At 73.1% G+C, this 56,359-nt stretch carries 50 protein-coding genes and 1 pseudogene (2 of these 51 only partly in view); 27 read left to right on the top strand and 24 right to left on the bottom strand.

Translation table 11 applies throughout. From position 1 onward, the window contains the following. The 5 genes in view from ACFVWY_RS14610 to ACFVWY_RS14590 are tightly spaced (each overlapping or abutting the next) and all read right to left on the bottom strand, a layout consistent with a single transcriptional unit that may run on beyond the window. A protein-coding gene (locus ACFVWY_RS14610) for a cytochrome P450 (RefSeq protein ID WP_389871381.1) crosses the window boundary here: on the bottom strand, positions 1-575 show its start. It extends 706 nt beyond the left edge of the window; 575 of the gene's 1,281 nt are visible here — the first part of the coding sequence; it begins with the start codon at positions 573-575; its stop codon lies beyond the left edge, outside the window. Beyond that, positions 572-1,222, bottom strand: a complete 651-nt coding sequence (locus tag ACFVWY_RS14605) for an ATP/GTP-binding protein (protein ID WP_389871378.1) — start codon at positions 1,220-1,222, stop codon at positions 572-574. Before ACFVWY_RS14605 ends, ACFVWY_RS14610 begins: the two co-directional genes overlap by 4 nt. Further along, positions 1,203-1,574: a DUF742 domain-containing protein gene (locus tag ACFVWY_RS14600; protein ID WP_389871376.1), complete on the bottom strand. Its 372-nt coding sequence runs from the start codon at positions 1,572-1,574 to the stop codon at positions 1,203-1,205. Before ACFVWY_RS14600 ends, ACFVWY_RS14605 begins: the two co-directional genes overlap by 20 nt. Then, complete coding sequence (locus ACFVWY_RS14595) at positions 1,571-2,002, bottom strand: roadblock/LC7 domain-containing protein (RefSeq protein ID WP_389871373.1); 432 nt, start codon at positions 2,000-2,002, stop codon at positions 1,571-1,573. Before ACFVWY_RS14595 ends, ACFVWY_RS14600 begins: the two co-directional genes overlap by 4 nt. Beyond that, positions 1,999-3,543, bottom strand: coding sequence for a sensor histidine kinase (locus ACFVWY_RS14590; RefSeq protein WP_389871371.1), 1,545 nt, complete (start codon positions 3,541-3,543; stop codon positions 1,999-2,001). The genes ACFVWY_RS14595 and ACFVWY_RS14590 overlap by 4 nt, the downstream gene beginning before the upstream one ends. A 372-nt stretch (positions 3,544-3,915) precedes the next feature. Between ACFVWY_RS14590 and ACFVWY_RS14585 the strand changes: the two genes are divergently transcribed. After that, the gene (locus ACFVWY_RS14585) at positions 3,916-6,681 is read left to right on the top strand and encodes an FAD-binding and (Fe-S)-binding domain-containing protein (protein WP_389871433.1); all 2,766 of its coding nucleotides are present in this window, start codon (positions 3,916-3,918) and stop codon (positions 6,679-6,681) included. A gap of 27 nt (positions 6,682-6,708) precedes the next feature. On the opposite strand, the gene ACFVWY_RS14580 is transcribed toward ACFVWY_RS14585, so the two are convergent. After that, entirely contained in the window at positions 6,709-7,137 is a 429-nt protein-coding gene (locus ACFVWY_RS14580; RefSeq protein ID WP_389871369.1) for a RidA family protein, read from the bottom strand. Between the two features lie 312 nt (positions 7,138-7,449). After that, a complete protein-coding gene (locus tag ACFVWY_RS14575; protein WP_389871366.1) occupies positions 7,450-8,349 on the bottom strand; it encodes a LysR family transcriptional regulator in 900 nt (299 codons plus the stop codon). A gap of 172 nt (positions 8,350-8,521) precedes the next feature. On the opposite strand from ACFVWY_RS14575, the gene ACFVWY_RS14570 reads away from it, so the two are divergent. The 8 genes from ACFVWY_RS14570 to ACFVWY_RS14535 all read left to right on the top strand — a co-directional run bounded on the left by ACFVWY_RS14570 (position 8,522) and on the right by ACFVWY_RS14535 (position 19,231). After that, complete coding sequence (locus ACFVWY_RS14570; RefSeq protein ID WP_389871363.1) at positions 8,522-9,472, top strand: DMT family transporter; 951 nt, start codon at positions 8,522-8,524, stop codon at positions 9,470-9,472. Between the two features lie 137 nt (positions 9,473-9,609). After that, positions 9,610-10,041 carry a DUF3592 domain-containing protein gene (locus ACFVWY_RS14565; RefSeq protein WP_389871360.1) on the top strand — a complete coding sequence of 144 codons (432 nt, stop codon included), beginning with the start codon at positions 9,610-9,612 and terminating at the stop codon, positions 10,039-10,041. Positions 10,042-10,169: 128 nt separating this feature from the next. Then, a complete protein-coding gene (locus tag ACFVWY_RS14560; RefSeq protein WP_389871358.1) occupies positions 10,170-10,976 on the top strand; it encodes a TIGR03084 family metal-binding protein in 807 nt (268 codons plus the stop codon). Then, positions 10,973-12,763, top strand: coding sequence for an acyclic terpene utilization AtuA family protein (locus tag ACFVWY_RS14555; RefSeq protein WP_389871355.1), 1,791 nt, complete (start codon positions 10,973-10,975; stop codon positions 12,761-12,763). The genes ACFVWY_RS14560 and ACFVWY_RS14555 overlap by 4 nt, the downstream gene beginning before the upstream one ends. Further along, positions 12,760-14,358, top strand: a complete 1,599-nt coding sequence (locus ACFVWY_RS14550; protein ID WP_389871352.1) for an acyl-CoA carboxylase subunit beta — start codon at positions 12,760-12,762, stop codon at positions 14,356-14,358. Before ACFVWY_RS14555 ends, ACFVWY_RS14550 begins: the two co-directional genes overlap by 4 nt. A gap of 8 nt (positions 14,359-14,366) precedes the next feature. Next, positions 14,367-16,409, top strand: a complete 2,043-nt coding sequence (locus tag ACFVWY_RS14545; protein ID WP_389871349.1) for a biotin carboxylase N-terminal domain-containing protein — start codon at positions 14,367-14,369, stop codon at positions 16,407-16,409. Beyond that, entirely contained in the window at positions 16,406-17,587 is a 1,182-nt protein-coding gene (locus ACFVWY_RS14540; RefSeq protein ID WP_389871347.1) for an acyl-CoA dehydrogenase family protein, read from the top strand. The genes ACFVWY_RS14545 and ACFVWY_RS14540 overlap by 4 nt, the downstream gene beginning before the upstream one ends. Before the next feature lie 36 nt (positions 17,588-17,623). Beyond that, a complete protein-coding gene (locus ACFVWY_RS14535; RefSeq protein WP_389871344.1) occupies positions 17,624-19,231 on the top strand; it encodes a 4-coumarate--CoA ligase family protein in 1,608 nt (535 codons plus the stop codon). A 2-nt stretch (positions 19,232-19,233) separates the two neighbouring features. On the opposite strand, the gene ACFVWY_RS14530 is transcribed toward ACFVWY_RS14535, so the two are convergent. Together ACFVWY_RS14530 and ACFVWY_RS14525 are read right to left on the bottom strand one after the other, a co-directional pair. Next, complete coding sequence (locus ACFVWY_RS14530; protein WP_389871341.1) at positions 19,234-19,893, bottom strand: class I SAM-dependent methyltransferase; 660 nt, start codon at positions 19,891-19,893, stop codon at positions 19,234-19,236. 227 nt (positions 19,894-20,120) lie between these two features. Beyond that, positions 20,121-20,312: pseudogene (locus ACFVWY_RS14525) on the bottom strand (ATP-binding protein); the annotation flags it as partial. A gap of 231 nt (positions 20,313-20,543) precedes the next feature. Between ACFVWY_RS14525 and ACFVWY_RS14520 the strand changes: the two are divergent. Next, positions 20,544-21,065: a GNAT family N-acetyltransferase gene (locus ACFVWY_RS14520; protein WP_389871338.1), complete on the top strand. Its 522-nt coding sequence runs from the start codon at positions 20,544-20,546 to the stop codon at positions 21,063-21,065. 44 nt (positions 21,066-21,109) lie between these two features. Here the strand turns inward: ACFVWY_RS14520 and ACFVWY_RS14515 are convergent, their stop codons facing one another. The 3 genes from ACFVWY_RS14515 to ACFVWY_RS14505 form a co-directional block, all read right to left on the bottom strand. Then, positions 21,110-21,697 carry a DinB family protein gene (locus ACFVWY_RS14515; protein ID WP_389871336.1) on the bottom strand — a complete coding sequence of 196 codons (588 nt, stop codon included), beginning with the start codon at positions 21,695-21,697 and terminating at the stop codon, positions 21,110-21,112. A 791-nt stretch (positions 21,698-22,488) separates the two neighbouring features. After that, on the bottom strand, positions 22,489-22,752 hold the full coding sequence (locus ACFVWY_RS14510; protein WP_389871333.1) for a hypothetical protein: 264 nt from the start codon (positions 22,750-22,752) through the stop codon (positions 22,489-22,491). Positions 22,753-22,855: 103 nt separating this feature from the next. Continuing rightward, positions 22,856-24,748 (bottom strand): right-handed parallel beta-helix repeat-containing protein, encoded by a 1,893-nt coding sequence (locus ACFVWY_RS14505; RefSeq protein ID WP_389871331.1) that lies wholly within the window; start codon positions 24,746-24,748, stop codon positions 22,856-22,858. Between the two features lie 198 nt (positions 24,749-24,946). Between ACFVWY_RS14505 and ACFVWY_RS14500 the strand changes: the two genes are divergently transcribed. Further along, positions 24,947-25,477 carry a GNAT family N-acetyltransferase gene (locus ACFVWY_RS14500; RefSeq protein WP_389871328.1) on the top strand — a complete coding sequence of 177 codons (531 nt, stop codon included), beginning with the start codon at positions 24,947-24,949 and terminating at the stop codon, positions 25,475-25,477. 40 nt (positions 25,478-25,517) lie between these two features. On the opposite strand, the gene ACFVWY_RS14495 is transcribed toward ACFVWY_RS14500, so the two are convergent. From ACFVWY_RS14495 to ACFVWY_RS14485, 3 genes are all read right to left on the bottom strand, one after another. Further along, the gene (locus tag ACFVWY_RS14495; protein WP_389871325.1) at positions 25,518-26,912 is read right to left on the bottom strand and encodes a caspase domain-containing protein; all 1,395 of its coding nucleotides are present in this window, start codon (positions 26,910-26,912) and stop codon (positions 25,518-25,520) included. A gap of 65 nt (positions 26,913-26,977) precedes the next feature. Further along, complete coding sequence (locus ACFVWY_RS14490) at positions 26,978-28,339, bottom strand: caspase domain-containing protein (protein WP_389871323.1); 1,362 nt, start codon at positions 28,337-28,339, stop codon at positions 26,978-26,980. A gap of 4 nt (positions 28,340-28,343) precedes the next feature. Further along, entirely contained in the window at positions 28,344-28,724 is a 381-nt protein-coding gene (locus ACFVWY_RS14485; protein WP_389871321.1) for a hypothetical protein, read from the bottom strand. 251 nt (positions 28,725-28,975) lie between these two features. Between ACFVWY_RS14485 and ACFVWY_RS14480 the strand changes: the two genes are divergently transcribed. From ACFVWY_RS14480 to ACFVWY_RS14470, 3 genes are all read left to right on the top strand, one after another. Next, a complete protein-coding gene (locus ACFVWY_RS14480) occupies positions 28,976-29,713 on the top strand; it encodes an enoyl-CoA hydratase family protein (RefSeq protein ID WP_389871318.1) in 738 nt (245 codons plus the stop codon). Further along, a complete protein-coding gene (locus ACFVWY_RS14475) occupies positions 29,701-30,342 on the top strand; it encodes a TetR/AcrR family transcriptional regulator (protein ID WP_389871317.1) in 642 nt (213 codons plus the stop codon). The genes ACFVWY_RS14480 and ACFVWY_RS14475 overlap by 13 nt, the downstream gene beginning before the upstream one ends. Before the next feature lie 411 nt (positions 30,343-30,753). Then, positions 30,754-31,236, top strand: coding sequence for an alpha/beta hydrolase (locus ACFVWY_RS14470; RefSeq protein ID WP_389871314.1), 483 nt, complete (start codon positions 30,754-30,756; stop codon positions 31,234-31,236). Here ACFVWY_RS14470 and ACFVWY_RS14465 read toward each other — a convergent pair. Continuing rightward, positions 31,206-32,315: a citrate synthase 2 gene (locus ACFVWY_RS14465; protein ID WP_389871311.1), complete on the bottom strand. Its 1,110-nt coding sequence runs from the start codon at positions 32,313-32,315 to the stop codon at positions 31,206-31,208. The two genes, ACFVWY_RS14470 and ACFVWY_RS14465, sit on opposite strands and share 31 nt — an antisense overlap. A gap of 296 nt (positions 32,316-32,611) precedes the next feature. Between ACFVWY_RS14465 and pdxH the strand changes: the two genes are divergently transcribed. After that, positions 32,612-33,238, top strand: a complete 627-nt coding sequence (pdxH, locus tag ACFVWY_RS14460) for a pyridoxamine 5'-phosphate oxidase (protein WP_389871430.1) — start codon at positions 32,612-32,614, stop codon at positions 33,236-33,238. 373 nt (positions 33,239-33,611) lie between these two features. Further along, positions 33,612-34,979, top strand: a complete 1,368-nt coding sequence (locus ACFVWY_RS14455) for a PAS domain-containing protein (protein WP_389871309.1) — start codon at positions 33,612-33,614, stop codon at positions 34,977-34,979. A gap of 20 nt (positions 34,980-34,999) precedes the next feature. Here the strand turns inward: ACFVWY_RS14455 and ACFVWY_RS14450 are convergent, their stop codons facing one another. Then, positions 35,000-35,755, bottom strand: a complete 756-nt coding sequence (locus tag ACFVWY_RS14450; protein ID WP_389871306.1) for an SIS domain-containing protein — start codon at positions 35,753-35,755, stop codon at positions 35,000-35,002. A gap of 219 nt (positions 35,756-35,974) precedes the next feature. On the opposite strand from ACFVWY_RS14450, the gene ACFVWY_RS14445 reads away from it, so the two are divergent. Both ACFVWY_RS14445 and ACFVWY_RS14440 read left to right on the top strand, forming a co-directional pair. Beyond that, positions 35,975-36,667, top strand: coding sequence for a metal-dependent transcriptional regulator (locus tag ACFVWY_RS14445; protein WP_389871304.1), 693 nt, complete (start codon positions 35,975-35,977; stop codon positions 36,665-36,667). Between the two features lie 637 nt (positions 36,668-37,304). Further along, entirely contained in the window at positions 37,305-38,198 is an 894-nt protein-coding gene (locus ACFVWY_RS14440; RefSeq protein WP_389871301.1) for an alpha/beta fold hydrolase, read from the top strand. 48 nt (positions 38,199-38,246) lie between these two features. Here ACFVWY_RS14440 and ACFVWY_RS14435 read toward each other — a convergent pair whose 3' ends face one another. The 3 genes from ACFVWY_RS14435 to ACFVWY_RS14425 form a co-directional block, all read right to left on the bottom strand. Next, on the bottom strand, positions 38,247-39,896 hold the full coding sequence (locus ACFVWY_RS14435) for a transporter (protein ID WP_389871298.1): 1,650 nt from the start codon (positions 39,894-39,896) through the stop codon (positions 38,247-38,249). After that, positions 39,893-40,744, bottom strand: a complete 852-nt coding sequence (locus ACFVWY_RS14430; protein WP_389871295.1) for an ABC transporter ATP-binding protein — start codon at positions 40,742-40,744, stop codon at positions 39,893-39,895. The genes ACFVWY_RS14435 and ACFVWY_RS14430 overlap by 4 nt, the downstream gene beginning before the upstream one ends. A 64-nt stretch (positions 40,745-40,808) precedes the next feature. Then, positions 40,809-41,483 carry a bifunctional DNA primase/polymerase gene (locus tag ACFVWY_RS14425; protein WP_389871292.1) on the bottom strand — a complete coding sequence of 225 codons (675 nt, stop codon included), beginning with the start codon at positions 41,481-41,483 and terminating at the stop codon, positions 40,809-40,811. A gap of 377 nt (positions 41,484-41,860) precedes the next feature. Between ACFVWY_RS14425 and ACFVWY_RS14420 the strand changes: the two genes are divergently transcribed. Together ACFVWY_RS14420 and ACFVWY_RS14415 are read left to right on the top strand one after the other, a co-directional pair. Beyond that, entirely contained in the window at positions 41,861-43,243 is a 1,383-nt protein-coding gene (locus tag ACFVWY_RS14420; protein ID WP_389871289.1) for a transcriptional regulator, read from the top strand. A 171-nt stretch (positions 43,244-43,414) separates the two neighbouring features. After that, a complete protein-coding gene (locus ACFVWY_RS14415) occupies positions 43,415-45,013 on the top strand; it encodes a hypothetical protein (protein WP_389871286.1) in 1,599 nt (532 codons plus the stop codon). A 33-nt stretch (positions 45,014-45,046) separates the two neighbouring features. On the opposite strand, the gene ACFVWY_RS14410 is transcribed toward ACFVWY_RS14415, so the two are convergent. Continuing rightward, positions 45,047-46,324: an ABC transporter substrate-binding protein gene (locus ACFVWY_RS14410; RefSeq protein WP_389871285.1), complete on the bottom strand. Its 1,278-nt coding sequence runs from the start codon at positions 46,322-46,324 to the stop codon at positions 45,047-45,049. 117 nt (positions 46,325-46,441) lie between these two features. Here ACFVWY_RS14410 and ACFVWY_RS14405 point away from each other — a divergent pair, with 117 nt between their 5' ends. Next, on the top strand, positions 46,442-46,945 hold the full coding sequence (locus ACFVWY_RS14405; RefSeq protein ID WP_389871283.1) for a hypothetical protein: 504 nt from the start codon (positions 46,442-46,444) through the stop codon (positions 46,943-46,945). Positions 46,946-46,973: 28 nt separating this feature from the next. Then, on the top strand, positions 46,974-47,852 hold the full coding sequence (purU, locus tag ACFVWY_RS14400) for a formyltetrahydrofolate deformylase (RefSeq protein ID WP_389871280.1): 879 nt from the start codon (positions 46,974-46,976) through the stop codon (positions 47,850-47,852). A 115-nt stretch (positions 47,853-47,967) separates the two neighbouring features. On the opposite strand, the gene ACFVWY_RS14395 is transcribed toward purU, so the two are convergent. Further along, positions 47,968-49,335 (bottom strand): zf-HC2 domain-containing protein, encoded by a 1,368-nt coding sequence (locus ACFVWY_RS14395; protein WP_389871277.1) that lies wholly within the window; start codon positions 49,333-49,335, stop codon positions 47,968-47,970. Beyond that, positions 49,332-49,913 (bottom strand): RNA polymerase sigma factor, encoded by a 582-nt coding sequence (locus ACFVWY_RS14390; protein WP_389871274.1) that lies wholly within the window; start codon positions 49,911-49,913, stop codon positions 49,332-49,334. Before ACFVWY_RS14390 ends, ACFVWY_RS14395 begins: the two co-directional genes overlap by 4 nt. A 317-nt stretch (positions 49,914-50,230) precedes the next feature. On the opposite strand from ACFVWY_RS14390, the gene ACFVWY_RS14385 reads away from it, so the two are divergent. Continuing rightward, complete coding sequence (locus tag ACFVWY_RS14385; RefSeq protein ID WP_389871272.1) at positions 50,231-50,605, top strand: STAS domain-containing protein; 375 nt, start codon at positions 50,231-50,233, stop codon at positions 50,603-50,605. A gap of 54 nt (positions 50,606-50,659) precedes the next feature. Here the strand turns inward: ACFVWY_RS14385 and ACFVWY_RS14380 are convergent, their stop codons facing one another. Then, complete coding sequence (locus tag ACFVWY_RS14380; protein WP_389871270.1) at positions 50,660-52,207, bottom strand: class I adenylate-forming enzyme family protein; 1,548 nt, start codon at positions 52,205-52,207, stop codon at positions 50,660-50,662. Between the two features lie 147 nt (positions 52,208-52,354). Here ACFVWY_RS14380 and ACFVWY_RS14375 point away from each other — a divergent pair, with 147 nt between their 5' ends. The 4 genes from ACFVWY_RS14375 to ACFVWY_RS14360 all read left to right on the top strand — a co-directional run. Then, positions 52,355-53,548 carry an amidohydrolase family protein gene (locus ACFVWY_RS14375; RefSeq protein WP_389871267.1) on the top strand — a complete coding sequence of 398 codons (1,194 nt, stop codon included), beginning with the start codon at positions 52,355-52,357 and terminating at the stop codon, positions 53,546-53,548. Between the two features lie 6 nt (positions 53,549-53,554). Next, a complete protein-coding gene (locus tag ACFVWY_RS14370) occupies positions 53,555-54,715 on the top strand; it encodes an acyl-CoA dehydrogenase (protein ID WP_389871265.1) in 1,161 nt (386 codons plus the stop codon). Between the two features lie 5 nt (positions 54,716-54,720). Then, the gene (locus ACFVWY_RS14365; RefSeq protein ID WP_389871262.1) at positions 54,721-55,677 is read left to right on the top strand and encodes an acyl-CoA dehydrogenase family protein; all 957 of its coding nucleotides are present in this window, start codon (positions 54,721-54,723) and stop codon (positions 55,675-55,677) included. Positions 55,678-56,170: 493 nt separating this feature from the next. Continuing rightward, positions 56,171-56,359 carry the start of an ATP-binding protein gene (locus ACFVWY_RS14360; protein WP_389871260.1) on the top strand. Its footprint extends 318 nt past the window's final position, so 189 of the gene's 507 nt are visible here — the first part of the coding sequence; its start codon is at positions 56,171-56,173; its stop codon lies beyond the right edge, outside the window.

Raw genomic sequence — 56,359 nt, 5'->3', positions numbered from 1 at the left:
TCCCGTCCGTCGATCATGTCGTTGAGCGAGCCGACCAGGGCCGCGCCCACGGTGTCGCTGAAGCCGTAGATCCGGGCGAGGACGAGGGCGGGCAGCAGCATCGCGTAGTCGGCGATGATGTCGGTGCTGCCGGTGGTGCAGAACCGGTCGACGAGGCCGTCGGCGAAGCCCTCCGCGTACCGCTTCAGCGTGAACGGGTCGACGGCCTCCAGCGCGTTGCTGATCATCGCGGCGCGTTCGGTGTGCCGGGGGCCGACCGTGTACAGGATCGACGGCTGCTTGCGGCCGATCATCGGCAGCAGGGGCCAGTCGCCGGGTATGCGGTCCCACTGGTTCCACAGGTCGGAGTCGCGGCTGAAGAGCACCGGATCGCCGGTGACCTGGTGCAGCTCGCGGTAGCCGAGGACCAGCCAGGCGGGTACGTCGCCGTCGAGGACCACCGGCGCCACGGCGCCGTGGTCGCGGCGCATCTCGCGGTAGAGCCGGGTCGGCTCGGTCTGGAAGCGGGGGCCGGAGAGCGGAACGCGGCCCTGGGACGCGGGGCAGCCGACGGGGGGCGCCGGGGACTGGGTCACGGGGTGGGCTCCGGGGTCTTCTCCGGCGCGGTCGCCGGACGGACGGCGGACCGGGCCGAGGCCCCGCCCGTCGAGAGGGAGTGCAGGTACTCGACCAGGGTGATCAGTACGTACTTGCTGGACGAGCGGTCCCGGGCGTCGCACTCCACCAGCGGTACGTCGTCGGAGAGGGCGAGCGCCTCGCGTATCTGCTGTTCGGTGTGGAGCGGGCCGCCGAAGTCGTTGCAGGCCACGATGAACGGCGTGCCGTGGTGCTCCAGCCGGTCGATCGCGTACCAGGAGTCGGCGAGCCTGCGGGTGTCGACGAGGACGACGGCGCCGAGCGTGCCGGAGAACAGCCGGTCCCACAGGAACCAGAAGCGTTCCTGGCCGGGTGCGCCGAAGAGGTACAGCACGGAGCGCGCGTCGAGCGATATCCGGCCGAAGTCGAAGGCCACGGTCGTGGACGTCTTCGACTGCACCCCGTCGAGGTGGTCGACGGCCTCGCCCGCGCGGGTCATCGTCTCCTCCGTGTTCAGCGGACGGATCTCGCTGACGGAGCGGACCATGGTGGTCTTGCCGACCCCGAAGCCGCCGACGACGACGATCTTCAGTCCGTTGTCGGCGGTCGCCTGCAGGGCGGCACGGTCAGAGGTTGCGGAGTCCAACGAGCACCTGTTCCAGGATGTCGGGGTCGGGGAGCCGGTCCGCGACACGAGCAGTACGGGGGTGACGGGCGCTGATCCGTCCGGTGTCCAGCAGGTCGGACAGCATGATCCGGACGATGCTGACGGGCAGGCCGAGGGCCGCCGCGATCTCCACGACCGCGGTGGGGGACTGGCACATCCGCAGGATCGTCACGTGCTCCGACTGCATGCCGGGAGACGGCTCGCACTCGGAGACCACCAGGGTCACCAGATCGAACGCGTCCGAGTCGGACCGGCTGCGGCCACCGGTGAGGGTGTACAGCCGGTCCGGCGTGTCGTCCCGGCCGGGCCGGAGGGGGCGGGGCCGGTTCATACGGTCGCGTCGGCGTCGGCCGCGTCCGCGCGGGAGCGCGGCGGGGCGCTGAGGTGCTCGCCGAGCTGCTCGACGAGCTCGCTCATGTTGTGGCCGATGAGACCGACGTCGGAGTCCTCGGAGGCGACGACCGCGAGGTGGGCGCCGTCGCCCGCCTCGACGATGAACAGCACCCCGCCGTAGAACTCGGCCATCGCGGACCGTACGCCGCCGGTCCCGTCACCGAATTCGATGGACGCGCCGTGCGACAGGCTCTGGATACCGGCCGAGATCGCGGCCAGCTGGTCGGCCTGGTCGACGGAGAGCTCGGGGGTGCGGCACAGCTTGAGGCCGTCCCTGGACAGGACGAGGGCGTGGCGAGTGCCGGGGGTGCGCTCCAGGAGCCCCTCCAGCAGCCAGTTGAGCTTCTCGTCGGTGGTGGCGGTCATGGGGTGTTGCCTTCTTCCGGGTGCGGGGTGGTGGAGCGGACGGCCCGGCGGAAGCTGCTGAAGCGGGCTGCCTGTTCTTTGGGATCGGAGGTACGGGGCCGGGAGGCCGTGTCGCCTTCGGCGTGGGCCCGGTCGGCGCGGGCCTCGGCGGCGGCGAGCGTCCGGCCGCGGGAGCGCTTGGGCAGCCCGCTCTCGCCGAACCGGGGGAGGCTGCGGGTGGTCTCGGACGCGGGGTTTCCGGCGGTGTCGGCCGCGGGGCTGCCGGCGGTGCCGGACGCCTCCGCTCCGGTGCCCCTCGCGCGCTCGGCGCCGTCCGGGGCCACCGTGCCGGTCGGCGCGGGGTCGTGGGCGGGCTCCGGCTCGGGCACGGGCGCGGTCACCGGTCGCGGGGCCGGCGCGGGGGCGGGTACGGGGGTCGCGGCCCGTGCGAGGAGCTCCTGCGGGAGCATCATCAGGGCGCCGGTGCCGCCGCGCGCGGACGGCCGGAACGACACGGTCAGGCCGTGCTTGCGGGCCAGTCGGCCGACGACGGCGAGGCCGAGCCGGGTGCCGGACAGGCCGGTCAGGTCCTGGTCGACGGCCGAGACCGCGCGCTCGGCGCGGCGCAGCTGCACATCGCTCATGACCAGGCCGCTGTCCTCGACGGTCAGGACGATGCCCGCCGGGACCTCCTCGACGTACACGTGGACCTCCGCCGTGGGCGGCGAGAAGTTGGCGGCGTTGTCGAGGAGCTCGGCGAGCGCGTGCATGACGCCCTCGGCGGCGTGACCGGCGACCGCGACATCGCTGGTCGAGTGGAGCCGGACGCGCTGGTAGCCGCTGATCCGGCCCATCGCGCCGCGCAGGATCGACTCCATCACGATCGGCTTCGCCCAGCGTCGCCCGGAGCGGGCGCCGGTCAGTACGGCGATGGAGTCGGCGAGGCGGCCCGCCTGAGCGGTGCGGTGGTCGAGGTGGAGCAGGTCGCCGAGGACCTCCTCGGCGGAGTGCCGGTGCTCCATCTCGCGCAGGTCGGCGAGCATGCTGGTGGACAGGGCCTGCATCCGGCCCGCGGCGTTGGCGCAGGCGGCGACGGCGGCGGAGCGCTCGGTCTCGCTGCGGGTGGCGCGGGCGGTGAGGCGGGCGATGTCGGCGGTGAGCCGCTCGGACTCGGCGGCGGCCTGTGCGGTGAGCCGGGCGGTCTCGGCCTCGGCCGCGGACCTGACACGGGCGGTCTCGGCAGCCGCCGCGGCCTTGATCCGGGCGGTCTCGGCGGTGAACCGCTGGCCCTCCGCCGCGGAGGCGGACACCAGACGGCTGATCTCACCGGTGAACCGCTGGGTCTCCGAGGTGAGCCGGACACGCTGCCGCTTCACCTCGGCGCGGGCGCGGACGGCGGAGGCCACCGAGGCGGACAGCAGCACGGCGGCTCCGCCCAGACCCCAGGCGAGCTCGGTCCGCATCGAGTCGGGGGCGGCGAGGACCGCCCACAGGCACAGGGAGCCGGTGACGACCAGCGATATCAGCAGGGCCACTGCGGTCGGCCGGGATGAGGGGCTCAATGGGGGTCCTTGGGAGCGGACGGGGAGCGGACGGGGTGGACGGAACGGGCGGATCGGGCGCATCGGACGGGTCGAACGACTCACGAACGGTCAGTCCGGCATGTCAGGTGCAAAAGCGACAACTGGAGCTGACAATTCCAAGCTAAGTCCTGGTCACTATATGAGAATTGACGCTCCCTTTGGGAAGACCTTGTGGCGTTCTCTGTTGCGTATGTGACTAAGCGTCCGACCTATTCCGGCGTACTGGCGTATTTGAGGGAAACGGGCGGCGCCTGGGGGTCCAGTGACCCGATCAACGGCATCCTGGTCCCCATGGCCGCAGCGCAGAATCTGACGGAACCCGCCGAACTCGCACAGGCCCTGCGCGCAGCGATGCGCGGAGAGGTCCAATTCAGTTCCACCGCACGGGCGTTGACGACCATGGACGCATCCAACCACCGCCGCGTGCCGCTCGGCGTCATCAGCCCGCGCGACGCCGACGACGTGGCCGCCGCCCTCGCCGTCTGTCACGCGCACGGCGTACCGGTGGTGCCGCGCGGCGGTGGCACCTCCCTCGCGGGCCAGGCCACCGGAACCGGCGTCGTATTCGATCTCACCCGCCACCTGGACCGGCTGATCGACCTGGATCCCGCCGCCCGCACCGCCGTCGTCCAGCCCGGCCTGGTCCTCGACGAACTGCGCGCCGCCGCCGCCCCGCACGGCCTCACCTTCGGCCCCGATCCGTCCACCCACAGCCGCTGCACGCTGGGCGGCATGATCGGCAACAACTCCTGCGGCTCCCACTCCGTCGCCTGGGGCACCACCGCCGACCAGGTGCGCGAGCTGACGGTGGCCCGCTACGGCGGCGGCACCCTGCGCGTGGGCCGCGGCACCCTCCCCGCCCCCCTGGAAGCCCTCGCCCCCCTCGTCCGCGAGAACCTCGCCCTGCTGCGCACCGGCTACCCGGAACTCCCGCGCCGCATCTCCGGGTACGCCCTCGACGCCCTGCTGCCCGAACGCGGCACCGACCTCGCCCGCGCGTTCTGCGGCAGCGAGGGCACGCTCGGCGTGGTGACGGAGGCGACCGTACGGCTGGTCAGGGCCCCGGCCGCCCGCGCGCTGGCCGTGCTCGGCTACCCGGACGAGTCCGCCGCCGCCGAGGCCGCCCCCGGACTGCTGCCGTACCACCCGCTCACCGTCGAGGGCATGGCCGCCGACCTCGTACGGGAACCGGCCGGGCTGCCGCGCGGCGCGGCCTGGCTCTTCGTCGAGACCGGCGGCGCGACCCCCGCCGAGGCGCGGGCCCACGCCGGACGCGTCCTGCGCGCCGCCGACGCCCTGGACGCCGCCGTCCTCACCGACCCGGCCGGACAGCGGGCCCTGTGGCGCGTCCGGGAGAGCGCGGCGGGCACCGCGACCCGGCTGCCCGACGGCACCGAGGCCTGGCCCGGCTGGGAGGACTGCGCCGTGCCGCCCGCCCGCCTCGGCCCCTACCTCCGCGACTTCCGCGCCCTGCTCACCGACCACGGGCTGCGCGGCACGCCGTACGGGCACTTCGGCGAGGGCTGCGTCCACGTCCGGATCGACTTCGACCTGACGGACGGCGCGGGCGTCGCCCGCTTCCGCCGCTTCTCCGAGGAGCTCGCGGAACTGGTCGTCGCGCACGGCGGCTCGCTCAGCGGCGAGCACGGCGACGGCCTGGCCCGCGCCGAACTGCTGCCCCGCATGTACGGGGACGAGCTGGTCGCCCTCTTCACCCGCTTCAAGGACGCCTGGGATCCGGACGGCGGCATGAACCCCGGCGTCCTCGCCCGCCCCGCCCGGCTCGACGAGCACCTCCGCTTCGGCGTGCTGCCGAAACGCCCGGTGGACGTCGCGTTCGGCTACCCGCACGACGGCGGCGACTTCTCGGCCGCGGTACGCCGCTGCGTGGGCGTTGCCGCCTGCCGTACGGCGGCGGTGGCGCCGGGGCCGGACGTGATGTGCCCGTCGTTCCGGGTGACGGGTGAGGAGGCCCACTCCACCCGGGGCCGGGCCCGGCTGCTGCACGAGATGCTTGCCGGGGAGGTGATCACCGGCGGCTGGCGGTCCACGGAGGTGCGCGACGCGCTCGACCTCTGCCTCTCCTGCAAGGGGTGCCGCCACGACTGCCCGGTCGGCGTCGACATGGCCACGTACAAGGCGGAGTTCCTGCACCACCACTACCGGGGACGGCTCCGCCCCGCCGCGCACTACGCGATGGGCGGGCTGCCCCGGTGGCTGCGCCTGGCCGCCCCCCTCGCCCCGGTCCTCAACACCCTGGCCCGCCTCCGCCCCCTGGCGGCCCTGGCCAGGCGGCTGGCCGGGATCGCCGCCGAGCGCACCCTCCCCGTCCTCCCGCGCCGCCCCTTCACCCACTGGCTCGTACGGCGCCGGGGCCAGGGCGGGGTGACCGGCTCCGGCGGCCAGACGGTCACCCTCTGGCCCGACACCTTCACCAATCACCTCTCGCCCGAGGTCGGCCGGGCGGCGGTCCGGGTCCTGGAGGCGGCGGGCCGCACCCCGCTGCTTCCCGGCGGCCGGGGACTGTGCTGCGGCCTCACCTACGTGTCCACGGGGCGGCTCGACCGGGCCCGCGCGGTCATGCGCCGCACCCTGGACCGGATGGGCCCCGCCCTGGACGGCCCGCTCGTCGTCCTCGAACCGAGCTGCGCCGCCACCCTCCGCACCGACCTGCCCGAACTGCTCCCCGGCGACCCCCGCGCCGCCGAACTCGCCGCCTCCGTACGGACCCTGGCCCAGTACCTGGAGGAGTGCGCTCCCGGCTGGCAGCCGCCCCGCCTGGACCGCCCGGTCGCCGGACAGACCCACTGCCACCAGCACGCCGTCCTGGGCGACGCCGCCGAGCGCCGCCTGCGTGAACGGGCGGGACTGACCGGCGAACTGAGCGGCGGGTGCTGCGGTCTGGCCGGGAACTTCGGCTTCGAGCGCGGCCACTGGGACGTGTCGGTGGCCTGCGCGGAGGAGACCCTGCTCCCCTCGGTGCGAGCGGCGAAGCCGGGCACGGCCCTCCTGGCGGACGGCTTCTCCTGCCGCACCCAGCTCGCCCAGCTCGGCGGCGTACGCGCCCGCCACCTGGCCGAACTCCTCGCGGAGGGCCTGCCTCCGGACCGGCCCTGAGCTCCTGGGCCCTGGGCGCCGTCCGGCTCAGCCGCGTGCGGCGGGCGCACCGGGCAGGGACGCGGTGAGGTCGATCTCGACCAGCTGCCCGGTGAAGCCGAGTTGGGTGACCCCCAGGAGTGTGCTCGCGGTGCTGAACGCCGGTCCCAGGGGCGATCCGGCCAGACGCCGCCAGGCAGCTCCCAGGACCGCTTGATCGTCGCTGACCACATAGATCACCGAGCGGACGACATCGTCCGGACGGGCGTCCACCGCGCCCAGGGCGCCGACGGCATTGGCCACCACCTGATCGATCTGGGCGTCGAGATCGCCTGGGCCCACGAGTTCCCCCAGGGCGTCGAGCGGACACTGTCCCGCCAGGTACGCCGTCCGGCCCGACTCCACCACGGTGATGTGGTGGTACCCCGGAGTCGCATGGAGCTGGGCGGGGTTGATGCGCGTGATTCTGGATTCCATGCGCCGAGTCTGGTGACCCGGCCCGCTGGACGCACCGGGTTTTCGGCCGGCCCGGACCGCTCATCCCCGGACTGCTCATTCCGCGGACCGCTCATCTCCGGACCGTTCATCCCGCGGACCGCTCACCTCCGGACCGTTCATCCCGCGGACCGCTCACCTCCGGACCGCTCATCCCCCGGAGGCTCGACCGGCCTTGCGGCGGTGGCTTCGCGCCCCCGCGCCGGAACGGGGCGGACAACCGCCGGGCGTCCCGTCCGCCGTGCCGGCAGGAGTGCGCCGGGCCGGGCGCACCCGAGGGGTGAGACGTGTTCCTCAGCCGGTGGTGCGGTCGGCCACCACCTCGTGGGCCAGGGCGAGCAGGGCGGGCAGGGCCGGGTGGCCGGGGGTGTCGCGGTGGGCGAGGAGGACGGGGACGGGCGGGGCGTCGGTGAGGCGGCGGTAGGTGACGCCCGGGTGCGGGTGCATGGAGGCGGTGGAGGCGGCGGAGACACCGACCCCGCGCCCGGCCGCGATGGCGGTGAGCCAGTCGTCGGTGTTGGCGACCGTGAGCGTCGCGGCGGGCCGCCCGCCCGGGGGCCACAGTTCGACGGTGGTGGTGCCGGAGACGGTGTTGAGGACGACGGTCTCGCCCGCCAGATCGGCGAGCCGGAGCGTGGTGCGGGCGGCGAGCGGGCCGTCCGAGGCGACCGCGGCCACCCGGTTCTCCTCGAACAGCACCTCGGCCACGAGTCCGGGCGCCTCGACCGGCCCCCGCAGCAGCGCCGCGTCGACCTCGCCGCGGGTGAGCCCGGCGGTGCGGTCGTCGATCCGCAGCAGTTCCAGCGGGGTCCGCGGGTACCGCTCCTGCCAGCGGCGCAGCAGCGGTGTGGTGTACGGGCCGAACGCCGACCAGGCGTGCCCGAGCCGCAGCGGCCAGCGGCGCAGCCCGCCGGAGTCCAGCGCCTCGTCGAAGGCGGCGACCGCGGCGGCGGCCTTGTCCCGGAAGACGACGCCCTCGGGGGTGAGGGCGAGATGGTGGGTGGACCGGTCGACGAGCCGGGTGCCGAGATGCCGCTCCAGGGCGGCGAGGGTGCGCGAGACCGCGGGCTGGGTGAGGCGGAGGCGCGCGGCGGCGCGGGTGACGTTGCCCTCGTCCGCCACGGCGAGGAAGGCGCGCAGATGCCGTACCTCGATGCCGCGGCCGGTGCTTTCCCCGGAACGTCCGATGCTCATGCGCGCGGAGCATAACCGGCAGTCGGCTGACATTTCACGTGGCACGCGGAGGTACCTACCGTAAGAGGACGTACCGAAGGAACGGGGGCAGGGGCCGGGGTACGGAGAAGTGCAGTATCTTCGATTGACGAGTGCAGTGGAATGCACTCACGAGGCAGGAGGAACACCGCAGGTGAACGACCAGCGCAGTGCGGCGGGTGCCGCAGCCGTCGCCGTACCCGAGGCGGTCGCCGTCCCGGGCGGTGCCGCGGGCCCCAGGGGGCGGGGCGCGGCGCTCGCCCCCGTCGCGCTGGTGGTCGCGGGCGGGCTCTCCGTCCAGTTCGGCTCCGCCGTCGCGGTGCTGCTGATGCCGAGGGCCGGTGCGTTCGGTGTCGTCACCCTGCGCCTGGCCGTGGCCGCGCTGGTGATGCTGATCGTCTGCCGCCCGAACGTACGCGGTTACACGCGCGCCGACTGGGGCACGGTCCTGGCCTTCGGCCTGGCCATGGGCGGCATGAACACGCTCTTCTACCAGGCCGCTGACCGCATCCCGCTGGGCGCGGCGGTCACCCTGGAGGTGCTGGGGCCGCTCGCCCTCTCGGTGGTGGCCTCCCGCCGCCTGGCCAATCTGGTGTGGGCGGGCCTCGCGCTGGGCGGTGTCGTGCTGCTGAGCGGCGGCGGCTTCGACCGCCTCGATCCGGTCGGCGCCGCCTGCGCGCTCGGCGCGGGCGCCATGTGGGCGACGTACATCGTCTTCAGCGCCCGCACCGGGCGCCGCTTCCCCCAGGCGGACGGCCTGGCCCTGGCCCTCGTCGTCGCCGCGCTCCTCTCGCTGCCCCTGGGCCTCATGGAGTCCGGCTCGAAACTGCTGGTCCCGTCCACGCTGGGGCTGGGCGCGATGGTGGCGCTGCTGAGCTCCGTGCTTCCGTACACCCTCGAACTCATGGCGCTGCGCCGCCTGCCCGCCCCCACCTTCGCGATCCTGATGAGCCTGGAACCGGCGATCGCGGCCGCGGCCGGATTCCTTGTCCTCGACCAGGCCCTGTCGACCACCGACGCACTGGCGATCGCCCTGGTGATCGGGGCCAGCATGGGCGCGGTACGCAGCCAGACGCGGCGCGTGAGATCCCGCGAGCGCGCCTGACGGACGGGCCGGCGTCCGGGCGGGCCCGTCCGCTTCCCCGCGGGCCCGCTGACGGACGTGCGGCGGGCTCTTGTCGGGTCTGGTGCGCGCGCGGGACCATGGCGGACCGTCACACGTGATCACGCCCGGGGAGTGCCATGATCGCCATAGCCGTCGTCTATTTCGTCCTCTCCGTCGGCGCGTCCGTGATGTTCGCGAGGGGCATGGACCGCAGTCTCGACGGTCCCCGGCTCCGCGCGCTGTGGGCCGAGGGCCTCACCGCCCAGGCCCGCTGCGTCGTCGTTCGCCTTGAGGAGGCACAGGACGCCGAGGGCGGCTTCGTCACGCACCGCCACCCCACCCTGGAGTTCCGCGCCGAAGACGGCCGCACCGTCACCTTCGAGGCGCCCGCCCCGCGCGTCCCCCTGGCCGTGGGGGACACCGTGACCGTCCGCTACAGCGCGGCCGACCCGGAGAACGCGACCATCCGGGTCCAGTCCTTCTTCATCCGCCACGCCAAGGCCGTGGTCATCTGCGCGGGCAGCGTCTTTGCCCTGGCCACGGCGTCCGCCATCGCCTTCGTGCCCTGAGCCCGGGGCTCATCGCGTACGCACTGCGGCGCGAACCCGTGCGCGTAAATCATGCAAGCATGCTTGCTTGTTTATGGGTCCGCTGTCATGCTCCTGGGCACACCGCCACGCCCTGAGGGGAGCGCACCGTGTCCCAAGTCGCAGCCGTGATCGGCGATCTGCGCGACGAGAGCGAGCAACTCGACGAGCTGGTCGGCGGGCTGAGCCCCGGCCGCTGGTCCGCGCCGACCCCCGCCCCCGGCTGGGACATCGCCCGGCAGATCGCTCATCTCACCTGGACCGACGAGGTCGCGGTGCTGGCCGCCACCGATGCCGGTGCCTTCGCGGCGGAGGTGGACCGGGCCGCGGAGGCGCCCGGCGCCTTCGTCGACCGGGGCGCCGAGGAGATCGCCGCCGCCCACACCCCGCAGACCCTCCTCGCGCGCTGGCGCGAAGGACGGGAGCGGCTGGCGGCGGTGCTGCGGGACGCCCCGGCGGGCACCCGCATCCCCTGGTACGGGCCGCCGATGAGCGTCGCGTCCATGGCGACCGCCCGGCTCATGGAGACCTGGGCGCACGGCCAGGACATCGCCGACGCCCTCGGCGTCGTCCGGCCCCCCACCCCCCGGCTCCGCCACGTCGCCCGGATCGGGGTGCGGGCCCGCGACTACGCCTATCTCGTGCGGGGACTGGCGGCACCCGGTGAGGAGTTCCGGGTCGAGCTGGACGCGCCCGACGGCACCACCGTCGCCTTCGGCCCCGAGGACGCGGCGCAGCGCGTGACCGGGCCGCTCCTCGACTTCTGCCTGCTCGTCACGCAGCGCGCGCACCGCGACGACCTCGCCGTCCGGGCGGCCGGACCCGACGCCGACCGCTGGCTCGGCATCGCCCAGGCCTTCGCGGGACCGCCCGGCCAGGGCCGGGAGCGCCGGGTGCGCCAGGAGGACGGCGCATGACCGGCGCGCCGATACCGGCCGACGCGCCGCGCGCCCCCCGCGTCCTGCGCATCGGCAATGCCTCCGGCTTCTACGGGGACCGCTTCGACGCCCTGCGCGAGATGCTCACCGGCGGCCCGCTCGACGTCCTCACCGGGGACTACCTGGCCGAGCTGACCATGCTCATCCTCGGCCGGAGCAGGCTCAAGGACCCGGGCCGGGGCTACGCCACCACCTTCCTGCGCCAGCTGGAGGAGGGCCTCGGGCTCGCCCATGAGCGCGGTGTGAAGATCGTCGCCAACGCGGGCGGGCTCAACCCGGCCGGACTGGCCGACGCCGTGCGGGAACTGGCGGACAAGGCCGGCGTCCCGGTGCGCGTCGCCCACGTCGAGGGCGACAGCCTCCCCGTGCCGGAGGGCTTCCTCACCGCCAACGCCTACCTCGGCGGCGGCGGGATCGCCGCCTGCCTCACCGCGGGCGCCGACATCGTCGTCACCGGGCGGGTCACCGACGCGGCGCTCGTCACCGGGCCCGCCGCCGCCCGCTTCGGCTGGGGCCCCGACGACCTGGACGCCCTCGCCGGGGCCGTCGTCGCCGGACACGTACTGGAGTGCGGCACCCAGGCCACCGGCGGGAACTACTCCTTCTTCCGGGGCCACGACCTGCGCCGCCCCGGCTTCCCCGTCGCCGAGATCCACGCCGACGGCTCGTCCGTCATCACCAAGCACGACGGCACCGGCGGTGTCGTCGACCTCGGGACCGTCACCGCCCAGCTGCTGTACGAGACCTCCGGCGCCCGCTACGCCGGGCCGGACGTCACCGCCCGGCTCGACACCGTACGGCTCAGCCAGGACGGGCCCGACCGCGTCAGGATCTCCGGGGTGCGCGGCGAGGCCCCGCCGCCCACCCTCAAGGTCGGGCTGAACCGGCTCGGCGGCTGGCGCAACGAGGTCGTCTTCGTGCTCACCGGCCTCGATGTCGAGGACAAGGAACGGCTGGTACGGGAACAGTTCGCCGACGCCCTCGACCGCTCCGGCACCCGGCCCCAGGAGGTGCGCTGGGAGCTGGTCCGCTCCGACCGGGCCGACGCCGACACCGAGGAGACCGCCAGCGCCCTGCTCCGGCTCGTCGTCCGCGACCCCGACCCCGAGACCGTCGGCCGGGCCGTCTCCGGCGCCGCGATCGAGCTGGCCCTCGGCAGCTACCCCGGCTTCCACGTCACCGCCCCGCCCGGAAAGGGCACGCCGTACGGGGTGTTCGAGGCCCGGTACGTACCGGCGGGCGAGGTCCCCCACCTGGCCGTCCTGCCCGACGGGCGCCGCGTGACCGTGCCGCCCCCGGCGACGGCCCGGCCACTGCGGGACGCCGGTGAACCCGCGCTGCCCGCCCCCCTCGCCGACCCCGGCCCCACCCGCCCCGCCCCGCTCGGCCGGATCGCGGGGGCCCGCAGCGGCGACAAGGGCGGGGACGCCAACGTGGGGGTCTGGGCCGTCGACGAGGACGCCTGGCGGTGGCTGGCCCACGAACTGACCGTCGACCGCTTCCGGGAGCTGCTCCCGGAGACCGCACCGCTCACCGTCGTACGCCATGTCCTGCCGAACCTCCGCGCGCTGAACTTCACCGTGCACGGGCTGCTCGGCGAGGGCGTCGCCGCCCAGCACCGCTTCGACCCGCAGGCCAAGGCGGTGGGGGAGTGGCTGCGCTCCCGGCACCTGCTCATCCCCGTATCGCTGCTGGAGGCCGCCCAGGCGCGGGCGGCCTCCCCGGCTGGCGGGACCGCCCACATACCACCGGAGGCGCACGCATGACCGTCCTGCCCACCGCGCTCGACACCGCGAGCCCCGAGTACGCCGCCAACCGCGCGGCGATGCTCGCGAAACTCGACGAGCTGGCCGCCGAGCACACCAAGGCGCAGGCGGGCGGCGGCGAGAAGTACGTGGCCCGCCACCGCGCCCGCGGAAAACTCCTGGCCCGCGAACGCATCGAGCTGCTGATCGACGAGGACACCCCGTTCCTCGAACTGTCCCCGCTCGCCGCCTGGGGCAGCGACTACGCCGTCGGCGCCTCCCTCGTCACCGGGATCGGGGTGATCGAGGGCGTGGAGTGCCTGATCACCGCCAACGACCCGACCGTGCGCGGCGGCGCCTCGAACCCCTGGACCCTGAAGAAGGCCCTGCGCGCCAACGAGATCGCCTTCGCCAACCGGCTGCCCTGCGTCAGCCTGGTGGAGTCGGGAGGCGCCGATCTGCCGTCCCAGAAGGAGATCTTCATCCCCGGCGGGGCCCTCTTCCGCGACCTCACCCGGCTCTCCGCCGCCGGGATCCCCACCGTCGCCGTCGTCTTCGGCAACTCCACCGCGGGCGGCGCGTACGTCCCCGGCATGTCCGACCACACCGTCATGATCAAGGAGCGGTCCAAGGTCTTCCTCGGCGGACCGCCCCTGGTGAAGATGGCCACCGGTGAGGAGAGCGACGACGAATCGCTCGGCGGCGCCGAGATGCACGCCCGCACCTCCGGCCTCGCCGACCACTACGCCGTCGACGAGCAGGACGCGCTGCGCCAGGCCCGCCGCATCGTCGCCCGCCTCAACTGGCGCAAGGCGCACGCCGATCCCGGCCCCGCCGCACCGCCGAAGTACGACGAGGACGAGCTGACCGGCATCGTGCCCGGCGACCTCAAGGTGCCCTTCGACCCCCGCGAGGTCATCGCCCGGATCGTCGACGGCTCCGGCTTCGACGCGTTCAAACCGCTCTACGGGCCCAGCCTGGTCACCGGCTGGGCCACGCTGCACGGCTATCCGGTCGGCATCCTCGCCAACGCGCAGGGCGTGCTGTTCAGCGAGGAGTCGCAGAAGGCCGCCCAGTTCATCCAGCTCGCCAACCAGCGCGACATCCCGCTGCTCTTCCTGCACAACACCACCGGCTACATGGTCGGCAAGGAGTACGAACAGGGCGGCATCATCAAGCACGGCGCGATGATGATCAACGCGGTGTCCAACTCGAAGGTCCCCCACCTCTCCGTGCTGATGGGGGCCTCGTACGGCGCCGGGCACTACGGCATGTGCGGCCGGGCCTACGACCCGCGCTTCCTCTTCGCCTGGCCGAGCAGCAAGTCCGCCGTCATGGGGCCGCAGCAGCTCGCCGGGGTGCTCTCCCTCGTCGCCCGCGCCTCCGCCGCCGCCAAGGGACAGCCCTACGACGACGAGGCCGACGCGGCCCTGCGCGCCATGGTCGAGCAGCAGATCGAGTCCGAGTCCCTGCCGATGTTCCTCTCCGGGCGGCTGTACGACGACGGGGTCATCGACCCCCGCGACACCAGGACCGTCCTCGGGATGTGCCTGTCCGCGATCCACACCGCCCCGGTCGAAGGTGCCCGCGGCGGCTTCGGCATCTTCCGGATGTGAGGACGACCATGATCAGCACCCTGCTCGTCGCCAACCGGGGCGAGATCGCCTGCCGGATCTTCCGGACCTGCCGGGAGCTCGGCATCGCCACCGTCGCCGTGTACTCCGACGCGGACGCCGACGCCCTCCACGTACGGGAGGCCGACACCGCCGTACGGCTGCCCGGCACCGCCCCCGCCGACACCTACCTCCGCGGCGAGCTCGTCGTACGCGCCGCACTCGACGCGGGGGCCGACGCCGTCCACCCCGGCTACGGCTTCCTCTCCGAGAACGCCGGATTCGCCCGCGCCGTCCAGGACGCCGGGCTCCTCTGGGTGGGCCCTCCCCCCAAGGCCGTCGAGCTCATGGCCTCCAAGACCCGCGCCAAGGACCTCATGGCCGCCGCCGGGGTGCCACTGCTCGCCCCCGTCGACCCCGGCCGGGCCACCGCCGGGGATCTGCCGCTGCTCCTCAAGGCGGCGGCGGGCGGCGGCGGGCGCGGCATGCGCATCGTCCGCGAACTCGGCGCACTCCCCGGAGAGCTGACGGCGGCGCGGGCCGAGGCCGCCGCCGCGTTCGGGGACGGCGAGGTCTTCGCCGAGCCGTACGTGGAACGCGGGCGGCACGTCGAGGTCCAGATCATGGCCGACGCGCACGGCGGGGTCTGGGCGCTCGGCACCCGCGACTGCTCCCTCCAGCGCCGCCACCAGAAGGTCGTCGAGGAGGCCCCCGCGCCCGGCCTCGACGACGCCCTGCGCACCCGGCTGCACGACGCCGCCACGGCCGCCGCCCACGCGGTCGGCTACCGGGGTGCGGGCACCGTGGAATTCCTCCTCGCCGCCGACGGGCGCCCGTACTTCCTGGAGATGAACACCCGCCTCCAGGTCGAACACCCCGTCACCGAGGCCGTCTTCGGGATCGACCTCGTCGCCCTGCAACTCCGCGTCGCCGAGGGCGAACCCCTCCCCGCGGCCGGGCCCCCCAAGCCGCACGGCCACGCCGTGGAGGCCCGCCTCTACGCCGAGGACCCCGCCCGCGACTGGCAGCCCCAGACCGGCACCCTGCACACCCTTCGCGTGCCCGGCGGCCCCGGCGTCCGGCTCGACACCGGGTACGCGGACGGCGACACCATCGGCGTGCACTACGACCCGATGATCGCCAAGGTCGTCGCGCACGCCGCCACCCGCGCGGAAGCCGTGCGCCTGCTCGCCCGCACCCTGGAACGTGCCCGCGTCCACGGCCCCGTCACCAACCGGGAACTGCTCGTCCGCTCGCTGCGCCACCCCGACTTCCTCGCCGCCCGCATCGACACCGGCTTCTACGACCGCCACCTGACCGCCCTCACGACGGCCCCCGACGGCCCCGGACCCCGCCGCGCCGCCCTGGCCGTGGCCCTCGCCGACGCCGCCGCCCGCCGACGGGGGGCAGGGCCCGCTCCCGTACGCCTCGGCGCCTGGCGCAATCTCCCCGCGCCGCCGCGCACCAAGCGCTACCGCCTCGAACCCGGCGGTGCCGAACACGAGGCCGCCTACCGCACCACCCGCACCGGCCCCGTTCCCGAGAGCGGCGAACGCGTCCTCGCCGCCGCCCCGCAGCGCGTCAGCTTCGAAACCGACGGCCTCACGCACCATTTCGACATCGCCGTCCACCAGGGCACCGCGTACGTGGACACCGCCACCGGCTCGTACACCCTCACCCCCCTGCCCCGCTTCACCGACCCCACCGACCGCGCCGAACCCGGTTCCCTGCTCGCCCCCATGCCCGGCACCGTCGTCCGCCTCGCCGAGGGCCTCGCGCCCGGGGTCCGGGTCGAGGCCGGGCAGCCGCTGATCTGGCTGGAGGCGATGAAGATGGAACACCGCGTCCTCGCCCCCGCCTCCGGCACCCTCGCCGCACTCCACGCCGCCCCCGGTCTCCAGGTGGAGGTCGGCACCCTGCTCGCAGTCGTCACCGAACCCTCAGACGCCGATCCCTCGGACCCCGAACCCTCGGACCCCGAACCCTCGGACCCCGAATCCGCAGGCCACAGGCCCGCGGGCCACGGACCCGCACAGACGGAGGAGAACGCATGAGCACCGCCGCCAGCACGTCAAGCACCGTCCTCGAATCCGAGGAACAGCAGGCCCTGCGCACCGCCGTCGCCGCCCTCGGCAAGCGCTACGGCCGCGACTACATGACCTCCGTCGTCCGCGAAGGCGCCCACCCGAGCGCACTGTGGGCCGACGCCGCCAAGCTGGGCTACCTCGGGGTCAACCTGCCCGAGGAGTACGGCGGCGGAGGCGGCGGCATGGCCGAACTCTCCATCGTCCTGGAAGAGCTGGGGGCGGCGGGCAGCCCGCTCCTGATGATGGTGGTCTCCCCGGCGATCTGCGGCACCGTCATCGCCCGCTTCGGCACCGCGGCCCAGAAGCGGCAGTGGCTCCCCGGCCTCGCCGACGGCAGCCTCACCATGGCCTTCGGCATCACCGAACCCGACGCCGGGTCCAACTCCCACCGCATCACCACCACCGCCCGCAGGGACGGCGAGGACTGGCTGCTCACCGGCCGCAAGGTCTTCGTCTCCGGCGTCGACATCGCCGACGCCACCCTCATCGTCGGCCGCACCGAGGACGCCCGGACAGGCACCCTCAAGCCCTGCCTGTTCATCGTCCCGCGCGAGGCGCCCGGCTTCGGCCGGTCACCGATCGACATGGAACTCCAGGCCCCGGAGAAGCAGTTCGAACTCGTCCTGGACGACGTACGCCTGCCCGCCGACGCGCTCGTCGGCGACGAGGACGCCGGACTCCTCCAGCTCTTCGCCGGACTCAACCCCGAACGCATCATGACGGCCGCCTTCGGCATCGGCATGGGCCGCTACGCCCTCGACCGGGCCGTCGACTACGCGAGGACCCGCCAGGTCTGGAAGCAGCCCATCGGCTCCCACCAGGCCATCGCCCACCCCCTCGCCCAGGCCCACATCGAGCTGGAACTGGCCCGGCTGATGATGCAGAAGGCCGCCCGGCTCTACGACGACGGCGACGACATCGGCGCGGGCGAGTCCGCCAACATGGCGAAGTACGCGGCCGGGGAAGCCTGCGTCAAGGCCGTCGACCAGGCCGTCCACACCCTCGGAGGCAACGGCCTCACCCGCGAGTACGGCCTCGCCTCCCTGATCACCGCGGCCCGGGTCGCCCGCATCGCCCCGGTCAGCCGGGAAATGATCCTGAACTACGTCTCCCACCAGTCCCTGGGCCTCCCCAAGTCGTACTGACCCGCCCCGCCCCGCCGTCTCCCGGAAGGGACCGCCATGGTGCACGTGTTCCGCAGCGACTACCCCGACGTACCGCCGCTCGACCAGCCCCTGCACGACGCGGTCCTGGGCCGGGCCACCGCCGACTTCGGTGACACCGTGGCCCTGATCGACGGGACGGACGACACCTCCGCCCTCACCTACCGGCAACTCGACACCTACCACCGCCGCATCGCCGCCGGACTCGCCGAGGCCGGACTCCGCAAGGGCGACGTACTCGCCCTGCACAGCCCCAACACCATCGCCTACCCGGCGGTCTTCCTCGGCGCGAGCCGGGCCGGGGCCACCGTCACCACCGTCCACCCGCTCGCCACGGCGGCGGAGTTCGCCCAGCAGCTCCGCGACTCCGCCGCCCGCTGGATCGTCACCGTCTCCCCGCTCCTGCCCACCGCGCTGGACGCCGCCGCCCGCGCCGGAGGCATCGAGCGGATCTACGTCTGCGACCGGGCCGAAGGACACCCCTGCGTACTCGACCTGCTCACCACCACCGCGCCCGAACCGGCCCTCACCTTCGACCCCGCCGAAGACATCGCGGCCCTCCCGTACTCGTCCGGCACCACCGGCGCTCCCAAGGGCGTCATGCTCACCCACCGCTCCATCGCCACCAACCTGGAACAGCTGCGCCCCTTCATCCCCATGGGCCCCGGCGCCCGCATCCTCGCCGTCCTCCCCTTTTTCCACATCTACGGCCTCACCGCCCTGATGAACGCCCCGCTGAGGACGGGCGCCACCGTCGTCGTCCTGCCCCGCTTCGACCTCGACCAGTTCCTCGCCGCCGTCGAGAAGCACCGGATCACCGGCCTGTACGTGGCCCCGCCGATCGTTCTCGCCCTCGCCAAGCACCCCGCGGTCGACCGTTACGACCTCTCCTCGCTGGAGTACGTCGTCAGCGCCGCCGCCCCGCTGGACGCCGCCCTCGCCGCCGACTGCTCCGCGCGCCTCGGCCTGCCGCCGGTCCGCCAGGCGTACGGGATGACGGAGCTCTCGCCCGGCACCCACGTCGTCCCGCTCTCCGCCGAGAACCCGCCTCCCGGCGCGGTCGGCAAGCTGCTGCCCAGTACGGAGATGCGCATCGTCCCCCTCTCCTCCTCACCCTCCTCCCCGGCGGAGGGCGAGATCCTCATCCGGGGCCCGCAGGTGATGAAGGGCTACCTGGGCCGTCCCGAGGCCACCACCGCCATGATCGACGCCGACGGCTGGCTGCACACCGGGGACGTCGGGTACGCCGACGAGGACGGCTGGCTCTTCGTCGTCGACCGGGTGAAGGAACTGATCAAGTACAAGGGCTACCAGGTCGCCCCCGCCGAACTCGAAGCCCTTCTGCTCACCCACCCGTCCATCGCCGACGCCGCCGTCATCGGCGTACACGACGACGAGGGCAACGAGATCCCCACGGCGTACGTGGTCCGCCAGCCCACCGCCCCCGGTCTCACCGCCGAGGAGGTCATGGCGTACGTCGCCGGGCGCGTCGCCCCGTACAAGAAGATCCGCCGCACCGAGTTCATCGACGCCGTCCCCCGCGCCGCCTCCGGCAAGATCCTCCGCCGCGAACTCCGCGGTCCGCGGCCCCGGAGCGGCCCGGTCGGCGAGCACCCGGGGCCCTGAGCTCAGGGCCGTTCCGGCCTGCGGGCGAGGAAGGTGGCGAAGGTCCGCTCGGCCCCTTCGCGGGGCTCCTCCACCAGGCGCGCGGTGAGGACGAACCCGGCCCGCTTCAGGAGTCCGGCGAGCCGGTCGGGCGGCAGCAGGTAGGACGCGTAGGACACCGGATGACCGCCGTACGCCTGCGTGGGACGCAGATGCTGGCCGGTCCCCACGTGCCCGGCCAGCATCAGATGCCCGCCGGGCGCGAGCGTGCGGTGGAACTCGCCGAACACCACGGGCAGCAGCTCCGGTGGTGTGTGATGGGTGGAGTAGTACGCGAGGACGCCCCCGAGTACGCCGTTCCCGATCGGGAGCGAGGTCATCGAACCGACGCCGAAGCCCAGCCCGGGGTGGGCGTCGCGGGCCAGCCCGGTCATGGCGGGCGACAGGTCGATGCCGAACGCGGACACCCCCCGCGCGGCGAGGTACGCCGTGACCTTGCCGGGCCCGCACCCCAGGTCGGCCACGGGCCCGAGGCCGTCGGCCCGCACCGTCTCCGCGAAGACGTCCAGCATCCCCCGCGACAACGGATCCAACTCCGCCGGAGGCTTGACACGTTCGAAATAGGCGGAGGCGACGGTGTCGTACGACTCCCGGACGGCGGCGAGGTAGGAGAGCTCGGGCATGCGGGCGACCATATCGCTCCGGCCGTGGACCGTGAGTTCGTTCAGCCGGTTTCCGGGAAGCGGGACAAAGCCGGGCCCAACAGACCACGACAGAGCGGGAGATCGGGCAGATCTCTGCTCGCTTCACGGCATCGAGGTGTTCGATTGCGGCAGAGCTGTACGCACGACGGCGGCGAGGCGCCCCGGGGTCTCTCTCACTCCGGGGCGCCCCGCTCCCGGCCGGACGGTCATCTGGGCCGTAGGACCTCCGCCCAGACGAACGTGCCGAGGGGTCGGACCCCGAAGCCCCACCGCGTCGGGCACAGCGCGTCGAGGATGACCAGACCGCGCCCGCGCGTGCGTTCGTGGTTGCGGTCGTCGGACATGAACCGGTGGCGAGGCATACGGCGCACGGGGTCGTGCACCTCGACGCGGGTTCGTCCGCGGCCGGCTCGGGTTGTGCGGGGGCGTGGCCGTGCGCCGGACCGCGTCGGTGGCGGTCGACGTGGGGACAGGCCCGTGCGCGTACCTGCTAGAGTCCCCGCCAGTAGTGAGCCTTCCCGGCCTGGATGTGTCATCCGCCGGGGAGGCTTTTTTCGTGCCCGGAGCCCCGGTGCCGCCGATCCAGGGGTACGGGTCTCGCCGGTTGTCCATCCCAGCGAAGGAGCCCCGTGCCGGACGTATCGATTCGCCCCGCAGGCGTCACCGACCTCCCCGTAGTGGAGCGGCTGTGGCTGATGTTCCGTCATGACATGTCGGAGTTCGATGCCCTGCTGCCCCAGGTCGACGGAACCTTCCGCAGCGACCGGCTCCATCTGGCCTTCTCCGAGGCCGGCTGGGCGCCGTACCTCTTCATGAGCGGTGACCGCCCCGCCGGGTTCGCGTTCGTGCGCGGTCTGACCGGACCGGCGTGCGTGCTGAACAGCTTCTTCGTGGTGCGCGGTGCACGACGGACGGGGATCGGGCTGCGTGCTGTCCAGGAGGTCGTGGCCAGGCACCCGGGCCCGTGGGAGATCGCGTTCCAGGACGCCAACGCCGGCGCGGTGCGGTTCTGGCGCCGAGTTGCCACGGCGATTGCGGGCGAGGCGTGGACGGAGGAGCGCAGACCGGTCCCGGGGCGGTCCGAGCTGCCTCCCGACGTCTGGATCTCGTTCGACTCGACCGACGTCGCCGACGTCGGCTCGTCGGGGTGATCCCTCATGGAGCCCCCGCGCGGCCGCATCCCGGGAAGCCGGGGTCAGCCGGCCTCGACCGGTGCGGCCGACCTGGCGGCCTGCTCGACCCTCGCCCAGTGGGCCGCACGGGCTTCCGTGTCGGCCTGATTCTCGAGGTCGGCGCGCAACCCGGTCCGGCCGTCGAGGCCCTCGCGCAGGATGTCGGCGTGTCCGGCATGCCGGGTGGACTCGCCGAGGACATGGGCCATGACGCTGAACAGGTTCGTGTTGGGACGGGATCCCGGCCACCACGGCACATGGCCGGGGGCGTCGACCGGCAGCTCGCTGATCGTCGCGTCCGAGTGCTCCCAGGTGCGCCGGTAGAACGCGATGATCTGATCGCGGGTCTCGTCCTCGGCCGCCCACTGGTCGCCACCGTCGTAGTCCTGCCACCGGCACAGTGGTTCCGGGGAAGGGCGGTCGAAGACCTCGCCGAAGTACCTGGCCTCGACGGTGGCCACGTGCTTGACCAGGCCGAGGAGGCTGGTCGCGGTCGCCGTCAAAGGCCGGCGGGCGTCGTACTCGGACAAGTCGTCGAGTTTCCAGAGCAGCGTCTCGCGGACCCGCCGCAGCCCCTCGTGCAGGTAGTCCTTCGCGAATTCGTCGATCATGCGGCACGAGCCTGCCACGGGCCGGGCGTGGTCTCAATCCGTGCGGACGCCGCGGGACTTCGCGAAGGACCGCCCTGACCAGCCGAAGCCGGTGCGAAAGGCCGAGCGGCGCCGGTGGCGTCAGTGACGGCTCGTAGGATGCGCTGTTGTCCACGAGGAGGTTCCATGGGCTTTTCCGGCCATCTGGTCTTTGCGTGCAGTGAGCGCCCGCTACTGGAAGCCCCTCTGTTCGGCGGCGGCGATCCAGGGCTGGGGGACTATGTGCACGAGTGGCAACCGCGACCGGGTGGCTGGCAGACCCTGCAAGGGGGAGGGGCGGACCCTCCGGCCCGAGCCCCGTGGCCGGAGTAGACCGGGTTCCGAGATGCACGTCCCTGTGGGACGCGATCGGACTGCCCCTGGTCCGTCGGTGTCTCCGCCGCCGACACCCACGACGGCCAGGGCCTGAAAGCCCATGGTGGCGGTCTTGGATCGAGACATGACACCTACCGCGGCTGGTGCTTCAGACCCGGCGGAGTCCACGCCGTCACGGCATACGACATGCCTGGCCCGCGGAGATGGCCCTGCGAGAAACGGATCGGCCTCCGCGTCGCCCGCGAGGGAATCGAATCCGGTGAACGGTTCGGACGACGGAGGCCGGACGTCGAATGCGGGATGTGGTGGCTGACCGGCTACCGCCGACCAGGCCACCGCCACGAATGCCACCTCGGGAACTACCCGACCTTCCTCGGCCTCGCCGACACCCTCTGCGGCGACGAGCGTCTCCTTCGATTTCCCGCAAAGGGCACGGTCTACGCGGGGCTGTCGTCGTCGGCGGTGGGGAGTGTCGTGTGGCCCGCGCTCCAGTGGTTCACCCAGCCGCACAGCGGGCAGGCGTAGCGGCCGTCCACGCCGTACACCTCGTGGCCGCAGCGGCGGCAGTTCGTACGGGTGATCTCGCCGCGCGGCACGGAAGAAGTCCCGGGACCGGGGCCGGAGTTGGAGCCGGGGTCGGCGCAGGGCTCGGGATCGGGCTCGGGATCGGTTCTGTGCTCGGGCTCGGGATGCCGGGTCATGTTCGGAGGCTACTCCCCGGGACCGTCCGTCCCGGGATCCGTCCGGGCCGTGCCGATGGACCCGCGGGGCCCGGACAGGGCGGGAAGGAGGACGGAGCCCCGGTCAGACGCGGTTCTGGCCGGGGCCGACGGTGCCCCCGGACCAGTCGAGCGCGGCGCCGGAGCCGTTGACGACCAGGGCGGTGGCATCCGTCCAGCTGTTCCCGCTCAGGTCGTTGCCCGCGATGACGGCGCCGGTCGCGGTCGCGGCGGCCGTGACCCCGTTCACCGTCGCCCCGCCGCCCCTGCGGACCTTGTTGCCGGTGACGGTGCAGCGCACCGCGCCGTCCGAGAGCCGGATGCCGGCCGAGGCCGCGGCCGTGATCTGGTTGCCGGTGATCAGCGCGTCCCCCAGGGTGCCCACGAAGATGCCGTGGTTCGTCGTCGTGGTGTCGATGCTGTTTCCGCCGACCGTGGCCCCGGCGTGGTTCGTGACGTTGATGCCGTTCGACCCGGTGGCCCGGACCGTGTTGTCCGCGATCGTGGCCCCGCTTCCGGCCTGTACGAGGATGCCGGAGCCGCCGGTCGTGTCGATGCTGTTGCCGGTGATGCTCGGGGACGTGCAGGAGTCGGCGCGGATGCCGGTTCCGCCCGAGGCCCGCACCACGTTGTCCGCGATCTTGACGCCGGAGACCTGCGCGGTCGCGTATCCGAGGACCGTGATCCCCGAATCGGCGGCCGGGGCGTCGACGGTGTTGCCGGTGACGACCAGCGAATGCGGGGTGATCGGGAATCCGGCGGTGGCCGGGTTCGGGTGCGTGAGGCGGATGCCGGCCGCGCCCGTGCCGGTGATCACGTTGTCCGCGATGACCGAGCGCCGCCAGCAATACCCGTGCACGCCCTCGGCGCCCGCGCCCTCGACCCGGTTGCCGATGATCTGGATGCCGTCGAAGTACCGGCCCGCCGCGGCGGCGTGGGAGCCGACCGCGCGCCCGAACGGGCCGAGCCGGTCGGACGGGCCGAAGTAGCAGCCGGACACGACGATGTTGTTCGCCGTGGTGTCGTCGAAGTCGCCGATGGAGCTGGACCCGGCCTTGGCGATGTCGATCTGGACCGCCTCGGACGTGCCCCGGTTCTGCTCGGCCGTCGTGTCCTTGAACCCGAGGAAGCGGCAGTTGACCGCCCGGCCGCCGTCGATCGAGTTGAACTCCAGCGCGTGCGCCGCGCTGGTGTTGGTCACCGTCGCGTCCCGCACCGTGATGTCCCGGGCGTGGATGAAGTTCAGTACGTCGGTCAGCGCGGTGACGGTGCCGGACGTGCCGTCGGCGGCGTTGCCGTCCCAGGTGCCGCCCAGGACGTTGATGCGGGAGTGCCCGCCGTAGCCCGCGAACGTCTCGTCCGGCAGGAAGTTGCGCAGGATGCCGGAGTTGCCGATCGCCCGGAGCGTCGCCCCGTAGGCGTAGACCGTGGTGTCGTCGAAGACGACCAGGAACGTGCCGATGCCGTACGTGCGCCCGGCGGGGACGACGACGGTGCCGCCCCCTGCGGCGTGGGCGGCGTCGAGCGCGGCCTGGACCGCCGGCCGGTCGTCCGCGACGCCGTCGCCCACCGCCCCCTCGACGACGAACAGACGGGCCGCGACGAAGTCGGCCGGCCCGGGGGAGGGGTCCGGCTGCGCGGGAACGGCCGGATACGCCGTGGCGGCCCTCGCCGGCACACCCGCCGCCAGCTCCCGGCCCTCCTGGCGCCAGCGCACCGGAGCCCCGGCGGCGTCCACGTACTCGTACTCGATCGCGGGTACGGCGCAGATGAACGCGGGGATCACCCCCGGCGCGGAGTGGCCGGCCGGGTTGCTGCGCAGCTGGCCGAGCGGAGTGACCCCGTCCATCCGGTAGAGCACGGTGACGAGTTCACCCGTTCCGGCTATCCGGACGAGCAGCGGATGGTCGGGAACGACGTCGCCGGTCCGCGTGGTGAGGACGTCGGTGGGGGCGCCGCCGAAGGTGTACAGGGACATGAGGGACCTCTCGATCGGGCGGGCAGGGATTGCCGTTGTCGGCCCACGTGGTGCCGATGCCGTCCTGCGGATACCACATGCCCTGTGCGGCGCCGCCCCACTCCGCACCGCCTTTGGCCGGGGCCGCCGGACCCGGCGAGTTGTTCGGACGGCCCGGCAGCCCCTGACCGGGGGAGCGCATGTGCCTACTTTTCCGCCATGGACGACCACACGCACGGCCTGCACATCCGGCAGGGCGGCCCGGCCGACGCACCGGCCATTCTCGCCATGCTCGACTCCGCGGTGGCCTGGATGAACACCCGTGGAAACACCGGGCAGTGGGGCACGAAGCCGTACTCCCGGATACCCAGCGCGGTGGCACGGATCGATCAGTACACGACCGAGAAGTTGCCGTTCGTCGCGGAGCTGGACGGAAAACCCGTCGGAGCCCTGGCACTGGGCTCCGGCCCCAGCCCGCAGACGCCGATGCCGCCGGCCGACGAGCCGGAGAGGTACGTCCGGCTGCTGGTCTCGCACCGGGAGTACGCCGGCCCGGGCATCGGGGCGGCGCTGCTGGCCCGTGCCGTGGAGGAGACCCGGCGGGCCGGTGCGGACCTGCTCCGGGTGGACTGCTGGGCGGGAGGCGGCGGTGAACTGGTCGCCTACTACGAGCGCACCGGCTTCACCCCCACCGACCGCTTCCTGTCCGGGACCTGGCCGGGGCAGGTGCTGGCCAGGAGGGTGGGCTGACCGTCGCCTCATGGCGGACGATCCGCCTCCGTGACGCGCGCTAGATCAGTTCGACGGCCGTGCGGAATCTCCGGTCGCGCTCGCGGAGCCACTGGCCGGACCGGCAGGACACGGGGCCGAAGCGGTCGATGGCGTCCTTGACCTCTTCCGGGGCGGCGCCGACGTCCTGGAGCTGGATTCCGGCGTAACGGATCCTTTTGAGAGAGCGCTGAATTCCGTTTCCGTACAGGGAAGAGGTGAGGAAGTTCTCCCGGAAGGGCTGCTCGAAGCCTTCGCTGATTCGGATGACCAGGACGTTGCCGGCCCTCCTGGTTCCCTGGTTCCTCTGCTCGTAGGAGTAGACGTCCAGGATCCCGAGGAAGGCGATCCACTCCCAGGGGATCACGACCGGGCGCCACCCGGGTTTTTTCATGGTCAGGGCGTCCCTGTCGATCGCCAGGGTGACGGAGCGTCCACGGGCGGTCTTCGCGAGCAGCCACACGACGGCCGCCAGGATCGCACCGGCAGGCAGGGCGAACGCCGTTTGCGGGATGAACGGATCCCGGAGCATCTCCCTCCCGGACCGAAGGAGAAGAGCGATCAGCCCGAGGACCATGACCGTGGTGACGGAGATCGTGAAGAGCGGGAACCGGGTGCGGCGGTGGACCTTCGCCGTGAACGCGGCTCTTCCGGAGGGCGGGCGGCTCTCACGGTCGTTCCTCCTGGCCGGCCCGTGTGTCAGGACGATGCCGCCGGTCGCGTTCACCGACTGCTTCTGCGGGCGTGGCAGGTGAGCGCGGTCCGCCTCGCGGACGACGTGGTCGTGGATCTGGTCGAGGGTGTGCGCCTCGGGCTGTGCGAGGGCGCTCAGCAGGGCGGCGGTGAAGGCGGTGTACCGGTCACCGGGCGGGGCGTACGAGGGGCTGTCCGCCGTGGTGGACGCGAGCGTGTAGGTGCCGCTCGGTCCGAGCTGGAGGGAGAGGAGATCCCGGGCGGTGGCCATGGCGCCCACCGCCTGGCCGGAGAAGCAGCAGTCCAGCACGAGCACCCTGGCCCTGGCGCGGGACCGTGACAGCTCCTTCATGAGGTTCTTGAGGGAGTAGGCGGTGAAGTCGGGGATCTCGGCTTCGCTGTCCGTGAGCGCCAGGTGGAGGTTGCCTTCCTCGTCGCGCAGGCCGTGTCCCGCGTAGTAGACCAGCAGCAGGTCGTCGGCCTCCTCCCCGACGGAGACGAGTGCGTCGTCGAGGCCCTTCGCGTCGACGGCCGTGTCGTGTCCACCGAGGACGTGGCAGTGCTCCGGGCGGATGCGGCCGCGTTCGCCGGAGAGGGCTTCCTTCAGGGAATCGAGGTTGTTGCGGACCGCTGGGAGCTGCGGCAGGCCGGTGTCCGAGTACTGCGACACGCCGATCAGCAGCACGCGGGACGTGTCCTCGTCCGGCTTCCAGGTTCCTGACATGGTTTCGGCCTTCCAACCGGTCGTCCGGACGATGCGACGGGGCGTCCTCCACCCTCACGGACCCGTCAGTTCTCCGCGGGGGAGAGGAGCCGCGGGTCTCGGTCGCGCAGTTCCCGGTCGGACAGGGCGGACAGACGGCCGACCCGCTCGACGGCGTCCTGCAGCCCCGGGAGGTCGCTACCCACGTCCGCGACCCGGAAGCCCACGTATCCGATCTCCCGGAACGAGAGCGAGATGTCCCGGAAGGGGCCCGACCGCAGGACGGTGCCCTCGGCCGGCAGCGGGGATCCCTCCTTCAGGCGGATGGCCAGGACCTCCTCGGCGGTCCTGGCCTTCGCCCTCCCGTTCCGGTACGGAAACTCCTTCAGGAACCCCAGGTGGGCCACGTCCTTCCAGAGGATCTCGTTCGGGCGTTCCTTCCGGTCCGTCAGCACCATTCCGGAACGGGTGATCAGGACATGCGCGTGTCTTCTGACCGAGCGCCAGGCGGCGAAGAGGCCGAAGGGGAGGAAGAGGGCCGGGAGGGGAAGGATCGCGAGGTCCTCCGGGACCTCGTACGCGGCCAGCCCGCCCACGGTGAGGAAGACGGCGCTGATGAAGGCGGTGAGGACGCGCTGCGCGGGACCGCTGTCGCGGGTGACGCGTACTTCCGGTCTGCCGGAGGGGCTACCCGGGTTGGTCGGGGGGTTCTTCTTGGCGGGCCCGCGCATCAGGAAGACGTCCCCGACCGTGTTGTCCGCCTGGAACTGCGGGTGCTGCAGGCCGTCGTGGATCAGTTCCCGACGGACGTGGTGGTGGATCTGGCCGAGGGTGAGCGCCTCGGGCTGTTCGAGGGCGCTCAGCAGGGCGGCGGTGAAGGCGGTGTACCGATCGCCGGGCGGGGCGTACGAGAGCTCGGTCCGCGCGGCGGACGTGAGGGTGAAGGTGCCGCTCGCCTCGAACGGAGCGAGGAGGGAGGCGTGGGGATCAGCCATGCCCTGCGCGGCCAGGCCCGAGAAACAGCAGTCCAGTACGAGCACCTTCGTCGAGGCCCTGGACTTCCTCAGCTCGTTCCTGAGCCGGTCGAACGGCACGGTGGCGTAGTTGGTCCGCTCGGGATGCGTGTCCGTGAGCAGCAGGTGGAGATTGTTCTCGTCGTCGATCCGGCCGTGCCCCGCGAAGTAGACCAGTAGCAGTTCCTCGGCCTCGCGCCCGGCCGTGACGAGCGCCCTGCCGACCGTGTGCCGGTCGACGGCCTCGCCGTTCCTTCCCAGTACGCGGCAGTCCTCGGGACGGAACCGGCCGCGCTCGCCGGAGAGGACCTCCGCCAGGGCGTCGAGATTGTGCCGTGCGGCGGGGATGCCCGGCAGGCCGGGTGCCGCGTAATCCGACACGCCGATCAGCAGTGCGCGGGAGGAACTCGGCGGGCTTTCCCGGGAGTTCGGCACGGCGTCAACTCCCGGTCCGGTCCAGCAGTGCGCGCGTCTCGGCGATCACCCGCTCGGGATCGGCGGCCCGCTTGACGTCGACCACGATCCGGCTTCCGCCCGGGGTCTGCACCGTGACCTTGACGTCGGCGCGCCGCTGGGTCAGCCAGGTGGTCACGGAGCGCGCCAGCACGGTGGCGGCACCGCCCGAGCCGACCGCCACCATCAACACCTCCACGGCGGCGCCCATCTGACCCGGCCGCGGAGCCTCGCCCTGCAGGGACAGCCGGCCGCGGAACAGGTCCTCCCGGGTCAACCAGTCACGCAGGGAGCGCAGATGGACCTGGTCGTCCTCGCCGGAGACCGTCAGCATCAGAGGGGCGGGGGCCGCGTGGGTCTCAGTCATGGCGTTCATTCTGTCAGGACCGGCACTCCGCGGAAGCCCGTTGCCGAAGGGCGTACGGCGCGGGGTGGCCGGAACGCCGTGGGCGGCGGCCCGCACTCCGTTCCTCGCCGGGGAGCCTCCGGGCAGAGGGGGGCGGCGGCAGGAATCATGCAAGCGCGCTTGATTGTTCCTGGTTCCGCTGCCACCCTCGAAGCGATGGCCCGCAGGCGGCCCGCGGACGGCGGGCCGGGTCCGCAGGAGGAGAGTGACCGATGAGCCGGATCGCCGCACCCGCCCACGACCGGGGCGTCACCACCCTCGCCCTCGACTCACCCGCCAACCGCAACGCGCTCTCCGCCGGACTCGTCGGCGAGCTCACCGCCGCCCTCGGCGCCTGCGCGGCCGACGACACCGTACGGGCCGTCATCCTCACCCACACCGGCAACACCTTCTGCGCGGGCGCCGATCTGACCGCACCGCCCGACCCGGCGGCCTTCGTCGCCCTGATGCGGCGGATCGTCTCCCTGCCCAAGCCCGTCGTCGCCCGGGTCACCGGCCACGTCCGCGCGGGCGGGCTCGGCCTGCTCGCCGCCTGCGACATCTCCGTGGCCGGGCCCGGCGCCTCCTTCGCCCTCACCGAATCCCGGCTCGGGCTCGCCCCCGCCGTGATCTCCCTGCCGCTGCTGCCCCGCACCGAACCACGCGCCGCCGCCCGCTACTACCTCACCGGCGAGCGTTTCGACGCGGCCGAGGCGGCCAGGATCGGCCTGGTCACCCTCGCCGCCGACGACGTGGACCAGGCGCTCGTCCCCGTACTGGACGGGCTGCGCCGGGCCTCCCCGCAGGGGCTGGCGGCGTCGAAGGAGCTGGTCACGGCTACTGTGCTGGAGAGTTTCGACCAGCACGCCGAAGACCTCATCGCCCGCTCGGCGGCCCTCTTCGCCTCCGCCGAGGCGCGGGAGGGGATGACGGCCTTTCTCGAACGACGGGAGCCCGCATGGACGCTGTGACGCCCCCCAACGACCGCGCCCCCAGGCAGGACCGCACCCCCGGCGATCGCGCTTCCGCCGACCGCACCCCCAAGCAGGACCGCAGCCGGGCCACCCGGCGGCGCCTCCTCGAAGCCGCCGTCGCCTGCCTCGCCGAACACGGCTGGGCGGGCTCCACGGTCTCCGTCGTCGCCGAGCGCGCGGGCGTCTCGCGCGGCGCTGCCCAGCACCACTTCCCGACCCGCGAGGACCTGTTCACCGCGGCCGTCGAGTACGTCGCCGAGGAGCGCTCCGCCGCCCTGCGCGCCCTGCCCGTCCAGGGGCGCGCCGAAGTCGTCGCCGCACTCGTCGACCTGTACACCGGGCCGCTGTTCCGCGCCGCGCTCCAGCTCTGGGTGGCCGCCTCCAACGAACCGCAGCTGCGCCCCCGCGTCACCGAACTCGAAGCCCGCGTCGGCCGCGAGACCCACCGCATCGCCGTCGAACTCCTCGCCGCCGACGAGACGAGGCCCGGCGTACGCGAAACCGTCCAGGGCCTCCTGGACATGGCCCGCGGCCTGGGCCTGGCCAACGTCCTCACCGACGACACGGCACGCCGTCGCAAGGTCGTGGCGCAGTGGGCGGAGATCCTGGAACGCGAGCTGAACTGATCCGGCACAAGTAGGGCTGGCGCCAAGGGAGTTGGGGTGGTGGCCGTAGTGAGCGCCGGGGTGCCGCGCGGCTACGGGACAGCCCTTGGGCCGCCGCCCGCCACGACACCTACCGCCTCGGCCGCACCCGTACGCGGGTGCTCGCCGCCGTCGACCGCGTCGCCGGGGCCGCCGCCCGCGAGCCGCTGACCCTCGGCACCGGGACCGATACGTTCCGGATCGACCACACCCACCTGCCGCTGCTGTTCGTCATGTCGCCTGCCGACGGCCACGACGCGACCCGGGCCCAACTCGGTGAGACCGTCTCCGCGCTCTCCGAGGCCGCTCGGGGGCGCCCCACCAGGCTGTCACCGGGGCTCGCCGAGGCCCTCCGGTTCCATCCTGACCGGCGCGGGCTCGCGGACGGGCAGCGTGCAGGCCGCGGTCCTCTGCGGCGACCGGGCCGCACCCCGCGACCCCGAGACCTCCTGGCGGGACATCGGACGCGACCGCGCCGCCCACCCGCTCTTCGGCCCCATGACCGACAACATCCCGCCGTGCGCCTCCTGGGACCGGCCCCGCGAGCGGCCGACCCGGGTGGACAGGGACGTCCCGGCCCTGCTCGTGGCCGCCACCGGCGACCCGCGCACCACCTGCCGCGCCACCCTCAAGCCGCACGCCAGGCTCCCCGCCTCCCGGCTCGTCACCCTGCCGGGCGCCATGCGCCAGGGGCTCTACGGCGAGTACGGCGACGCCCGCGTCGACGACCAGGTCAACCGCTACCCGGCCACCGGAAAAGCCGCCCGCCAAGGATCTGACCTGCACCGGATGACGGGGGAAGGAGCGGGCGGCGCCCGGCCCCGCGGCCGGGCACCGCCCCTCCCTCAGTTCCCCAGGTCCGCCAGCTGCTCGTAGCCCTGGATCTCACGCGGGTCGCGCGTGCCCGGACCCACGTACCGGGCCGAGGGCCGCACCAGCCGCCCGGTCCGCTTCTGCTCCAGGATGTGCGCCGACCAGCCCGCCGTACGCGCGCACGTGAACATGGACGTGAACATGTGCGCCGGGACCTCCGCGAAGTCCAGCACGATCGCCGCCCAGAACTCCACGTTCGTGGCCAGCACCCGGTCCGGGCGCCGCGCGTGCAGCTCCTCCAGCGCGGCCTTCTCCAGCGCCCGCGCCACCTCGAAGCGCGGCGCCCCCAGCTCCTCGGCCGTACGCCGCAGCACCCGCGCCCGCGGGTCCTCCGCCCGGTACACCCGGTGCCCGAAGCCCATCAGCCGTTCGCCCCGGTCCAGGGCCTGCTTCACGTACGCGGTGGCGTCGCCGGTCCGCTCGATCTCCTCGATCATGCCGAGCACCCGGGACGGCGCACCGCCGTGCAGCGGCCCCGACATCGCGCCCACCGCACCCGACAGCGCGGCGGCCACGTCGGCGCCGGTCGACGCGATGACCCGGGCGGTGAACGTCGAGGCGTTCATGCCGTGCTCGGCGGCCGACGTCCAGTACGCGTCCACGGCCTTCACGTGCTTGGGGTCGGGCTCCCCGCGCCAGCGGATCATGAACCGCTCGACCACCGAACCGGCCTTGTCGATCTCGCTCTGCGGCACCATCGCCAGCCCCTGCCCGCGCGCCGACTGGGCGACGTACGACAGCGCCATCACGGCGGCCCGTGCCAGGTCGTCACGGGCGGTCTGCGCGTCGATGTCGAGCAGCGGACGCAGCCCCCACACCGGCGCGAGCATCGCCAGCGCGGACTGCACGTCGACCCGGATGTCCCCGGAGTGCACCGGGATCGGGAACGGTTCGGCCGGCGGCAGCCCCGGGTTGAACGCCCCGTCCACCAGCAGGCCCCAGACGTTCCCGAAGGACACGTGACCGACGAGATCCTCGATGTCGACCCCCCGGTAACGGAGCGAACCGCCTTCCTTGTCCGGTTCGGCGATCTCCGTCTCGAACGCGACGACTCCCTCTAGGCCCGGTACGAAGTCGGACATGGCGGCTCCCTCGGTCGGCGGCTCTGCGCAGGCCTCAGCGGCCTGCCTCAAGATACTGGCGGGTTTCCCCCGACGCGGGGAAGCGTGACGTCCGGCACAGCACCCGTCCTCGTACGGGCGCGCCCCGCACGCCCTCGCGATACCCTCGCGGGCTTCACCGACGTCAGGGAGCTGGCCGCGCGCCCCGCGCGCCCTCGCGATACCCCTCCCTGCCGGGCCGCGTCGGCCACTGGGGCAGGATGAGCCCCGTGCCCACCGCAGACTCCTCCTCCGATTCCACCACCGATCCGGCCGCGATGCGCGAGCAGTACCGCTCCGAGGGCTTCACCGAGGACACGCTGGCCGCCGACCCGATGCAGCAGTTCGCCCACTGGTTCCGGCAGGTGGCCGTCGGCGGCCTGCTCCACGAGCCCAACGCCATGGTGGTCTCCACCGCCACCCCCGAGGGCCGCCCGTCCGCACGGACCGTGCTGCTGAAGAAGTACGACGAGCGCGGCTTCGTCTTCTTCACCAACTACGAGTCCCGCAAGGGACGCGAGCTGATCGCCAACCCCTACGCCTCCCTGCTCTTCCCCTGGCACCCGATGGCCCGCCAGGTCATCGTCACCGGCCGGGCGGACCGGATCGGCCGCGACGAGACCGTCGCCTACTTCCGCAGCCGCCCGCACGGATCCCAGCTCGGCGCCTGGGCCAGTGCCCAGTCGACGGTGATCGGCTCCCGGGAGGAGCTGCTCGCCCGTTACGAGGAACTGGCGGCCCGCTACCCCGAGGGCGAACAGGTCCCCGCGCCCCCGCACTGGGGCGGCTTCCGCGTCGTCCCCGACACGATCGAGTTCTGGCAGGGCCACGAGAACCGCCTGCACGACCGGCTGCGGTACGTCCGCGAGGGCGAGCAGTGGCGCGTCGAACGCCTCTGTCCGTAGCCGTTCCGTTCCGCCCCGCACACGCAGAAACCCGCAGGCTCTGGTCCCTCCTCACGGAGGGGCCGGCCGGACTTACCGGCGAGCCTGCGGGTCGGTGACTGCTTGGGATTGGCCGACGGACCGGCCTGCACTGCAAAGAGCGCGACAACGGGCGTCAGCCCGCAGCCACCTCACGAGTCCGAGAAGAAATCACTTCCGGAACACCTCCTTTCTTCGCTGGCAGCAGCCTAGGAACCGCCCGTGCGCCACACAAGCGAATTAAATTCGGCGCGATGCGGCAGCCGATTTCCGGGAAGTCGGTGTGGGCCGGGTCAGCTTCGAGTTCAATGGTCTGACGTGCGGAAATACCGAATGCGTCCTGCGGGGGGTACGGGTGGGTGCGTCCACGAGCAGGGGAACGACCGAGGCGCTCGGGCCCGACGAGGAGCCGGGCGGGGGGCCGAAGGCCGGGGCCGCCCTGCTCGCCGCCCTGCTCGACGGGATGGACGCCGCGTTCTGCGCGTTCGACGCGAAGGGCACGATCACTCACTGGAACCGCGAGGCCGTCCGGATTCTCGGCTGGTCCGCCGAGGAGGCCGTGGGCCGGGCCGGGTTCGCCGGGTGGGCGGTGCGGCGGGCGGACGCCGGGGAGGTCCAGGCCCGGCTGATGGCGGCCATGGACGGGGCCGGACGCCGGGTCCATGAGTTCGCGCTGCTGCGCAAGGACGGCGGGCGGGTGCTCGTGCGGACCCAGGCGGCCGGGGTCCGGGGCGCGGACGGCACCCCGGCCGGGGTGTACTGCGCGTTCACCGAGGTGAACGCGCAGATCGGCCTGGAGCGGTCCATCGCGCTGAGCGAGGCACTGTTCGAGGACGCGTCCTGGGGCGTGGTGATCGTCGACGCGGATCTGCGCCCGGCGGTCGTCAACGCGTACGCGGCCCGGGTGCTGGGCGTGGGCCGTACGACGATGCTGGGGCGCCCGCTGGGCGAGCTGATCGTGCAGGGCGTCGAGGACCTGGAGGGCGCGTTGCAGCACGTGCTCGCCGAAGGCGCTCCCGTGGCGCCCGCCGAACAGTGGGTGACGCTGCGGACGGCGGAGGGGGACCGGCGGCGCTGCTGGCGCAGCGGTTTCGTGCGGCTGGCGTCGCCGCTGGCCGAGGAGCCGGTGCCGCTGGGGGTCGGCTGGCTGTTCCAGGACGTGACGGCGGAGCGGCGGGCGGTGGCGGAGGCCGACCGGACGCGGTTCCGGTCGAACCAGCTGCACCGGGCGGCGCGGGCGGCCTGCGAGTGCGAGGACCCGATGGAGGCGGCGACGGTGTACCTGGACTTCGCGCTCGCGGGCTTCGCGGACCACGCGCTGGTCGACCTGGTCGCGGGGGAGCGGCTGGTGCGGGCGGCGGAGACACCGTCCGGTGAGCCGGGGCCGTGCCTGCCGGTGACCGGCGGCGGCGTTCCGCTGCGGTACGCGGCCGGGCACCCGGCGCTCCAGGCGGTGGAGCGTACGGGGCCGGTGCGGGCCAGCGCGGGAAGCGGGCCGGGGGCCGGGACGTGGGCGGCGGAGCGGCAGTGGCCCGGGGACGCCGTGCACGCGCTGTGCGCGGTGCTGCGGAGCAGGGGGCGCACGCTGGGCGTGGTGACGTTCCTGCGGTCCGCCCACCGCACCGCCTTCGAACGGCCCGACGCGGTGTACGCGCAGAGCGTGGCGGTGCGGGTGGCGGCGGCGGTCGACCTCCGGCAGGCGCTGTCGGCCCGGGGGGCCTGAGCGGCGCGGGCCCGCAGGGCCTACTGGCGGTAGAAGATCCGGTCGCGGTACTCCGTCATGACGCGGCCGTTCCACTCGTGGCCGCCGTCGACGTTCCCCGAGCGCAGCATCGGCGGCTCCACGCCGCGCGCCACGAGCTGTTCGGCCGCGGCGGCCATCATGGCCTGCATCAGGGCGCTGGTGACCACCGTCGAGGCGGGGGCGAACGGTGCCTCGATCCCTTCGAGGGTCAGCTCCGCGTCCCCGATGGCGATCTTGCTGTCGAGCACGATGTCGCAGTGGTCGCGCAGGAAGCCGCCCGAGCTGTGCCGGGAGCGGGTGGTGTCGGCGTACGCCACCGAGGTCACGCCGATGACCTTGAGGCCGAGCGCCCGCGCGTTCAGCGCCATCTCCACCGGCAGCGCGTTGCGTCCGGAGAGCGAGATGATCACGAGGACGTCGCCGGCCTGCGCGGGGCTGGAGTCCAGCACCGCGCCGGCCAGTCCGCCGACCCGCTCCAGCGCGGAGCCGAGCGTCGCGGGCATCACGTCGACCCCGACCGTTCCGGGCACGGCCAGCAGGTTCATCAGGGCGAGGCCGCCCGCCCGGTAGACGACGTCCTGGGCGGCGAGCGAGGAGTGCCCGGCGCCGAAGGCGAAGAGCCGGCCGCCGGCGGCCACGGTGTCGGCGATCGCGGCACCGGCGGCCGCGATGGTGCCGGACTCCTCGTCGCGTACCCGTTCCAGCAGGCCGATCGCTGCGTCGAAGAACTGACCGGCCAGCTTGCTGTCGCTCATCGAGGAGGCCCTTTCCGGCGGGAGGAAGCGGGGAGGAGACACACGGGATGCCCGTGCCGCCGATCACGTTGCGGTCTGGACCAGTGACCTGTCAATACCGTCCCGGCGGCTCTGGCGCACAGGGTTCGGCCGGGGAGGCACGGTTGTCGGTGGTATGCGTCAGAATTGGTACCAGGGCCAGCGCACGACTTTTTCTTGTCACAGCACCGAGGGGCACGAATGTCCGGACTGATCGACACCACGGAGATGTATCTCCGCACCATCCTCGAACTCGAAGAGGAAGGCGTGGTCCCCATGCGCGCCCGGATCGCGGAGCGGCTCGACCAGAGCGGCCCGACGGTCAGCCAGACGGTGGCGCGCATGGAGCGCGACGGCCTGGTGCAGGTCGCGGGCGACCGGCATCTCGAACTGACCGATGAGGGGCGCCGCCTCGCCACCCGCGTGATGCGCAAGCACCGGCTCGCGGAGTGCCTGCTCGTCGATGTGATCGGCCTGGAGTGGGAGCAGGTCCACGCCGAGGCCTGCCGCTGGGAGCACGTGATGAGCGAGGCCGTGGAGCGGCGGGTGCTGGAGCTGCTGCGCCATCCGACGGAGTCGCCGTACGGGAACCCGATCCCGGGCCTGGAGGAGCTGGGCGAGAAGGCCGAGGCCGATCCGTTCCTCGACGAGGGCATGGTGAGCCTGACGGAGCTGGACCCGGGCGCCGACGGCAAGACGGTGGTCGTGCGCCGGATCGGGGAGCCGATCCAGACGGACGCCCAGCTGATGTACACGCTGCGGCGGGCGGGCGTGCAGCCCGGTGCGGTGGTCAGCGTGACGCAGTCGCCCGGCGGGGTGCTGGTCGGCAGCAGCGGTGAGGCCGCCGAGCTGGGGCCCGAGATCGCTTCCCACGTCTTCGTGGGCAAGCGCTGATTCCGGGCGGGCGCCCGCCCGCCGTCCTGGTTCCCGTCCCCGTCCCCGGCCACGTCCCCGTCCCCGTTTCCGGGCAGGTTCTGAGGGTGTCCCTGCCTGTCCGCTTTTCCTTTTTCCGTCCCGAACCGCAGCGCTCCGGCGGATTGCGTGCCAGGCTGTCGCTGAGGCATACCTGAGGGTGTCGGCCGTTGGGCCGCGCGGCCGGGGAGGGGGCAGGCGCATGCACCCGTCGCAGTCGCACGGGCGTGTCCGGCAGGTCCGGCGTGCGCAGGCGGGCGTCGCTGCCGCGCGCCGCGGCGAACGGTTTCCCGTCCGGTTCGTCCACGCAGAGGGCCCCGGCGCCCTGCGGCGCCGGGGCCTGTCCTCCCCCGCTTCGACCTGGAGCCCCGAGCTCTCAAGGTCGGTCCCTGCGGGCCCTCATCCCCGAGTGGCCCGCCTCCCGGTGAAGATCTCCCCTCCGCCACGGGCATCAATCCTTCGGAGCTGTCACTCGAACGAGCGGTGTTGCGTGGCAGAACCCTATTTTCGAACATGAGTTCGATACTCTGAGGCGGTGCGGCCCCGGTCGCGGTGCGACCACGGTGATCGAGCGGCAGTCGAGCGGTGATCGAGGGATCAGAAGGGGGTGCCAGGACAGATGGTGCGACGCATCAATGTGGCCGGGGCCGGTGGGGTACGCCTCGCGGCCTGGGAGTACGCCGAGCCGCCCAAGGGCCGCGCGGAGGGCGATCGCGCCCCCGGGGTTCTGCTGCTCCACGGCCTGATGGGCCGGGCCGCGCACTGGGCCCCGACCGCGCGCTGGCTGGCCGAGCGGCACCGGGCCGTCGCGCTCGACCAGCGGGGCCACGGCCGCAGTGACAAACCGGCCGACGGCCCGTACACCCGCGATGTGTACGTCGCCGACGCCGAGGCGGCGATCGAACAGCTCGACCTCGCGCCCGTCACCCTGGTCGGGCACGCGATGGGGGCGCTGACGGCCTGGCAGCTCGCCGTGAAGCGCCCCGACCTCGTGCGGGCCCTGGTCGTCTGCGACATGCGGGCCGCCGCGCTGGGGGCGGCCTCGCAGCGGGAGTGGGACGACTGGTTCCGCACCTGGCCGGTGCCGTTCGCGACGCTCTCCGACGTACGCAAGTGGTTCGGCGAGGACGATCCCTGGGTGGAGCGGCCCAACCCGGCCCGCGGTGAGTACTTCGCCGAGGTGATGGCCGAGCGGGCCGACGGCTGGCGCCCCGTCTTCTCCCGCCGCCAGATGCTCCAGTCCCGTGCGACCTGGGTGTTCGACGCGCACTGGGAGGAGCTGGCGCAGGTCGGCTGCCCGACGCTGGTGCTCCGCGGACTCGACGGCGAACTGGGCCGGGCGGAGGCCCAGGAGATGGTCCGCGTACTGCCGCGCGGGCAGTACGCGGAGGTGGCCGACGCGGGCCATCTCGTCCACTACGACCAGCCCGAGGGCTGGCGCGCGGCGGTCGAGCCCTTTCTGGAGCGGCACGCCGAGGAGTCCCCCGGCGACCGCGCACCCGTACCGATGTAGCCCGTCCTGCCGCGGGCCGGGCTGGGCCGCGGCAGGACGGGCCGGGGCTCAGCCCTTGCTGACCGCCGCCAGGATCTCCGGGAGCCGGTCCGCCGTGCGCGGCGCCGCGATCCGCAGCCCCGCCCAGACGAGCAGCGCACCGTACACGATCCCGGCGGGCAGTACCGTCCACAGCCACGGCTGCTGGTCCGTGACGTGCAGCCAGATCGTCATCCCGGCCAGCGGAAGGCAGAGCATCCCCGCCGCGAGCATCCCGCCGAACATGGAGATCCAGGCGAGTCCGGCCTGTCCCGGCGCCACGTTCTTGAACGCGCCGTCCTGCGGAATCGAGTACGGGAAGAGCGCCGACGTCACCGCACCCACCGCCAGCATCCCGCAGAGCACCCCGACCGACAGCCCCAGCGCGGACGGAAGCGCACCCCACTCGCCGAGCACCGCCGCGGTCAGCACCGTCACCACGACCGTGAAGGGCAGTGTGATCAGCAGCAACGTCAGGGCCCGCGCCCGCAGTTCGAGGTAGGCGTCCCGGGTGGAGGAGATCGTCAGCGAGACCATCCAGAACGCGGAGGTGTCCTGGCCGAACTGGTTGTACATCTGGATGCCGAGCATCCCGGCGGCGAAACAGGCGAAGTAGACCGAGCCGTTGCCCTGGAGCGCGTTGAACAGAGGTACGAGCAGCCCGACCGCCAGCGCCGTGACCCAGGCGGACTTGGTCTTCGGATCGCGGGCGATGTACCGCAGGCCGCGCTCCATCACCGGGCCCGTGCGCCCCGCGGGCAGCAGCCCGGAGAGCCGGGAGCCTTCCTTGCCGGTCTTCTCGCGGGCCGTGCCCGCCGCGGCCAGGGTCGAGCCGTCCGGCGCCGTCATCAGCTTCGCCAGGCTCCGCTGCCACAGCCACAGCAGCGCCAGCAGCGCCGCCACCGACAGCAGCAACTGCCCGGCGGCCTGCCCGTACGCGCCCCGCGACGCCGAGTCCACCGCGCCGATCGCGGAGGCGGGCGGCAGCCAGCGCACCACGTCCGCGACCGGGTCGAGCGAGGACAGCCCGCCTGCCTGGCCGAGCCGCTGTGCGCCGAAGTTGACGACCTGGAAGCCCACCGCGATCACCAGCCCGCTGAGCACCGCCAGGTCGCGGCCCTTGCGCGAGGTCAGCAGCCGGGTGTTGGCCGTGGCCACCATGCGGGCCAGCGCCACGCACAGCACCAGCGCGAGCGGCGCGCAGACCACCGCGAACACCGCCCCGGCCGCCCCGTACGCCACCGCGGCCACCGAACCGGTCATCAGGCACAGCGTGAACAGCGGCCCGATCCCGACCAGTGAGGCCGCCAGCAGCGCCGAGACCAGCGGACGCGGGCGCAGCGGCAGCATCACCAGCCGGCTCGGGTCGAGGGTCTCGTCGCCGCTCGGGAAGAACAGCGGCATCACGGTCCAGCCGACTGCCAGCACGCCCGCCAGCAGGACGACGACGGAGGAGGCATGGGCGTTGCCGCGCAGCGCGATCAGCGCGATCAGCTGGCCCGCGGCGATCAGCAGGGCGAAGACGACGGAGGAGACGTACGCGGCCCGCCGGCCGGCCGACTGCCGCAGCCCGTTGCGCAGCAGGGCCAGCTTCAGCCGCACGAAGACGCCGACCAGCCCCTCGGCGTCGGCCGGAGAGGGGGCGGGGGCGGTGCCCGCCCGGGTGCCGGGCACACTCATCGCGTGCCGCCCAGCCAGTCCAGGGACTCGCCGGTGGTGCGCGCACCGGCCCCGACGAGCGCGAGGAAGGCGTTCTGCAGCGAGGACGCCTCGCCGCGGACCTGCTCCAGGGTGCCCTGGGCGCGGATCGTCCCGGCGGCCATGACGGCCACCCAGTCGCAGAGGGACTCGACGAGCTCCATCACATGGCTGGAGAAGACGACGGTGGCCCCGGAACGGGTGTAGCGCTCCAGGACCTCGCGGATGGTCTGCGCCGAGACCGGGTCGACGCCCTCGAACGGTTCGTCCAGGAAGAGCACTTCGGGGTTGTGCAGCAGCGCGGCCGCGAGCCCGATCTTCTTCCGCATGCCGGTCGAGTAGTCGACGACCAGCTTGTGCTGGGCGCCCGCCAGGCCGAGCACGTCCAGGAGCTGGGTGGCGCGCTTGTCCACCTTGGCGCCCGGCAGTCCGCGCAACCGACCGTTGTACGCCAGGAGTTCGCGCCCCGAGAGCCGCTCGAAGAGCCGCAGCCCCTCGGGGAGTACGCCGATCCTGCGCTTGACCTCGACCGGATCGCTCCACACGTCGTGCCCGGCGACCTCGACATGTCCCTGGTCGGGCCGGAGCAGTCCGGTGACCATCGACAACGTGGTGGTCTTGCCCGCGCCGTTGGGCCCGACCAGTCCGATGAACCTGCCCGCGGGCAGCTCCAGATCGATCCCGGCCACCGCGGTCTGTTCGCCGAACCGCTTCCACAGGCCCTGTACGCGGACGGCGGGGGGCGGAGTGGTCGGTCCGCCCACGCTCCCGGTCCCCGTACCGTCCGTCGCCGTCGTCGTCGTCTGTTCGGGCCGTGCCCGGTCCTTCATGTCCTGATGCCTTTCAGTGGCCCCGTTTTACCCCGTTTACGGGACCACCCTACGAAAGACCGTTCTACTGGGACCGGTCCCGTGCGTCGGCCGCTTCCCTGGCGCAGGCGTAGGCGAGCGGGCTGATGAGCTCCTCCGCGTCCGGCAGCCAGCGGTTGGCGGCGGTCGGACGGCGGACCCACTGCACCGTTCCGTAGCCGCCGACGCGGGTCGGCGGGCCCGTCACGTAGGCGCCGTCGCCGCGGGCGGACAGATCGATGGCGGACGCCTGCCAGCCCAACTTCCTTACCAGTCCCTCCACCTTGGCGGCGGCGCCGGGCAGGACGAAGAAGTGCACCCGCCGGTCGGGGCTGTGCGTGACCGGGCCGAGCGGCAGGTCCATCCGCTCCATCCGGGCCAGCGCCATGAAGCCCGCGGACTCGGGGACGTCGATCGTGTCGAAGGCGTGCCCGGTGGGCAGCAGGATCGACGCCTTCGGCCGCCGGGACCACATCCGGCGGGCCGCGGCCCCGCTCCCGGTCGCCCGGCCCGCCCAGTCCGGGCCCGCCGGGTGGGCGCCGGGGGCCGCGCAGCCGGTGTCCCCGCAGGAGCACCGCTCGGCTCCCTCCACGGCCTCCAGCCAGGTGCCCGGACACACGTCCCAGTGCCGTTCCTCCGCGTACTGCACCGCCGCGTCGAGCAGATGCCCCTCCCTCTGCCGGGGGACCTTCGTGGTTTCCTTGACGACTGTTTCCGCCACTTCCGTTACTTCCGATACTTCCGTGACGACGACGGACTCTTCCGTTCGGATGCGCTCTTCCACGCTGAGCACAACTCCGGCCAATGACCGGGGTTACGGGGGTGAAAGGCGCTCTCACGGCGCTCGATTCCGCATCCGGGGCGCATGGGTGCATGGGCGGGGGCGCGCAGTAGGCGGGGCCCGGCCGGAAGGGTAAGCACATACGGGCAAACCGGCGGGCGCCCGTCGGGCGGGCTCGGAACGGTCGGCCTCTGTCATATGCCGACACGAATGGCATCGAAGAAGACGCCCGTGATGAACACGATGAATCTGTGCATTTTCCGCGTATTCGCCGGGCAGTGATCGGCTCAATCATCACTGCGGCCTCAGGGGGAAACATGGCAGCCAGGCCTCTCGTAGCCCGCCAGCCGAACGAACGGCTCCAGGCGCTCATTCAGGAAGCCGGATGCTCCAACGCCGGCCTCGCCCGCCGCGTCAACATGGTCGGCGCGGAGCGCGGGCTGGACCTGCGGTACGACAAGACGTCCGTGGCCCGTTGGCTGCGCGGACAGCAACCACGTGGGAGGGCACCGGGAATCATCGCGGAAGCACTCGGCCGCAAGCTCGGCCGCACGGTCACGATCGACGAGATCGGCATGGCCAACGGCAAGAACCTGGCGTCGGGCGTCGGCCTCCAGTTCGCCCCGACCGTGATCGGCGCGATCGAGCAGGTCTGCGAGCTGTGGCGGAGCGACGTCGGGCGGCGCGACTTCCTGTCCGGTTCGGCCGTCGCCTCCTCCGCGCTCGTCGAACCCAGCCGCGACTGGCTGATCACCGGGGCGGACCCGCAGGTGGCGCGGTCCGCCGGAGCCCGGGTCGGGGCGTCGGACGTGGCGGCGGTGCGGTCGATGACGGCCGCGCTGGTCGACCTCGACCACCGCTTCGGCAGCGGGCACGTACGGCCGGTCCTGGTGCACTACCTCAACAGCGTGGTCTCCGGGCTGCTCTCCGGGGCGTACCGCGAGTCGGTCGGCCGCCAGTTGTTCGCGGCGGTCGCCCGGCTCACCGAACTCGGCGGGTACATGGCGGTGGACACGGGCCAGCCCGGTCTCGCCCAGCGCTACTACATCCAGGCGCTGCGGCTGGCGCAGGCGGCGGACGACCGGGCGTACGGCGGCTATGTGCTGGCCGCCTCGATGAGCCATCTCGCCGCGCAGCTGGGCAACCCCCGGGAGATCGCCCAACTGGCCCGCGCCGCACAGGAAGGAGCGCGCGGACACGTCACGCCCCGGGCGGAGGCGATGTTCTACGCGGCGGAGGCGCGCGGGCACGCCCTGCTCGGCGACGCCCGCACCTGCCAGGAGGTCACCGGTCACGCGCTGTCCGCCCTGGAGAAGGCCGAGCCGGAGACGGGCGACGACCCCGACTGGATCGCCCACTTCGACCACGCCTACCTCGCGGACGAACTGGCCCACTGCCACCGGGATCTGGGCCAGGCGGAAGCCGCCGCGCGCCGGGCGAAGGAGTCCCTGGCGGGGCTGGCGGAGTCCCGGGCCCGCCGCCGCGGGATCGGGCTGGTGCTGCTGGCGACGGCCCAGGTGCAGATGCGGGAGGTGGAACAGGCGTGTCACACCGGCACACAGGCGATGGAGCTGCTGGGGTCGGTGCGCTCCAGCCGGGGAGCGGAGTACCTGGACGATCTCCAGCAGCGGCTGCTGCCGTACGGGGACGAGTCGGCGGTGCGGGAGTTCGGCGCGCGGCTGGAACTCCAGGCGGCCTGAGCGGGGACGGCCGGGGCGGGTGTCCGGCCGCCCCGTCAACTGCGTCATGACGGCGCTGAGCGTTACAGCGCCTGTGAAGGGGTGGTGAGTGACCGCACACGCTTGGCGGACGGCGCCGACCACCCGATAGCGTGAGCCGACGATTCCGTAGGTTTACACGTAGGAGTCCCGGTGACGCAGAGCGGCGGACAGGGCGGCGAGCAGCAGTTCCCTGCTGAACGGCCCGCGCACGAAGGTGTCGTGCTGCCCGCGGGCGGCGGCGAGCCCTGGATACCAGGGCCCGCGGATCAGGCCGCTCCGGCGGGCGGAGAGCCGTGGGGCGGTTCCTGGGGGCCGCAGGCGGCGCACCAGAACGCCGTGCACCCGGCCCAGCCGCCGTCCCAGGCCCTGCCCCCGCCCCAGGGGCCGGGGCAGGGGCAGTACGGCGGACAGGCGCCTTACGGCCAGGGCCAGTACGACCAGCCGCCGTATGGCCAGGGCCAGCCGGGCCAGGGGTACGCACAGCCGGGCCAGGGATACGGTCAGCCCGGCCAGGCCCAGCCGGGCCAGGTTCCGCCGGGTCAGGGGTACGGGTATCCGCCCGCTCCGCAGCAGGCGCAGCCCGGCCAGGGGTACGGGTATCCGCCCGCCCAGCCGCTGCCGCCGCAACAGCAGCCCCCGCAGCCCTTCGCGCAGCCGCTGCCGCCCGAGGCCGCACCCGGTGCGGCCCCCGGCGCGGGTGCGGCCGGGGCCGCGGACGCCACGCAGTACATCGCGCCGGTGCCCGGCGGGCTGCCCCCGGAGAACCCCGCGGAGTCGACCGCGTTCCTCGGCCGCACCGCGTCGCAGCCCCAGCAGCAGGCGTTCCAGCAGCCCGGCCAGGGCGGGGACGCCGAGGCGACCCAGTACATCCCGCCGGTGCCCGGCGGCGCTCCGTACGACATCCGGCCCGGCGCCCCGGGTGACCGGCAGCCGCCCGCCGAGTTCGACAACCTGTTCCGCAACGACGAGTCCGCCGGCGGCACCCAGCAGATGCCCCGGCTCGACCACGGCGCCGCGTACCGGGGCGCCCCGCGCGCCCCCCAGACCCCGCAGCCCCCGCCCCCGCAGTCCCCGCAGTCCCCGTACGGGCCGGTGGACGAGGAGCCGCCCGCGCGGCGCAAGCGGCCGCACGTCACGCTGATCGCGGCGGTCGTGGCGGGCTGCGCCGTCGTCGGCCTCGGCGCGGGCGCCCTGATCAGCGGCAACGGCGACGACGAGGCCAAGAACGGCAAGCAGCCGGTCGCCGCGGCGAGCGGTTCCGCCGAGAAGCCCGCCCAGCCGCCCGCCGACCCGGCGAAGCCGCAGGCCGAGGCGCTGGACAAGCTGCTGGCCGACAGCAACAACAGCCGGGCCGCGGTCATCGGGGCCGTCGAGAAGACCAAGAGCTGCACCGACCTGGACCAGGCGGTGACCGATCTGAAGGACGCCGCCCGCCAGCGCCGCGACCTGGTCACCCGGCTCGGCGAGCTGTCCGTCGACCAGCTGCCGGACCACGCCCGGCTGACCGACGCCCTCACCCGGGCGTGGCAGGCCTCCGCCTCCGCCGACGACCACTACGCCGCCTGGGCCGCGCAGGCCAAGCACGGCAAGAAGGTGTGCAAGCACGGCAGGGCGCGTACGACCTCCGAGACGCAGCAGGCCACCGTGCAGAGCGGCGTGGCGAGCAAGGCGAAGCAGCAGGCCTCGACGATGTGGAACTCGATCGCGACGAAGTACGGCCTGACCCGCCGGGCGGCGACCGAGCTCTGACGGGGTGACCGGGGCGGCGCCGTCGCGTCCCGGTCAGCTCCGGGAGCTGGCGTCCGAGAGCGTCTCCGCGACGTCCACGAACCCCTCGTGGTCCGCGACGAGCCGCCCTTCGCGGACCACCTGGAACGTCACCCTGGTGTTGACGATCCGCGGATAGGCGGAGGAGCCCAGCAGGTCCTCGAAGCCCCAGCGCAGTACCGGGGTGAGGCCGCCGGTCCTGGCCGGGGTGCCCTTGTTGAGGGCGGAGGTGAGCGTCCACGGGGTGATCCGCGGGGTGCCGACCGCCTCCACCAGCTCCCTCAGCACCGTGAACGCGATCCAGGTGGTCTGCACGCCGGTGTCGTCCGGATCGATCCGGTTGTCGCCGAAGGCGTGCTTCCGGATCACCTGCCGCATCCCGTCCCAGCGGGTGTCGCCCGTGTCCGGGTACCAGCCGGTGACGTACGCCCCCTCGAACGGGCTCGTGCGGCCGCCGGTGCGGTCGATCAGCGGCTGGTCGACGCTGCCGAGCACCGAGGAGACCCGCACCTTCCCGTACGACGGCTCCAGCCGCCGGAACGAGTCGAAGAAGGTCTGCGTGCTCCCGCCGAGCACCGCCGTCGCGCAGCCGCCTTCCGGCCCCGCCGCACGGAGCGCCGAACCGGCCGCGTCGTCGTACGACGTCGCCGTCTCCGGCGCCCGGATGTCGGCGGGCGCGGGCCGCCCGGCGGAGGTGAGGCCGGTCCTCAGGAGCCAGGCCTGGCCGTCGCCGCCGAGGGTGTCCGGCCGTACCACCGACACCCGCTCGCAGGAGCGGGCCAGCTGGCGGGCGTTGCCCGCGAGCAGGGCCGGCTGGCCGCCGTTGACCGGGTAGGAGTCAACGCTGGTGAACTCCTCGTCGGTGGCGCCGTAGCCCCCGATGAAGGGAATCCTGGCGCCCTCCAGCACCGGCATGAACGCCGACCCGTGCCGGCTGTACGAGCCGACGACCGCGACCGCCTTCTCCTCGACCGCCCGCCGGGCGCAGGCCGCCGCACCGGCGGAGGTGTCCTGCTCGTCGCAGGTGACGACGCGCAGGCGGTGGCCGTCCAGCCTGCCGTCGGCGTTGGCCCAGCGGGCGTAGGCGCGCGCCATGGCGGTCATGCCCGCCATGTTCACCGTGCCCGGCCCGGCGACGCCGCCCGGCGCCCAGGTCATGACGGTGATGGGCTCCCTGGAGCCCCCCGTTGCCCCAGGGAGAGCACCGCAACCGGTGATCAGCGATGCCCCGACCGCCGCGCTTGCGAGGATTCCGCGGAAGCGCGGGGAGCTGGGGCGTCGCCATCCGGTCATGGACCTGAACGTTTCCGGCCTCGGGGTAACGGCATTGTGTGTGCCGGTCAACGCGGGGTGACATCCAGGTGAATTGCGGGGGCCCGCATGACAGCCTCGCGAAGGAACGTACGATCGATGACCGTGCAGCAAGGTTCGGAGAACTCTTCCCGTCGCGGCCGTCGCTCCTCCACCATGGGCGGCATGCCGCTGAATGACATGCCGTGGTGGCGCTGGCGCAGCAACGTGCGCTCGGCGCTGCACATGCTTTCCGACCCCGTCTTCCATCACGAGTGCTGGCTGGCCGGCCGGGAGGGGTACGGCGACGTCACCGACGCCGTCTACCGCCTGGTCGAGGACACCTGGCTGGACAACTGGTCCGCCGAGAAGTACATAGGCACGATCTTCCGGGACACCCACGAGGCCGCTCTCGTGGACGTGGCCGTGCTGCGGGTGCTGCGCATCATGCACCAGGTCGGCGCGGACGCCCCCGTCTCGGCGTATCTGGAGCATCACGGCTGGCCGGAGGCCGTACAGGCCGCCCGCGAGGCCCATGTGCTGCTCGCCGGAAACGACGGCGAGGACCCCGACACGCCGCCGCGTTCCCTCGACGTGCTCCACATTCTGACCGGTTCGGCCTGACGTCGGCCCGGTGTGGCACGCTACGGGGATGACCGCGCCGCAGCCCGCCGGGGCCGCCCCCGACCAGTACGTCCTCACGCTCTCCTGCCCCGACAAGCAGGGCATCGTGCACGCCGTGTCGAGCTATCTCTTCATGACCGGCTGCAACATCGAGGACAGCCAGCAGTTCGGTGACCACGACACCGGTCTCTTCTTCATGCGCGTCCACTTCTCGGCACAGGCTCCGCTGACCGTGGAGAAGCTGCGGGCGAGCTTCGCCGCGGTCGGCGACTCCTTCCGGATGGACTGGCAGATACACCGTTCCTCGGAGCGGATGCGGGTCGTGCTGATGGTCAGCAGGTTCGGACACTGCCTCAACGACCTGCTGTTCCGCTCGCGGATCGGGGCACTGCCGGTTGAGATCGCCGCCGTCGTGTCCAACCACACGGACTTCGCCGAGCTGGTCGCCTCGTACAACGTGCCGTTCCGGCACATTCCGGTGACCAGGGAGACGAAGGCCGACGCGGAGGCGCGGCTGCTGGAGCTGGTCCGTGAGGAGAACGTCGAACTGGTCGTCCTCGCCCGCTACATGCAGGTCCTCTCGGACGACCTGTGCAAGCAGCTGAGCGGCCGGATCATCAACATCCACCACTCCTTCCTGCCGAGCTTCAAGGGCGCGAAGCCGTACCACCAGGCGCACGCCCGAGGGGTCAAGCTGATCGGCGCGACGGCGCACTATGTGACGGCCGACCTCGACGAGGGGCCGATCATCGAGCAGGAGGTCGAGCGGGTGGGCCACGGCGTCACGCCGGACGAGCTGGTCGCCGTCGGGCGCGACGTGGAATGCCAGGCGCTGGCACGGGCCGTGAAGTGGCACGCGGAGCACCGCATCCTGCTCAACGGTCACCGCACGGTGGTCTTCGCGTAGCGGCCTGCGTCCGGCGCGCGTCTCCGGGCCGCGGCGGGCTGCTGGGCCGCGGGCGACCCCCGGGCCCAGCACCACCGGGCTACGGACGGCCCTGCGATGACGGACGGCCCTGCGGCTACAGGCGGCTCAGGGAGGCCGCGGCGAAGAGCACGTCGCGGATGGCCTCCCGGTCGCCCTGCTGTCCGGCCGCCGCTTCCTCCGGCGACACATGCCCGGCGACCAGCCGGCAGAACTCCACCCCGTCCAGCGCGACCTGCGCCACGGTGTGCGCGGGCGAGCCGAGCGCGGCCGGGGAGTCCAGCGGTACGTACCAGTCGCCGCCGCCCGAGCCCTCGACCTCCAGATGCAGCGAACGGCCCGGTGAGCCCGCCGTCACCAGATGCTGGGCAGGCCCGGCCAGCCCGGTCCGGCGGCGCTCGGCGAGGGTGGCGGGCAGCAGCCGGGCCGCCAGGTCGATCATCCGGTTGAGGTGCGGGGCGGACGGCGCCTCGTACGGGTAGTCCACCGCGTCCGCGATGTCGCCGCCGTGCACCCAGCATTCGAAGGCCCGGTCCAGCAGGGCGTCGTGCATCGGGAGGGCGAAGTCCCCGTAGGAGACGGACAGCTCGGACACCCGGCGTCCGGCGAAGGACACCGTGCGGATGAGGGCGTGGCTCTGCGCGCGCCACGGTTCGTGGACCGCCCGGGTGGGCGGCAGCCGGCTCGCCGACCAGTACGCCTCGGTGCGCGCGGTGGGGGAGAGCGGCCAGCCGGTGCCGGGGCCGAGGAGGCCGTCGCCGAGCGGTATGTCGAGGTCGAGGGCGGTGCCGATCAGCCCGTCGACGGTCATCAGATGGCCGACGACGCCCGCGACCGTCGTCCGGCGGGCGGTCTCCTGTTCGCCCGCGAACCACTTCAGCCGCACCGGTGCGTGCCATTCCGCGCTGCCGATGTCCCGGAGCAGGGCGTCGAGCCGGGCGGTCTCCGCCTCGTACGGCGAGGCCCAGTCCGGCACCGGGATGGTGGCCGGGCGGCGGCTCAGGCAGGCGTCGATCACCCGGCCCCGCAGCGCCGGGTCGAGGTCCAGGCTGCGATCGGTGTGCAGCAGCCCGACCGCGTCACGCAGGCGAAGCGCCTCGTCCGCGCAGGCGGCGCACTCGGTCAGATGCGCCTCGACGGCCTCGGTCTCCTCCGCGGAGCAGGCGGCCAGGGCCCAGGCGCCGAGCAGCGCCTTGAGGACCCGGTGCGGTGGTTCCGGTGGGGCCACGGTCGTTTCCGGTTCCGGTCGGGGCGGCGGGGAGGACGGCGGCGTCCCGGCCGGTGACACCGGGCCGGGCGGCGGGGGCGGCGACGGCGGCGGCACCGCGGCGAGGTCGAGGTCGTCGGCCGCGGACCGCGGTGCCGGTATGCGCGGGGCGCCCCGGAGGCCGTCGTGCCCCTCCTGCCCGGCGGGGCCGTTGTCCTCGTGGCCGTCGCCCTCGGGCCCGCTCGCGTCGTCGGTCACCGGGAGTGTCCGTATCCGGGCGGCGCGATTCCGTCCAGTGGGCGGGTGTGGGCGCTGGAGAGGAGCTGGAGCCCGAGCCGGAGCCGGCGGCGGGCCTCGTCCTCGGTGACCCCGAGATCGGCCGCGGCCTGCCGGTAGTCCCGGCGCTGGACGTACGCGAGTTCCAGGGCGGCCCGCAGCGGGGCGGGCATGGACGCCACGATGTAGTCGGCCCGCGCGGCGGCGGTGGCCCGGTGCACCCGCTCCTCCAGGGCCTCGATGTCCTCGGCGTCCCCGGCGTCCCCGGGACCGGTGCCCGCCTCGCGCAGTCGCCGTACCGAGTGGCGGTGGGTGAGCCGGGCCACCCAGGCCCGCATCGATCCCTGCCGGGGGTCGTACGCCTCCGGGTTCTCCCACACGTAGCCGAAGACCTCGCGGGTCACCAGGTCGGCGGCGGTGTCGTCGTCGAGCATCCGCTGGGCCTGGCTGTGCACCTGCGAGGCGAAGCGGTCGTAGAGCTCACCGAGCGCGGCCGCCTCGCCGCGTGTCAGCCGCTGCTGCATCTTGCGGTCCCAGCGGGGTGGTGCGTTTTTCGCCATGCGGCCCCCAGCCCTGTTCCCCTCGTCACACCGAATGTAGTCGGCGGTACCGGTGATGTACGCACCTTTGTGGCAAGTGCGCCCCCGAAGCGGCCCGGGGTGGTAGGGGAGCATGGCAGGGGGTGACGCTGGAATCCGACCTGAAGTGATTGTTTCCGTCGGAATCCAGCAGCGTTCTGTCAGGCCGGTCGGTGTTTCACCGGGCCGTGGCCGGGGCAGCGGCGAGAAAGGAGGGAAAACTTCCGGATCGTCGGAATATCCGGAACGATCTGGATCATTGGAATTTCTGGAATTCCCGCAACGAGAGGCCCAGTCGCGTGACACTCACCGTGGCCGAGACCATGCAGGCCGAATGGACCGTACTGCGCGTCCGCGGCGAACTGGATCTGCTGACGTCGCCCGCCGTGCGCCAGTCGGTCCACGAAGCCGTCGCCGCCGGACGCCACGACGTGGTGCTCGACCTCTCCGACGTGCTGTTCTGCGACTCCAGCGGTGTCGGCGTACTGATCGCCGCCCGCCGCCTGATGCACTCCTGCGGCGGTCGCCTGCGCCTGGTCCTCCCGGCCCGGGGCGCGGAGGAGGGCTCCCACGTGAACCGTGTGCTCGCCGCCCTCGGCGTACGCCGCCTCTTCGACGTCTACCCGGACCACGCCGCCGCCGTCAGCTCCCGTTCCCGCCCGCTCTCCGCCTGAGCGCGGGGGCCGCCGCCGGGGGCCGCGCGGCCGGACGGCGGAGGAGCCGGAGGGTCAGGCGAAGCGCTCGCGGAGGCGGTACTTGAGGACCTTGCGGAGGGTCTCGTTGCGGGGCAGGGCGTCCATGACCTCCAGGCGCTCGGGGAGCTTGTGCACGGCCAGGCCCTCGGCGCGCAGGTGGGCGGTGAGGGCGGCCAGGGTCAGGGGGGCGGCGTCCGGCGGCTGTTCGACGACCGCGCAGACCAGTTCGCCGCGCTCCGGGTCGGGGAGGCCGATCACCGCGGCGTCGCCGACGTCCGGGTGCTGGTGGAGCAGGTCCTCTATCTCCTTGGCGGAGATGTTCTCGCCCTTGCGGATGATGATGTCCTTGAGGCGCCCGGTGAGCACCAGATGGCCGCTCTCGCGGAGGTGGCCGATGTCGCCGGTGACCAGGAAACCCTCGGCGTCGAACGCCGCGGCGGTGGCCGCCGGGTCCAGGTAGCCCGCGCACACGGCCTCGCCGCGCAGCCGGATCTCGCCGTCGGTGCCGTTCGGCAGGGGCTTGCCCTGCTTGTCGGTGATCCGGATCTCCATGCCCGCGGGCGGGCGGCCCTCCGTCCCGGCGAGGTGCTCCGGGGTGTCGTCGGGGGAGCCCATGGTGATCATGGGGACCTCGGTCATCCCGTACCCGTGGGTGAGCTGGACGCCCATCTCGCGTACCACCGCGCGGTAGAGCTCCGGGGGCTTGGGCGCGCCGCCGCCCGCCAGCAGGCGGAGGGCGGGGAAGGGGCTGGTGTCCGGGTCCTTGCGCTGTTCGGCCAGGAACATCGAGTAGAACGCGGTGGACCCGCCGGCGACCGTCACCCCGTGGCGCCGGTACTCCGCCAGCGCGTCCGGCAGCGCGAACTGCTCGAACAGCACCGCGGGTATCCCGTACAGCAGCAGCATCACCGCGTAGTCCGGCCCGCCGACATGGGCGAACGGGAAGGCGACCGAGCCGACGTCGTCCGGGCTCAGCCGCAGCGCGTGGGCCAGGCAGGCGCCCGCCGCGATCAGCCCGCGGTCGGTGTGCAGCACCCCCTTCGGGTCGGAGGTGGTGCCCGAGGTCCAGTAGATCCAGCGCACCGCCGTACCGTCCGCGGGCGGCGGCGGCAGGAGCGCGGGGTCGCCGTCCGGGAGTGACGCGTACACCTCGAAGACCTCGCACGCCCGCCGTCCGTGCTCCCCGGCCAGCCGGCGGGCCATCGCCGTGTGGTCGAAGCCCCGCCAGGTGCCCGGCACCGCGAAGAACTCCGCCTTCGACCCGCGCAGCGCGAACCCCGTCTCGCGGTCACGGTAGAAGGGGATGACGGGTGACTGGACGGCCCCGATCCGGGTCAGCGCGAAGGACAGGAGCACCGTCTCGATCCGGGTCGGCAGCTGCCAGGCGACGACGCCGCCGGGGCGTACGCCCATCCCCCACAGACCGGCCGCCACCCGCTCGCCGCGCTCGCGCAGCTCGCCGAAGGTCAGGACCCGGTCGCCCTGGAGCAGGAACGGGCGGTCCGGGGTCAGGGCGGCCCGGCGTTCGACGAGTTCCCAGAAGGTGCGCGAGGCGCTCAGGGCGTGCGCGGTTGCGTTCATGGCCGACCCCTCTCACATGCTGACGGGTAGTCAGATCGTGCGGAGAGCGTAGAGCGCTGCGCCTTGTCGGTCCAGGGGCGCGGGGCTAGCCTGAGGGCGACGTCAATCTGACGGGTCATCAGAAAAGCGTTCGCCGGAGGGGACACCATGACGGAACTGCCTCGGATCGTCAGCGTCGACGACCATGTGATCGAGCCGCCCCACCTCTTCTCCACCTGGCTGCCCGCCAGATACCGCGAACGCGGTCCGCAGCCGCTCACCGCGGGCATCGGCGAGCTGGAGTACACCGGCGGCAAGTACGTCATCACGATGGACCCGGACGGTCCGCCCACCGACTGGTGGATCTACGAGGACCTGAAGTTCCCGTACAAGCGGAACATCGCCGCCGTCGGCTTCGACCGCGACGACATGACGCTGGAGGGCATCACCCGCGAGGAGATGCGGCGCGGCTGCTGGGATCCGGCCGAACGGCTGAAGGACATGGACCTCAACCACGTCGAGGCCAGCCTCTGCTTCCCGACCTTCCCGCGCTTTTGCGGCCAGACCTTCGCCGAGGCGCGGGACAAGGAAGTGGCGCTCGCCTGCGTCCGCGCCTACAACGACTGGATGGTCGAGGAGTGGTGCGGCGACAGCGGCGGCCGGCTGATCCCGCTCTGCATCATCCCGCTCTGGGACATCGGCCTCGCCGTCGCCGAGATCCGGCGGAACGCGGCCCGCGGGGTGCGCGCGGTGACCTTCTCGGAGATCCCCACCCACCTCGGGCTGCCCTCGATCCACACCGGCTACTGGGATCCCTTCTTCGCCGTCTGCGAGGAGACCGGCACGGTCGTCAACATGCACATCGGGTCCAGTTCGCAGATGCCCGCCGCCTCGCCGGACGCCCCGCCCGCCGTGCAGGCCAGCCTCTCCTTCAACAACGCCATGGCCTCGATGATGGACTTCCTCTTCAGCGGCGTCCTGGTCCGCTTCCCCCGGCTGAAGCTCGCCTACAGCGAGGGCCAGATGGGCTGGATCCCGTACGCCCTGGAGCGCGCCGACGACGTCTGGGAGGAGCACCGGGCGTGGGGCGGGGTGCGCGGGCTGATCCCCGAGCCGCCGTCCACGTACTACTACCGGCAGATCTTCTGCTGCTTCTTCCGCGACAAGCACGGCGTCGCCTCGCTCGATGTCGTCGGACGCGACAACGCCACCTTCGAGACCGATTACCCGCACGTGGATTCGACCTTCCCGCACACCAAGGAGGTCGCCCTCGACCACGTCAAGGGACTGGACGACGAGACCGTCTACAAACTGATGCGCGGAAACGCGATCCGGATGCTCGGCCTGGACCTGGACAAGTAGGCGGTCATGGACCTCGCGTACACGGAGGAGGAAGAGGGGTTCCGGGCACGGCTGCGCGCGTGGCTGGCCACCGTGCTCCCGTCCCTGCCCAGGAAACCCGCCCCCGAGGACTGGCCGGGGCGCCGCGCGTACGACACGGCCTGGCAGCGGATGCTCCACGACGCCGGGTACGCCGGTCTGCACTGGCCCGTCGACGCGGGCGGCCGGGGCGCCACCCCGACCCAGCACCTGATCTACCTGGAGGAGACCGAGCGGGCCGGAGCCCCCTACGTCGGCGCGAACTTCGTCGGGCTGCTGCACGCCGGGCCGACGATCGCCGCCGAGGGCACGCCCGGGCAACGGGCCCGCTGGCTGCCGCCCGTGCTGCGCGGCGACGAGATCTGGTGCCAGGGGTTCAGCGAGCCCGACGCCGGATCGGACCTCGCCGCACTGCGGACCCGGGCGGTGCGCGACGGCGACCACTACGTGGTCAGCGGCAGCAAGATCTGGACCTCGCACGCCGAGGTCGCCGACTGGTGCGAACTGCTGGTGCGCACCGACCCGTCGGCCCCCCGGCACCGCGGGATCACCTGGCTCGCCCTGCCGATGGACGCCCCCGGCATCACCGTCCGCCCGCTGCGCACCCTCGCCGGATCCACCGAGTTCGCCGAGGTCTTCCTCGACGAGGTGCGGGTTCCGGTCGGGAACCGGGTCGGCGCGGAGAACGACGGCTGGCGCGTCACCATGGTCACCCTCTCCTTCGAGCGCGGCACCGCCTTCGTCGGCGAGGTCGTCGCCTGCCGCCGCACCCTGTCCGCGCTCGCCGCCGAGGCGCGGCGCCGCGGCTGCTGGGACGATCCGGTGCTGCGCCGCAGGCTGGGGCGGCTGAACGCCGAGTTCCGGGCGCTGTGGCGGCTCACCCAGTGGAACGTGAGCGAGGCGCAGCGGGCGGGGCGGGGCGGCGCCGTGGGCACCGGCGGCTCCGTCTTCAAGCTGCGCTACTCGCACGCCCGCCAGGAGCTGTACGAGACGGCCGCCGAGGTGCTCGGCGCCGACAGCGCGGACCTGGACCGGGAATGGGTGCTGGACCGGCTCTCCTCGCTCTCGTACACCATCGCCGCGGGCACCTCGCAGATCCAGCGGAACATCGTCGCCGAACGTGTGCTCGGCCTGCCGAAGGGGCGCTGACGCTCATGGACTTCCAGCTCTCGGACGACCAGCGGGCCCTGCGGGCGGGGGTGCGTGACCTCCTCGCCGGGCGGTTCGGCAGGGACCGGATGCGGGCCGCGCTGGAGAGCGGCGCCACGGTGGACCCGGCCCTGTGGCGGGAGCTCGGCGACGCCGGGTTCTTCGCGCTGCGGCTGCCGGAGGCGGAGGGCGGCGTCGGCCTGGGGCTCCCCGAGGCGGCCCTGCTCTTCGAGGAGGCGGGGCGGGTGCTGCTGCCCGGTCCGCTCATCGCCACCCACCTCGCCGCCGGGGCCGTGAAGGGCGCGGCGCGGGGCGAGTCGGTGGTCGCGATGGCCGACGCCGGGCAGCCCGTGGCGCACCTGGGCGAGGCGGATGCGCTGCTGGCCCTTGAGTCCGGGGGGTTTCCCGGCGGACTGGTCCGGGACGCCGGTCCGGTACGGGAGGCGGCCGTGGCCGTACGCCCGTCGGACCCGTTCACCCCCTTGTGGCGTATCGCGGAGCCGGTGACCGCCGACGAACCGCTGCCGCCGCCGCTGCCCGGGGGCGGGCTCCCGCGCGACGAGGGCGCCCTGCTCGCCGCCGCCGAACAGCTGGGCAGCGCCGCCCGCACCACCGAGCTGGCCGTCGAGTACGCCGGTACGCGCGAGCAGTTCGGCGCGCCGATCGGCTCCTTCCAGGCGGTCAAACATCTGTGCGCCGGGATGCTGGTCCGCGCCGAACTGGCCCGCTGCGCGGTCTACGCGGCGGCCGTGACCGCGGACCCGGTCGAGATCGCGGGCGCCAAACTGCTGGCCGACGAAGCGGCGGTGCGCAACGCCCGTGACTGCCTCCAGGTGCACGGCGGCATGGGCTTCACCTGGGAGTCCGATGTCCATCTGCACCTGAAACGGGCCTGGCTGCGCGCCGGACAGTGGCGCACCGCGGCGGCGGCCGAGGAGGTGCTCGCGGGGGATCTGTGCTGAAGCCGGACGGATCCCGTGCGGTCTCGGGCCGTCCCCGGCAGCCCGGTACCGCGCGGACACCCCCAGCCCCAGCCCCACGGAATCACACAGCGTGAGACGGTGGTGCCGGGCCCTGATCCGTGTCCGGCACATCTTTCGTCACGGGGCGGAGTCGGCCTCGCGCTCGGGTACGCTCCGTGGAGTGCGACAGGAACTGGAACCGGGCAATCCGGTGATCGCCGGTGCGGTGACTCCGGGCCGGAAGCGGTGCCCTGCTCGCGGTCCAGGCAGCGGCGCCGGGCGCGCCCGGGAAGCGGTCCGTACGGGCCGCTGTTCGACTCCCCGCGAAGCGCGTCGCACAGTATGCAGCACGCGTACTCCTTCGCGCTGGAATATGCCCGAAGCGCTTGTTGCGGTGACTGTACGTCAACCAAGCTGTCTCGCAGGGGAATCACGTTCCGTGACCCCGAGGAGGCGCGAGGCGATGTGTCCGCCGGTTCGGATGGTGTGAGCGGTGCAGGTGCTTCAGGTACAGCTGGAAGTCGGGGCCGACCCCGCGGAGGTCGGCCGGGCCCGTAGATGGGCCCGGTCGAGACTGGTCGGGTCCGGGATAAGTGACGACGAGCCCCTGGCGGAGACGCTCATCCTGCTGATCTCGGAGCTCGTCACCAACGCGGTGGTGCACACCGGGTGCCCGGCCGTG

It is taken from the genome of Streptomyces sp. NPDC058195 (genome assembly GCF_042883525.1).
GTDB lineage: Bacteria > Actinomycetota > Actinomycetes > Streptomycetales > Streptomycetaceae > Streptomyces.
This window is presented reverse-complemented; position numbering and strand designations above follow the sequence as displayed.

Bases quoted from the DNA above. Each gene is read 5' to 3' on its own strand.
- pdxH (WP_389871430.1), top strand. From the start codon at position 32,612: ATGCGCGAGCAGTACCGCTCCGAGGGCTTCACCGAGGACACGCTGGCC.
- ACFVWY_RS14500 (WP_389871328.1), top strand. From the start codon at position 24,947: ATGGACGACCACACGCACGGCCTGCACATCCGGCAGGGCGGCCCGGCC.
- ACFVWY_RS14410 (WP_389871285.1), bottom strand. From the start codon at position 46,324: ATGACCGGATGGCGACGCCCCAGCTCCCCGCGCTTCCGCGGAATCCTC.
- ACFVWY_RS14540 (WP_389871347.1), top strand. From the start codon at position 16,406: ATGAGCACCGCCGCCAGCACGTCAAGCACCGTCCTCGAATCCGAGGAA.
- ACFVWY_RS14595 (WP_389871373.1), bottom strand. From the start codon at position 2,002: ATGACCGCCACCACCGACGAGAAGCTCAACTGGCTGCTGGAGGGGCTC.
- ACFVWY_RS14550 (WP_389871352.1), top strand. From the start codon at position 12,760: ATGACCGTCCTGCCCACCGCGCTCGACACCGCGAGCCCCGAGTACGCC.
- ACFVWY_RS14435 (WP_389871298.1), bottom strand. From the start codon at position 39,896: ATGAGTGTGCCCGGCACCCGGGCGGGCACCGCCCCCGCCCCCTCTCCG.
- ACFVWY_RS14430 (WP_389871295.1), bottom strand. From the start codon at position 40,744: ATGAAGGACCGGGCACGGCCCGAACAGACGACGACGACGGCGACGGAC.
- ACFVWY_RS14440 (WP_389871301.1), top strand. From the start codon at position 37,305: ATGGTGCGACGCATCAATGTGGCCGGGGCCGGTGGGGTACGCCTCGCG.
- ACFVWY_RS14445 (WP_389871304.1), top strand. From the start codon at position 35,975: ATGTCCGGACTGATCGACACCACGGAGATGTATCTCCGCACCATCCTC.
- ACFVWY_RS14375 (WP_389871267.1), top strand. From the start codon at position 52,355: ATGACGGAACTGCCTCGGATCGTCAGCGTCGACGACCATGTGATCGAG.
- ACFVWY_RS14480 (WP_389871318.1), top strand. From the start codon at position 28,976: ATGAGCCGGATCGCCGCACCCGCCCACGACCGGGGCGTCACCACCCTC.
- ACFVWY_RS14505 (WP_389871331.1), bottom strand. From the start codon at position 24,748: ATGTCCCTGTACACCTTCGGCGGCGCCCCCACCGACGTCCTCACCACG.
- ACFVWY_RS14475 (WP_389871317.1), top strand. From the start codon at position 29,701: ATGGACGCTGTGACGCCCCCCAACGACCGCGCCCCCAGGCAGGACCGC.
- ACFVWY_RS14580 (WP_389871369.1), bottom strand. From the start codon at position 7,137: ATGGAATCCAGAATCACGCGCATCAACCCCGCCCAGCTCCATGCGACT.
- ACFVWY_RS14555 (WP_389871355.1), top strand. From the start codon at position 10,973: ATGACCGGCGCGCCGATACCGGCCGACGCGCCGCGCGCCCCCCGCGTC.
- ACFVWY_RS14390 (WP_389871274.1), bottom strand. From the start codon at position 49,913: ATGGCGAAAAACGCACCACCCCGCTGGGACCGCAAGATGCAGCAGCGG.
- ACFVWY_RS14450 (WP_389871306.1), bottom strand. From the start codon at position 35,755: ATGAGCGACAGCAAGCTGGCCGGTCAGTTCTTCGACGCAGCGATCGGC.
- purU (WP_389871280.1), top strand. From the start codon at position 46,974: ATGACCGCGCCGCAGCCCGCCGGGGCCGCCCCCGACCAGTACGTCCTC.
- ACFVWY_RS14380 (WP_389871270.1), bottom strand. From the start codon at position 52,207: ATGAACGCAACCGCGCACGCCCTGAGCGCCTCGCGCACCTTCTGGGAA.
- ACFVWY_RS14510 (WP_389871333.1), bottom strand. From the start codon at position 22,752: ATGACCCGGCATCCCGAGCCCGAGCACAGAACCGATCCCGAGCCCGAT.
- ACFVWY_RS14495 (WP_389871325.1), bottom strand. From the start codon at position 26,912: ATGTCAGGAACCTGGAAGCCGGACGAGGACACGTCCCGCGTGCTGCTG.
- ACFVWY_RS14575 (WP_389871366.1), bottom strand. From the start codon at position 8,349: ATGAGCATCGGACGTTCCGGGGAAAGCACCGGCCGCGGCATCGAGGTA.
- ACFVWY_RS14530 (WP_389871341.1), bottom strand. From the start codon at position 19,893: ATGCCCGAGCTCTCCTACCTCGCCGCCGTCCGGGAGTCGTACGACACC.
- ACFVWY_RS14405 (WP_389871283.1), top strand. From the start codon at position 46,442: ATGACCGTGCAGCAAGGTTCGGAGAACTCTTCCCGTCGCGGCCGTCGC.
- ACFVWY_RS14565 (WP_389871360.1), top strand. From the start codon at position 9,610: ATGATCGCCATAGCCGTCGTCTATTTCGTCCTCTCCGTCGGCGCGTCC.
- ACFVWY_RS14535 (WP_389871344.1), top strand. From the start codon at position 17,624: ATGGTGCACGTGTTCCGCAGCGACTACCCCGACGTACCGCCGCTCGAC.
- ACFVWY_RS14545 (WP_389871349.1), top strand. From the start codon at position 14,367: ATGATCAGCACCCTGCTCGTCGCCAACCGGGGCGAGATCGCCTGCCGG.
- ACFVWY_RS14420 (WP_389871289.1), top strand. From the start codon at position 41,861: ATGGCAGCCAGGCCTCTCGTAGCCCGCCAGCCGAACGAACGGCTCCAG.
- ACFVWY_RS14515 (WP_389871336.1), bottom strand. From the start codon at position 21,697: ATGATCGACGAATTCGCGAAGGACTACCTGCACGAGGGGCTGCGGCGG.
- ACFVWY_RS14600 (WP_389871376.1), bottom strand. From the start codon at position 1,574: ATGAACCGGCCCCGCCCCCTCCGGCCCGGCCGGGACGACACGCCGGAC.
- ACFVWY_RS14370 (WP_389871265.1), top strand. From the start codon at position 53,555: ATGGACCTCGCGTACACGGAGGAGGAAGAGGGGTTCCGGGCACGGCTG.
- ACFVWY_RS14585 (WP_389871433.1), top strand. From the start codon at position 3,916: ATGCGCGGAGAGGTCCAATTCAGTTCCACCGCACGGGCGTTGACGACC.
- ACFVWY_RS14465 (WP_389871311.1), bottom strand. From the start codon at position 32,315: ATGTCCGACTTCGTACCGGGCCTAGAGGGAGTCGTCGCGTTCGAGACG.
- ACFVWY_RS14485 (WP_389871321.1), bottom strand. From the start codon at position 28,724: ATGACTGAGACCCACGCGGCCCCCGCCCCTCTGATGCTGACGGTCTCC.
- ACFVWY_RS14365 (WP_389871262.1), top strand. From the start codon at position 54,721: ATGGACTTCCAGCTCTCGGACGACCAGCGGGCCCTGCGGGCGGGGGTG.